This is a genomic window from Mycobacterium neumannii, from assembly GCF_002245615.1.
Classification (GTDB): domain Bacteria; phylum Actinomycetota; class Actinomycetes; order Mycobacteriales; family Mycobacteriaceae; genus Mycobacterium; species Mycobacterium neumannii_A.
Window position 1 is genome coordinate 1 of the sequence record NZ_NKCO01000006.1, and the last position, 54429, is coordinate 54429.

Annotated in this window: 65 protein-coding genes (1 of these 65 only partly in view); 22 read left to right on the forward strand and 43 right to left on the reverse strand. The window is 66.7% G+C overall.

Annotation, left to right across the window (positions count from 1 at the left end):
• The first annotated feature begins 62 nt into the window (after positions 1 to 62).
• The 3 genes from CEX88_RS09295 to CEX88_RS09305 all read left to right on the forward strand — a co-directional run bounded on the left by CEX88_RS09295 (position 63) and on the right by CEX88_RS09305 (position 2168).
• Positions 63 to 722 (forward strand): cutinase family protein, encoded by a 660-nt coding sequence (locus tag CEX88_RS09295; protein WP_094293411.1) that lies wholly within the window; start codon positions 63 to 65, stop codon positions 720 to 722.
• A gap of 27 nt (positions 723 to 749) precedes the next feature.
• The gene (locus tag CEX88_RS09300) at positions 750 to 1409 is read left to right on the forward strand and encodes a cutinase family protein (protein WP_094293280.1); all 660 of its coding nucleotides are present in this window, start codon (positions 750 to 752) and stop codon (positions 1407 to 1409) included.
• A 102-nt stretch (positions 1410 to 1511) separates the two neighbouring features.
• Positions 1512 to 2168 carry a cutinase family protein gene (locus CEX88_RS09305; protein ID WP_094293281.1) on the forward strand — a complete coding sequence of 219 codons (657 nt, stop codon included), beginning with the start codon at positions 1512 to 1514 and terminating at the stop codon, positions 2166 to 2168.
• Positions 2169 to 2175: 7 nt separating this feature from the next.
• Here CEX88_RS09305 and truA read toward each other — a convergent pair whose 3' ends face one another.
• The 9 genes from truA to CEX88_RS09350 all read right to left on the reverse strand — a co-directional run bounded on the left by truA (position 2176) and on the right by CEX88_RS09350 (position 8275).
• Complete coding sequence (truA, locus tag CEX88_RS09310; protein ID WP_094293282.1) at positions 2176 to 3045, reverse strand: tRNA pseudouridine(38-40) synthase TruA; 870 nt, start codon at positions 3043 to 3045, stop codon at positions 2176 to 2178.
• A 7-nt stretch (positions 3046 to 3052) separates the two neighbouring features.
• Positions 3053 to 3691, reverse strand: coding sequence for a 50S ribosomal protein L17 (gene rplQ / locus CEX88_RS09315; RefSeq protein WP_094293283.1), 639 nt, complete (start codon positions 3689 to 3691; stop codon positions 3053 to 3055).
• A 63-nt stretch (positions 3692 to 3754) separates the two neighbouring features.
• Positions 3755 to 4807, reverse strand: a complete 1053-nt coding sequence (locus tag CEX88_RS09320) for a DNA-directed RNA polymerase subunit alpha (protein ID WP_064399044.1) — start codon at positions 4805 to 4807, stop codon at positions 3755 to 3757.
• 75 nt (positions 4808 to 4882) lie between these two features.
• A complete protein-coding gene (gene rpsD / locus CEX88_RS09325; protein ID WP_064399046.1) occupies positions 4883 to 5488 on the reverse strand; it encodes a 30S ribosomal protein S4 in 606 nt (201 codons plus the stop codon).
• A 21-nt stretch (positions 5489 to 5509) separates the two neighbouring features.
• Entirely contained in the window at positions 5510 to 5926 is a 417-nt protein-coding gene (rpsK, locus tag CEX88_RS09330; protein WP_064345641.1) for a 30S ribosomal protein S11, read from the reverse strand.
• A 6-nt stretch (positions 5927 to 5932) separates the two neighbouring features.
• On the reverse strand, positions 5933 to 6307 hold the full coding sequence (rpsM, locus tag CEX88_RS09335; protein ID WP_064345640.1) for a 30S ribosomal protein S13: 375 nt from the start codon (positions 6305 to 6307) through the stop codon (positions 5933 to 5935).
• 177 nt (positions 6308 to 6484) lie between these two features.
• A complete protein-coding gene (gene rpmJ / locus CEX88_RS09340) occupies positions 6485 to 6598 on the reverse strand; it encodes a 50S ribosomal protein L36 (RefSeq protein ID WP_003879483.1) in 114 nt (37 codons plus the stop codon).
• A gap of 37 nt (positions 6599 to 6635) precedes the next feature.
• Complete coding sequence (gene infA / locus CEX88_RS09345) at positions 6636 to 6857, reverse strand: translation initiation factor IF-1 (RefSeq protein ID WP_003418601.1); 222 nt, start codon at positions 6855 to 6857, stop codon at positions 6636 to 6638.
• Positions 6858 to 7072: 215 nt separating this feature from the next.
• On the reverse strand, positions 7073 to 8275 hold the full coding sequence (locus CEX88_RS09350; protein ID WP_094293412.1) for an alpha/beta hydrolase family protein: 1203 nt from the start codon (positions 8273 to 8275) through the stop codon (positions 7073 to 7075).
• Between the two features lie 692 nt (positions 8276 to 8967).
• On the opposite strand from CEX88_RS09350, the gene CEX88_RS09360 reads away from it, so the two are divergent.
• From CEX88_RS09360 to mmsB, 7 genes are all read left to right on the forward strand, one after another.
• Positions 8968 to 10635, forward strand: a complete 1668-nt coding sequence (locus tag CEX88_RS09360; protein WP_094293284.1) for an NAD(P)/FAD-dependent oxidoreductase — start codon at positions 8968 to 8970, stop codon at positions 10633 to 10635.
• Entirely contained in the window at positions 10635 to 12128 is a 1494-nt protein-coding gene (locus CEX88_RS09365) for an ATP-binding protein (RefSeq protein WP_094293285.1), read from the forward strand. Before CEX88_RS09360 ends, CEX88_RS09365 begins: the two co-directional genes overlap by 1 nt.
• A gap of 38 nt (positions 12129 to 12166) precedes the next feature.
• A complete protein-coding gene (locus CEX88_RS09370; RefSeq protein ID WP_094293286.1) occupies positions 12167 to 13012 on the forward strand; it encodes an LLM class F420-dependent oxidoreductase in 846 nt (281 codons plus the stop codon).
• A gap of 22 nt (positions 13013 to 13034) precedes the next feature.
• On the forward strand, positions 13035 to 13877 hold the full coding sequence (locus tag CEX88_RS09375; protein WP_094293287.1) for an LLM class F420-dependent oxidoreductase: 843 nt from the start codon (positions 13035 to 13037) through the stop codon (positions 13875 to 13877).
• A 93-nt stretch (positions 13878 to 13970) separates the two neighbouring features.
• Entirely contained in the window at positions 13971 to 15491 is a 1521-nt protein-coding gene (locus CEX88_RS09380) for a CoA-acylating methylmalonate-semialdehyde dehydrogenase (protein ID WP_068193917.1), read from the forward strand.
• Between the two features lie 20 nt (positions 15492 to 15511).
• On the forward strand, positions 15512 to 16678 hold the full coding sequence (locus CEX88_RS09385; protein ID WP_094293288.1) for an acyl-CoA dehydrogenase family protein: 1167 nt from the start codon (positions 15512 to 15514) through the stop codon (positions 16676 to 16678).
• Between the two features lie 12 nt (positions 16679 to 16690).
• Positions 16691 to 17566 carry a 3-hydroxyisobutyrate dehydrogenase gene (mmsB, locus tag CEX88_RS09390; RefSeq protein WP_094293289.1) on the forward strand — a complete coding sequence of 292 codons (876 nt, stop codon included), beginning with the start codon at positions 16691 to 16693 and terminating at the stop codon, positions 17564 to 17566.
• 7 nt (positions 17567 to 17573) lie between these two features.
• Here the strand turns inward: mmsB and CEX88_RS09395 are convergent, their stop codons facing one another.
• Positions 17574 to 18269 carry a nitroreductase family protein gene (locus CEX88_RS09395; protein WP_094293290.1) on the reverse strand — a complete coding sequence of 232 codons (696 nt, stop codon included), beginning with the start codon at positions 18267 to 18269 and terminating at the stop codon, positions 17574 to 17576.
• Between the two features lie 58 nt (positions 18270 to 18327).
• Positions 18328 to 19140: an HAD family hydrolase gene (locus CEX88_RS09400; protein ID WP_094293291.1), complete on the reverse strand. Its 813-nt coding sequence runs from the start codon at positions 19138 to 19140 to the stop codon at positions 18328 to 18330.
• Between the two features lie 125 nt (positions 19141 to 19265).
• Here CEX88_RS09400 and CEX88_RS09405 point away from each other — a divergent pair, with 125 nt between their 5' ends.
• Together CEX88_RS09405 and CEX88_RS09410 are read left to right on the forward strand one after the other, a co-directional pair.
• Complete coding sequence (locus tag CEX88_RS09405) at positions 19266 to 19928, forward strand: response regulator (protein ID WP_066849419.1); 663 nt, start codon at positions 19266 to 19268, stop codon at positions 19926 to 19928.
• Positions 19925 to 21163: a GAF domain-containing sensor histidine kinase gene (locus CEX88_RS09410; protein ID WP_094293292.1), complete on the forward strand. Its 1239-nt coding sequence runs from the start codon at positions 19925 to 19927 to the stop codon at positions 21161 to 21163. The genes CEX88_RS09405 and CEX88_RS09410 overlap by 4 nt, the downstream gene beginning before the upstream one ends.
• A 7-nt stretch (positions 21164 to 21170) precedes the next feature.
• Here CEX88_RS09410 and CEX88_RS09415 read toward each other — a convergent pair whose 3' ends face one another.
• Positions 21171 to 21647 carry a MarR family winged helix-turn-helix transcriptional regulator gene (locus CEX88_RS09415; protein WP_094293293.1) on the reverse strand — a complete coding sequence of 159 codons (477 nt, stop codon included), beginning with the start codon at positions 21645 to 21647 and terminating at the stop codon, positions 21171 to 21173.
• An 88-nt stretch (positions 21648 to 21735) separates the two neighbouring features.
• Here CEX88_RS09415 and CEX88_RS09420 point away from each other — a divergent pair, with 88 nt between their 5' ends.
• Entirely contained in the window at positions 21736 to 22692 is a 957-nt protein-coding gene (locus tag CEX88_RS09420) for an NmrA/HSCARG family protein (RefSeq protein WP_238382021.1), read from the forward strand.
• Between the two features lie 16 nt (positions 22693 to 22708).
• On the opposite strand, the gene CEX88_RS09425 is transcribed toward CEX88_RS09420, so the two are convergent.
• From CEX88_RS09425 to CEX88_RS09460, 8 genes are all read right to left on the reverse strand, one after another.
• Positions 22709 to 23221 (reverse strand): MarR family transcriptional regulator, encoded by a 513-nt coding sequence (locus CEX88_RS09425; protein WP_066849427.1) that lies wholly within the window; start codon positions 23219 to 23221, stop codon positions 22709 to 22711.
• A 39-nt stretch (positions 23222 to 23260) separates the two neighbouring features.
• Entirely contained in the window at positions 23261 to 24295 is a 1035-nt protein-coding gene (locus CEX88_RS09430; RefSeq protein ID WP_094293413.1) for a pyridoxal phosphate-dependent aminotransferase, read from the reverse strand.
• A complete protein-coding gene (locus CEX88_RS09435; protein WP_094293295.1) occupies positions 24295 to 25305 on the reverse strand; it encodes a 3-oxoacyl-ACP synthase III family protein in 1011 nt (336 codons plus the stop codon). The genes CEX88_RS09430 and CEX88_RS09435 overlap by 1 nt, the downstream gene beginning before the upstream one ends.
• A gap of 7 nt (positions 25306 to 25312) precedes the next feature.
• A complete protein-coding gene (locus CEX88_RS09440) occupies positions 25313 to 25978 on the reverse strand; it encodes a hypothetical protein (RefSeq protein ID WP_066849429.1) in 666 nt (221 codons plus the stop codon).
• Positions 25959 to 27665, reverse strand: coding sequence for a thiamine pyrophosphate-binding protein (locus CEX88_RS09445; RefSeq protein ID WP_094293296.1), 1707 nt, complete (start codon positions 27663 to 27665; stop codon positions 25959 to 25961). Before CEX88_RS09445 ends, CEX88_RS09440 begins: the two co-directional genes overlap by 20 nt.
• Positions 27666 to 27736: 71 nt before the next feature.
• Positions 27737 to 28462, reverse strand: a complete 726-nt coding sequence (locus tag CEX88_RS09450; protein ID WP_094293297.1) for an anti-sigma factor family protein — start codon at positions 28460 to 28462, stop codon at positions 27737 to 27739.
• Entirely contained in the window at positions 28459 to 28974 is a 516-nt protein-coding gene (locus CEX88_RS09455; RefSeq protein ID WP_094293414.1) for a sigma-70 family RNA polymerase sigma factor, read from the reverse strand. Before CEX88_RS09455 ends, CEX88_RS09450 begins: the two co-directional genes overlap by 4 nt.
• 62 nt (positions 28975 to 29036) lie before the next feature.
• The gene (locus CEX88_RS09460; RefSeq protein WP_094293298.1) at positions 29037 to 29498 is read right to left on the reverse strand and encodes a MarR family winged helix-turn-helix transcriptional regulator; all 462 of its coding nucleotides are present in this window, start codon (positions 29496 to 29498) and stop codon (positions 29037 to 29039) included.
• A gap of 158 nt (positions 29499 to 29656) precedes the next feature.
• Between CEX88_RS09460 and CEX88_RS09465 the strand changes: the two genes are divergently transcribed.
• Entirely contained in the window at positions 29657 to 30088 is a 432-nt protein-coding gene (locus CEX88_RS09465) for a Fur family transcriptional regulator (protein WP_094293299.1), read from the forward strand.
• A gap of 12 nt (positions 30089 to 30100) precedes the next feature.
• Positions 30101 to 31591, forward strand: a complete 1491-nt coding sequence (locus CEX88_RS09470) for a catalase (protein ID WP_094293415.1) — start codon at positions 30101 to 30103, stop codon at positions 31589 to 31591.
• A 30-nt stretch (positions 31592 to 31621) separates the two neighbouring features.
• Here the strand turns inward: CEX88_RS09470 and map are convergent, their stop codons facing one another.
• The 3 genes from map to secY are packed head-to-tail and all read right to left on the reverse strand — an operon-like array spanning position 31622 to position 34307.
• Positions 31622 to 32416, reverse strand: coding sequence for a type I methionyl aminopeptidase (gene map / locus CEX88_RS09475; RefSeq protein WP_066849445.1), 795 nt, complete (start codon positions 32414 to 32416; stop codon positions 31622 to 31624).
• Positions 32417 to 32421: 5 nt separating this feature from the next.
• Positions 32422 to 32970, reverse strand: coding sequence for an adenylate kinase (locus CEX88_RS09480; protein ID WP_094293300.1), 549 nt, complete (start codon positions 32968 to 32970; stop codon positions 32422 to 32424).
• Entirely contained in the window at positions 32967 to 34307 is a 1341-nt protein-coding gene (gene secY / locus CEX88_RS09485; RefSeq protein ID WP_066849450.1) for a preprotein translocase subunit SecY, read from the reverse strand. Before secY ends, CEX88_RS09480 begins: the two co-directional genes overlap by 4 nt.
• A gap of 264 nt (positions 34308 to 34571) precedes the next feature.
• Between secY and CEX88_RS09490 the strand changes: the two genes are divergently transcribed.
• From CEX88_RS09490 to CEX88_RS09500, 3 genes are read left to right on the forward strand one after another with little or no spacing between them, the layout of a single operon-like run.
• Entirely contained in the window at positions 34572 to 35528 is a 957-nt protein-coding gene (locus tag CEX88_RS09490; protein ID WP_066849453.1) for a class I SAM-dependent methyltransferase, read from the forward strand.
• Positions 35525 to 36427, forward strand: a complete 903-nt coding sequence (locus CEX88_RS09495; RefSeq protein ID WP_094293301.1) for a class I SAM-dependent methyltransferase — start codon at positions 35525 to 35527, stop codon at positions 36425 to 36427. Before CEX88_RS09490 ends, CEX88_RS09495 begins: the two co-directional genes overlap by 4 nt.
• Positions 36428 to 36436: 9 nt before the next feature.
• On the forward strand, positions 36437 to 37336 hold the full coding sequence (locus tag CEX88_RS09500; RefSeq protein ID WP_066849458.1) for a class I SAM-dependent methyltransferase: 900 nt from the start codon (positions 36437 to 36439) through the stop codon (positions 37334 to 37336).
• 9 nt (positions 37337 to 37345) lie between these two features.
• On the opposite strand, the gene sppA is transcribed toward CEX88_RS09500, so the two are convergent.
• Positions 37346 to 39142, reverse strand: a complete 1797-nt coding sequence (gene sppA, locus CEX88_RS09505) for a signal peptide peptidase SppA (RefSeq protein WP_094293302.1) — start codon at positions 39140 to 39142, stop codon at positions 37346 to 37348.
• Positions 39143 to 39203: 61 nt separating this feature from the next.
• On the opposite strand from sppA, the gene CEX88_RS09510 reads away from it, so the two are divergent.
• Positions 39204 to 40130, forward strand: a complete 927-nt coding sequence (locus tag CEX88_RS09510; protein ID WP_066849461.1) for an LLM class flavin-dependent oxidoreductase — start codon at positions 39204 to 39206, stop codon at positions 40128 to 40130.
• A gap of 26 nt (positions 40131 to 40156) precedes the next feature.
• Here the strand turns inward: CEX88_RS09510 and CEX88_RS09515 are convergent, their stop codons facing one another.
• From CEX88_RS09515 to CEX88_RS09580, 14 genes are all read right to left on the reverse strand, one after another.
• Positions 40157 to 40498, reverse strand: coding sequence for a DUF732 domain-containing protein (locus tag CEX88_RS09515; RefSeq protein WP_066849462.1), 342 nt, complete (start codon positions 40496 to 40498; stop codon positions 40157 to 40159).
• Between the two features lie 115 nt (positions 40499 to 40613).
• On the reverse strand, positions 40614 to 41057 hold the full coding sequence (gene rplO, locus CEX88_RS09520; protein WP_064419497.1) for a 50S ribosomal protein L15: 444 nt from the start codon (positions 41055 to 41057) through the stop codon (positions 40614 to 40616).
• Positions 41054 to 41278, reverse strand: coding sequence for a 50S ribosomal protein L30 (rpmD, locus tag CEX88_RS09525; protein WP_066849464.1), 225 nt, complete (start codon positions 41276 to 41278; stop codon positions 41054 to 41056). Before rpmD ends, rplO begins: the two co-directional genes overlap by 4 nt.
• Positions 41279 to 41941 carry a 30S ribosomal protein S5 gene (rpsE, locus tag CEX88_RS09530; RefSeq protein ID WP_064423144.1) on the reverse strand — a complete coding sequence of 221 codons (663 nt, stop codon included), beginning with the start codon at positions 41939 to 41941 and terminating at the stop codon, positions 41279 to 41281.
• Between the two features lie 34 nt (positions 41942 to 41975).
• Positions 41976 to 42386 (reverse strand): 50S ribosomal protein L18, encoded by a 411-nt coding sequence (gene rplR, locus CEX88_RS09535; RefSeq protein ID WP_064345609.1) that lies wholly within the window; start codon positions 42384 to 42386, stop codon positions 41976 to 41978.
• Entirely contained in the window at positions 42387 to 42926 is a 540-nt protein-coding gene (rplF, locus tag CEX88_RS09540; protein ID WP_066849466.1) for a 50S ribosomal protein L6, read from the reverse strand.
• 21 nt (positions 42927 to 42947) lie between these two features.
• On the reverse strand, positions 42948 to 43346 hold the full coding sequence (rpsH, locus tag CEX88_RS09545) for a 30S ribosomal protein S8 (RefSeq protein WP_067298457.1): 399 nt from the start codon (positions 43344 to 43346) through the stop codon (positions 42948 to 42950).
• A gap of 87 nt (positions 43347 to 43433) precedes the next feature.
• Positions 43434 to 43619 carry a type Z 30S ribosomal protein S14 gene (locus CEX88_RS09550; RefSeq protein ID WP_064400527.1) on the reverse strand — a complete coding sequence of 62 codons (186 nt, stop codon included), beginning with the start codon at positions 43617 to 43619 and terminating at the stop codon, positions 43434 to 43436.
• A gap of 3 nt (positions 43620 to 43622) precedes the next feature.
• Positions 43623 to 44195 (reverse strand): 50S ribosomal protein L5, encoded by a 573-nt coding sequence (gene rplE / locus CEX88_RS09555; RefSeq protein ID WP_066849468.1) that lies wholly within the window; start codon positions 44193 to 44195, stop codon positions 43623 to 43625.
• Positions 44192 to 44515 (reverse strand): 50S ribosomal protein L24, encoded by a 324-nt coding sequence (rplX, locus tag CEX88_RS09560; RefSeq protein WP_064400525.1) that lies wholly within the window; start codon positions 44513 to 44515, stop codon positions 44192 to 44194. Before rplX ends, rplE begins: the two co-directional genes overlap by 4 nt.
• On the reverse strand, positions 44516 to 44884 hold the full coding sequence (gene rplN / locus CEX88_RS09565) for a 50S ribosomal protein L14 (protein WP_064400107.1): 369 nt from the start codon (positions 44882 to 44884) through the stop codon (positions 44516 to 44518). It lies immediately after the preceding gene.
• Positions 44885 to 45189: 305 nt separating this feature from the next.
• Positions 45190 to 45516, reverse strand: coding sequence for a hypothetical protein (locus CEX88_RS09570; RefSeq protein WP_094293303.1), 327 nt, complete (start codon positions 45514 to 45516; stop codon positions 45190 to 45192).
• Between the two features lie 390 nt (positions 45517 to 45906).
• Positions 45907 to 48258 carry an arylsulfatase gene (locus CEX88_RS09575; RefSeq protein WP_066849474.1) on the reverse strand — a complete coding sequence of 784 codons (2352 nt, stop codon included), beginning with the start codon at positions 48256 to 48258 and terminating at the stop codon, positions 45907 to 45909.
• A 42-nt stretch (positions 48259 to 48300) separates the two neighbouring features.
• Positions 48301 to 48984, reverse strand: a complete 684-nt coding sequence (locus CEX88_RS09580; RefSeq protein ID WP_094293304.1) for a DUF2306 domain-containing protein — start codon at positions 48982 to 48984, stop codon at positions 48301 to 48303.
• Between the two features lie 56 nt (positions 48985 to 49040).
• Between CEX88_RS09580 and CEX88_RS09585 the strand changes: the two genes are divergently transcribed.
• From CEX88_RS09585 to CEX88_RS09595, 3 genes are all read left to right on the forward strand, one after another.
• Complete coding sequence (locus tag CEX88_RS09585) at positions 49041 to 49730, forward strand: TetR/AcrR family transcriptional regulator (protein ID WP_094293305.1); 690 nt, start codon at positions 49041 to 49043, stop codon at positions 49728 to 49730.
• 87 nt (positions 49731 to 49817) lie between these two features.
• Positions 49818 to 50534, forward strand: coding sequence for a GAF domain-containing protein (locus CEX88_RS09590; protein WP_094293306.1), 717 nt, complete (start codon positions 49818 to 49820; stop codon positions 50532 to 50534).
• A gap of 138 nt (positions 50535 to 50672) precedes the next feature.
• On the forward strand, positions 50673 to 52205 hold the full coding sequence (locus CEX88_RS09595) for a sugar transferase (RefSeq protein ID WP_094293307.1): 1533 nt from the start codon (positions 50673 to 50675) through the stop codon (positions 52203 to 52205).
• 59 nt (positions 52206 to 52264) lie between these two features.
• On the opposite strand, the gene rpsQ is transcribed toward CEX88_RS09595, so the two are convergent.
• The 5 genes in view from rpsQ to rplV are tightly spaced (at most 3 nt apart) and all read right to left on the reverse strand, a layout consistent with a single transcriptional unit that may run on beyond the window.
• Positions 52265 to 52567 (reverse strand): 30S ribosomal protein S17, encoded by a 303-nt coding sequence (rpsQ, locus tag CEX88_RS09600; protein ID WP_064419506.1) that lies wholly within the window; start codon positions 52565 to 52567, stop codon positions 52265 to 52267.
• Positions 52568 to 52569: 2 nt separating this feature from the next.
• A complete protein-coding gene (gene rpmC / locus CEX88_RS09605) occupies positions 52570 to 52803 on the reverse strand; it encodes a 50S ribosomal protein L29 (protein WP_064419507.1) in 234 nt (77 codons plus the stop codon).
• Positions 52803 to 53219, reverse strand: a complete 417-nt coding sequence (gene rplP / locus CEX88_RS09610) for a 50S ribosomal protein L16 (RefSeq protein WP_059101353.1) — start codon at positions 53217 to 53219, stop codon at positions 52803 to 52805. The genes rpmC and rplP overlap by 1 nt, the downstream gene beginning before the upstream one ends.
• A gap of 3 nt (positions 53220 to 53222) precedes the next feature.
• Entirely contained in the window at positions 53223 to 54095 is an 873-nt protein-coding gene (gene rpsC / locus CEX88_RS09615; protein ID WP_064400115.1) for a 30S ribosomal protein S3, read from the reverse strand.
• A protein-coding gene (rplV, locus tag CEX88_RS09620) for a 50S ribosomal protein L22 (RefSeq protein WP_094293308.1) crosses the window boundary here: on the reverse strand, positions 54095 to 54429 show its 3' portion. 256 nt of this gene lie beyond the right edge of the window; only the last 335 of its 591 coding nucleotides appear in the window; its start codon lies beyond the right edge, outside the window; it ends in the stop codon at positions 54095 to 54097. Before rplV ends, rpsC begins: the two co-directional genes overlap by 1 nt.

The window sequence follows — 54429 nt, forward strand, 5'->3', positions numbered from 1 at the left end:
TCGTTTTTTTTTTCAAGCAGACGACGGCATACGACTTCCTGCCTCGTCTCGTGGGCTCGGAGATGTGTATAAGGGCCAGCGGCCCCGTCAGCCCCGGATACGGTTCCGGCGCCACCCCCGGGCCGGCGGCCACCAGCCCCGGATACGGATCCTCGAGGTCCTCGTGCAGCGATATCGAGGTGATCTTCGCTCGCGGCACCGACGACACCCCCGGCCTGGGCACGCCGGGCACCGCGTTCGTCAACGCGCTGCGCGGCCTGACCGGAGGGCGCACCATCAGCACGTACGCGGTCGACTATCCCGCGTCATACGACTTCCTGGCCGCCGCCGACGGCGCGACCGACGCCACGAACCGCATCGCGATGCTGGCGCAGCAGTGCCCGAGCACCCGCATCGTGCTCGGCGGGTACTCCCAGGGGGCCGCGGTCGTCGACATGCTGGCGGGTGTTCCGCCGCTCGGCAACAAGATCGGCTCGATCGGTTCGGCTCCGCCGCTGCCCGGCAGCCTGGTGCCCAACGTCGCCGCCGTCGCGGTGTTCGGCAACCCGGCGACCAAATTCAACAACCCGATCACCAAGTCGGTGTTCTCCGGCCGCGCGATCGACCTGTGCAAGGACGGCGACCCGATCTGCTCCCGGGGGCGTAACCCGTTCGCCCACAACGACTACGTGACCGCCGGACTGGTCCAGGAGGCCGCGAACTTCGTCGCCGGCCTGGTCTGATCCCGCGCGGCGATATCATCTCGTCCCGTGGATTTCGCTCGCCTTCGTCGTCAGTTCGCCGGCGCCGCCGTCATCGCGGCAACCGGATTGACCCCCGCCCTTCTGGCGCCAACGGCCGCTTCTGCGCAGGGCTGCTCAGACGTGACGGTGGTGTTCGCCCGCGGCACCGGTGAACCTCCCGGCATCGGCCGTGTCGGCCAGGCCTTCGTCGACGCGCTGCGCCCGCAGCTCGGGAACCGCACGCTGTCGGCCTACGGGGTGACCTACCCGGCCACCTACGACTTCGCGATGGCGGCCGACGGTGCCGCCGACGCAGCGGCGTTCGTCACCAACACCGCGCAGGCGTGTCCGGACTCGCGCATCGTGCTCGGCGGGTTCTCCCAGGGCGCTGCGGTCGTCGACATGCTCGCCGGCATCCCGCCGCTGGGGAACCGGATCGGCGCGCTGGGCCCGGTGCTGCCACCGAACGTCGCGCCCACCGTCGCGGCCGTCGCGGTGTTCGGCAACCCGGCGACCAAGTTCGGCAACCCGATCACCTCGGCGCCGATCTTCGGTGGGCGGGCGATCGACCTGTGCACCGACGGCGACCCGATCTGCTCCCGCGGCCGCAATCCGTTCGCCCACAGCGATTACGTCGGAGCCGGAATGGCGAACCGGGCTGCGGATTTCGTGGCGCGCCTGGTCTGAGGTCGCGGCAACCGCGAAGGATTACCTTCGTCGGCGTCGATTAGTTCCTATAGGATCGGCGGGGTGCAAAACGATCTTGTTCGCTGCTTGGGGCGCCGGGGGATGCTGCTCATCGGGGCGGTCGTCCTCGCGGTCGCGGGGCTGATCGCGCCCGTCCCGCAGGGCACCCAGGGCCTTTTGTCCGTCGCCGCCGCGCAGTCGTGCCCGCAAGCGGAGCTCATCTTCGCCCGCGGTCGCACCGAGTCGCCCGGTGCCGGCGTGATCGGCAACGCGCTCATCAGCGCGCTGCGCAGCAAGACCGACAAGAACATCAACCTCTACTCCGTGAGCTATCCGGCCGATTACGAGGTCGACATCGGCGCCAACGACATGAGCTCACGGATCCAGGACATGGCCGCACGGTGCCCCGACACCCGGCTGGTGCTCGGCGGATACTCGTTGGGCGCCGCAGTGACCGACGTCGTGCTTGCCGCGCCCATCGCCGCGTTCGGGTTCGACAAGCCGCTGCCTCCGGGAATGGACCGCCACATCGCCGCGGTCGCACTGTTCGGCAACGGCATCGCATGGGCCGGGCCGATCACGAACTTCAGCCCGCTCTACGGCGAGCGCACCATCGAGTTGTGTCACGGCGCCGACCCGATCTGCAACCCCGCCGAGCCGAAGACGTGGGAGGGCAACTGGCCCGACCACGCGGCACGGGCGTATGTGAACGCGGGCATGGTCAACCAGGCGGCCGACTTCATCGCGGCCCGGATCTAGTCGGGATCTAGTCGACCACCCGCAGGTCGCGGGTGACCTTCGTGCGCGCCTCGAGCTGATCGTCTGACGGGTAGTCGACGCCGACGAGGGTCAACCCCTGCGGAGGCGCTGCCGCGAATTGGCTGGACCGCCGATCGGCGGCCAACAAACTTGCGCACCAGTCGGGTTCGCGGCGGTGTTCGCCGACCGCCAGCAGCGCACCGACCAGTGACCGGACCATGGACCAACAGAAGGCGTCGGCGCTGACATGCGCGGTGACGCGCGCCCCCTCACGCGACCAGTCCAGGCGCTGCAGGTCGCGGATGGTGGTGGCGCCGTCGCGGTGCCGACAGAATGCGGCGAAGTCGTGCAGCCCCAGTAGCTTCCGTGACGCCTCGGTCATCGCGTCCACGTCGAGCGGGCGCGGCCAGGCAGTGACAAAGCGCGCCTCGTGCGGTTCGACACCGTATGGCGCCGTCGACAATCGATAGACGTAGTGGCGGCGCAGCGCGGAGAAGCGGGCGTCGAAACCGGCCGCGGCACGCTCGACGTCCAGCACGCGCACATCTCGGGGCAGGAACCGGCCGAGCCGTCGCACCAGCGGCAGGAACTCGCTGTCGCCGGGACGCGTCGCACGCGGATAAGCGTGTGGCAGGGCCTCTTCGGGCACATCGACATGAGCGACCTGACCGGTGGCGTGCACACCGGCGTCGGTACGACCCGCCCCACGCACCACCACCGCGGTGCGGAACACCGTCGACAGCGCCTCCTCGAGGACACCGGCCACGGTGCGCTGTCCTGTCTGGACCGCCCAGCCGGCGAACTCGGTTCCGTCGTAGGCGATGTCGAGCCGAAGACGAACGAGCCCGCCACCGGATTCGATGGCGGGCTCGCTCATGACGTCCTCAGGACTTGTCGTCATCCTTATCGGCCTCGACCTGTGCAGGCTCGTCGGCCGAAGCCTCGGCCTCAACGACCTCGGACGACTCGGCCTTGCTCGATTCGGTCCTGGCTTCCTCGACCGACTCCTCCTCGGTGGGACCCTCGGCGGCCTCGGGCACGACCGCGGCCTGCGGGGCCGACACGGCCGCGACCGGCTGCTCGGTCTTCTGCGCACCCGCGGCACCGGATCCGACATCGCCGCCGGAGCGGCTCCGGCGTGCACGGTTGGCCTCCGAGGTCACCGTCTTCTCCCGCACCAGCTCGATGACCGCCATCGGGGCATTGTCGCCCTTGCGGTTCTCGACCTTGATGATGCGGGTGTAGCCGCCCTCGCGGTCGGCGTAGAACGGGCCGATCTCGGCGAACAGCGTATGCACGATGTCCTTGTCGCGAATCTTCTTCATCACCTCACGCCGGTTGTGCAGCGTGCCCTTCTTGGCGTGCGTGATGAGCTTTTCCGCATAGGGACGCAACGCGCGCGCCTTCGGCTCGGTGGTCTTGATGCGGCCGTGCTCGAAGAGCGAGGAGGCCAGGTTGGCCAGCAGCGCCTTCTGGTGCGAGGACGACCCGCCGAGGCGAGGGCCCTTGGTGGGCTTGGGCATTGCGACTATCTCCTATGTGGGGCCGACCCCCGTATCAGGTAGGGCCGGGACGGACTCTGTTGTTTAGAGCTGTTCGGTTTCGGCGTAGTCCTGGTTGTCGTCCAGGTCGTAGCCGGCATCGCTGTTCCAGGTGCCGGTCGCGACGTCGTAGCCGGCGACCTCGGACGGATCGAACGAGGCCGGGCTGTCCTTGAGCGACAGGCCCAGCTGATGCAGCTTGATCTTCACCTCGTCGATGGACTTCTGGCCAAAGTTGCGGATGTCCAGCAGGTCGGACTCCGTGCGTGCGACCAGTTCGCCAACGGTGTGCACACCCTCGCGCTTGAGGCAGTTGTACGACCGCACCGTCAGGTCCAGATCGTCGATCGGCAGCGCGAAGCTGGCGATGTGATCGGCCTCGGCCGGGGAGGGCCCGATCTCGATGCCTTCGGCCTCGACATTGAGTTCCCGTGCCAGACCGAACAATTCGACCAGCGTCTTGCCCGCGGATGCGAGCGCGTCACGCGGCGTGATCGAGTTCTTGGTCTCGACGTCGAGGATCAGCTTGTCGAAGTCGGTGCGCTGCTCGACGCGGGTGGCCTCCACCTTGTAGGTGACCTTGAGCACAGGCGAGTAGATCGAGTCGACAGGGATGCGGCCGATTTCGGCACCCGAGGCCTTGTTCTGCACGGCCGGCACGTAGCCGCGACCGCGCTCGACGACGAGCTCCACCTCGAGCTTGCCCTTGTCGTTGAGGGTGGCGATGTGCATCTCTGGGTTGTGCACCGTCACGCCCGCGGGCGGAACGATGTCACCCGCGGTGACCTCACCCGGCCCCTGCTTGCGAAGGTACATGGTGACCGGCTCGTCCTCTTCCGACGAGACGACCAGGCCCTTGAGGTTCAGGATGATGTCGGTGACGTCTTCCTTGACTCCGGGCACCGTGGTGAACTCGTGCAGCACTCCGTCGATGCGGATGCTGGTGACCGCCGCGCCCGGGATGGACGACAGCAGCGTGCGCCGAAGCGAATTGCCAAGGGTGTAGCCGAAACCCGGCTCCAGCGGCTCGATGACGAACTGGGAGCGGTTCTCGGCCTTGACATCTTCGGACAGTGTGGGGCGCTGAGAAATCAGCATGTGTTTCTTTCCTCCTCTACGGCACCCGCTATTTGATGCCGCAAATCCCTACCGCCATCCGGGCGGCGGGAAGCCTTACTTCGAGTACAGCTCGACGATCAGCTGCTCGGACAGCGGCACGTCGATCTGCGCGCGCTCCGGCAACTGGTGCACCAGGATGCGCTGACGCTCGCCGACGACCTGAAGCCACGACGGGATAGGGCGGTCGCCCGCGGTCTCCCGCGCGATCACGAACGGATCGGTGTTCAGCGACTTTTCCTTCACGTCGATGATGTCGTACTGCGACACCCGGTAGCTCGGGATGTCGACCTTGACACCGTTGACCAGGAAGTGGCCGTGGCTGACCAGCTGCCGCGCCATCCGGCGGGTGCGGGCCAGGCCTGCGCGGTAGATGACGTTGTCCAGCCGGCTCTCCAGGATGCGCAGCAGGTTGTCACCGGTCTTGCCGGGCAGCCTGTTGGCTTCCTCGTAGTAGCGACGGAACTGCTTCTCCATCACGCCGTAGGAGAAGCGGGCCTTCTGCTTCTCCTGCAGCTGCAGGCGGTATTCGCTTTCCTTGATCCGCGCGCGACCGTGCTGGCCGGGCGGGTAGGGGCGCTTCTCGAACGACTGATCGCCGCCGACCAGGTCCACGCCGAGGCGGCGGGACTTGCGGGTCGCGGGTCCGGTGTAACGAGCCATCGTCTGTTTCTCCTCGTCCTACTAGACCCGGCGCCGCTTCGGCGGACGGCACCCGTTGTGCGGCTGCGGCGTGACGTCGGCGATCGCGCCGACCTCGAGGCCGGCGGCCTGCAGCGACCGGATCGCGGTCTCGCGGCCCGAGCCCGGGCCCTTGACGAACACGTCGACCTTCTTCACGCCGTGTTCCTGCGCCTTGCGGGCGGCGTTCTCGGCGGCCAGCTGCGCGGCGAACGGTGTGGACTTACGCGAGCCCTTGAAGCCCACGTGCCCCGACGACGCCCAGGCGATGACGTTGCCCTGCGGGTCGGTGATCGTCACGATCGTGTTGTTGAACGTGCTCTTGATGTGCGCGGCACCGTGCGGGACGTTCTTCTTTTCCCTGCGACGGGTCTTCTGCCCCTTCTTGGGGCCGGCCGCGGTCTTTTTGGCGGGTGGCATCGTCGATTACCTGGCCTTCTTCTTGCCGGCGATGGTGCGCTTGGGCCCCTTGCGGGTGCGCGCGTTGGTCTTGGTCCGCTGGCCGCGCACCGGAAGCCCACGGCGGTGCCGCAGACCCTGGTAGCAGCCGATCTCGATCTTGCGGCGGATGTCGGCCTGCACCTCGCGGCGCAGATCGCCCTCCACCTTGAGGTTGGCTTCGATGTAGTCGCGCAGCTGGGTCACCTGATCATCGGTCAGGTCCTTGGTGCGCAGATCCCGGCTGATGCCGGTGGCGTCCAGAATCTCCTGGGAGCGGGTACGGCCGACGCCGTAGATATAGGTCAGGGCGATCTCCATGCGCTTATCGCGCGGGAGGTCGACGCCCACGAGACGTGCCATCAGGCGGTGTTCCTTCTTCTATGCGGAGGTCTTGTCCCAGTCCGTTCCCTCATATGGGGTCCGGCCTCCGTGCCGGACGTGACGAGCGGCGCTGATACGTCTTTTTGGCGCTGACGCGCCGGGCAGCTCAGTGGTACTGGGGTTTCGTCATTCAGTTGTGTCGGCAGCCGGCGGGTTCTAACCCTGCCGCTGCTTGTGGCGTGGATCAGAGCAGATCACCATGACCCGCCCATGCCGGCGGATCACCCTGCACTTATCGCAAATGGGCTTGACGCTCGGGTTCACCTTCACGGCTCGTTCGATCCTGTTCTTCTGGAGTGTCTGTCTTTTACTTGTACCGGTAAACGATGCGGCCCCGGGACAGGTCGTAGGGAGACAACTCCACCACGACGCGGTCCTCGGGCAGGATGCGGATGTAGTGCTGCCGCATCTTGCCGCTGATGTGGGCAAGGACCTTGTGTCCGTTCTCCAGCTCAATGCGGAACATCGCATTGGGCAGGGGTTCGACCACGCGACCCTCGACCTCTATGGCACCGTCTTTCTTGGCCATTGTTTTTCGGAGATCCTCCGTGTCCTGATCGTTGGCGCCTTCCCGCCGCGAGCGGCGGATACTGCTTGCGGCGCAGCATTTGCTCCGACTACAGAACGTGAGCCAGTAGCCAGAAATTCCTGAACAGGGCACGCAAAGAGTCGGCGCGATCACCGCACCGTTGATCCATGGTACTCGCCCACCGGCCGCGCCCAAAATCGCGACGGAGGGCTCCGTCAACCCGTCGCCGTCTCGGGCCGGTCCGGTTCTGCGTCACTGCCGCGGACCAGGCCCGATTGCACCAGCGCGGCCGTGACGAACCGGTGCACCGGCCGGGACCTGAAGAAGCCGGTGTGCCCGCCGCGGTACCACTGGATATCGGGACGGCCCCAGTGCTCCCACAGCCGGTCGATCTGCTCGCGAGGGTGGACCACCTGGTCGGCGATGCCCGCGTAGATGAAGCGCCCGCCCATCGGGACCTGTGGCGGCAACGACAGCGGCGAGATCATCCGGCCCAGCGGGGCGGCCAGCCTGATCGTCTCCATCCGCGGATCGTCGCTGTCCATGCCCGAGTGCCGCGCCAAAAGCCCGACCAGGTCTGCGACCGGCACGCCCAGCACCGCGCATTCCAGGTCGTCGTCGAGGCTGGCCACCAACGCCGCGATGAAACCGCCCAACGACAGGCCGTACACGCCGATCGACGCTTTTGGCTGCTGCCGGCGGATCCACGACAGCAGGCTGCGGACGTCCCACACCGCCTGCGCGGTGGCGTGGATGTCGTCGAGGACGTCCTCGCCGGGGAACACCGCACCCTTCGGCAGCCCCTTGGCGCGCGGACCGTGCATCGGCAGCACCGGCATCACGACGTTGAGACCCAACTCCTCATGCAGGTACCAGGCGCGGAAGATCGCCAGGTCGATCGCCGCCCGCCCCATCTCGGTGCCGTGGACACACACCAGCCACGGCCGCGGTTCGGGGTGGCGCAGCAGCAGACCGTAGCCGCGGGAGACGGCGCCATAACCCAGCCAGCGGTCGGCGCCCGGTTCGGTCGCGTCCGGCCGGTACCCGCTGGTCCAGCGCAACCGGTAATAGGAGCGGTTGCGGCGACGCACCGGTGAGACGTCCAAGTCGCTGGGCGGCCCCGGCGCGGCGAAGAACGCCGCCGGATCGTCGAGGCATCCACGCTGTCCGTAGAAGTCCACCGCCGCGACCACTTCACCGTGGATCCGCTCGAACGCCCGCGGATCGCTGAGCGGACGCCGCGCTCGCAGCCCGAGCAGCACCACTTCGTCACGAAACGCCTCGGCGGCCAACGCGACCGTCGGCCGCACGGTCGGCGTCTGATCGCGGCCGTCGTGGAGGTAGTCACGCCACGAGCGCGCGTAGTAACCGCCAGTTCTCGTCAGCGGTTGCACCGCACTGCGCAGCGGTGCCTGTATCCGCGGCACGGTGGGGCGGTGCGGAGTCCGTGCGTCGTTGTCGGCGCCGATGCCGATGTCGTCTGTTCCCACACCTCCGACAGTAGCCACGCGGTCGTCGTACCCGTAGTGCCATTGGTCACCTGTTGAAGCGTGCAATCGCGCTGAGGCTGAGCCGGATTCGGTGCAGGCCGCCCAGCGCCAAGTGGCGCTCACCACTGTGCAGCACAAATGTGGCGGCCCCTATACACGACCTACGTCGTTCTGCCGCTTCGTTTGGCGCATAGGTGACTTCGGTCCCTGGCCATCACCGGTGGCCGGTGGTCCGACGAGAAGTGGTCAACGGCAGTGAAACCGGATCACATCTCGTGCTGGTGTCACCGGCGGACTTCGGGCGGCTGCAACGGGGCGAGAAGGCCTCGGGCTGTTGGTCATTCGCGCTCCGCCGAGAAGTGGGACGGACGCGCCTTGTGGTGCGCGGCAGCGGCGGCGCGGTCGGGCATCCCTGGTTCGACATACCGCATTTCGTGATGGAGCAGAAGATGATGCGGGGCATAGCACAGCGCACCCAGCGGACCCGCAGGCGGGAAATCACCGAAGCGCTCAACCGGCACCCGTCAGGAAGGCGCTCTCATCGACCCCGGAAGGTTTCGCAGAGCATCTGAGCGACTGACCCCGATATCGGCTGGACGTTGGGCGCATACTTGTACGCGATGACCGGCCCCTCGCCCCAGCCTCGTAAACCCGTCATTTTGAGCGTCGATGACGATCCGGCGGTATCGCGCGCCGTCGCCCGCGATCTGCGCCGCCATTATGGCGAGGCCTTCCGCGTCGTGCGCGCCGAGAACGGCCCCGATGCGCTCGCGACGCTCAACGAACTCAAACTGCGCGGTGAGACTGTCGCGGTGTTCGTCGCCGACTACCGGATGCCGCAGATGAGCGGGATCGAGTTCCTCGAAGAGGCGATGGACATCTTCCCGATGGCCCGCCGCGTGCTGCTGACCGCATATGCCGACACGCACGCCGCGATCGACGCGATCAACGTCGTCGACCTCGACCACTACCTGCTCAAACCCTGGGATCCCCCGCAGGAGAAGCTCTATCCGGTGATCGACGCGCTGATCGAGGCCTGGCGCGAGACCGGAGACCGGGCGATCCCGCACACCAAGATCATCGGGCACCCGTGGAACGTGCGCTCGTCGGAAGTCCGGGAGTTCCTCGCCCGCAACCGGCTCTACTACACGTGGTTCCGCGCCGACGAACCCAAGGGCAGGAAGCTGCTCGACGCCGCAGGCCTCGACGGGCTGACCCTTCCCGTGGTGATCACCGAACAGGGCGAGACGCTCGTCGCCCCCGACGACGCCGAACTCGGCGCGACGCTCGGCCTGTCGATCACGCCCTCGGAGGACTTCTACGATCTGGTCGTCATCGGCGGCGGCCCCGCGGGGCTGGCCGCGGCGGTCTACGGCGCCTCGGAGGGCCTCAAGACCGTGCTCATCGAGCGCACGGCCACGGGTGGGCAGGCCGGGCAGAGCTCACGGATCGAGAACTACCTCGGCTTTCCCGACGGCGTGTCCGGGTCTCAGCTCGCCGAGCGCGCCCGCAGACAAGCCGAGAAGTTCTCCGCCGAGCTCATCACGACGGCCGAGGTCAGCGCGCTCGAGATCGACGGCAACGCCCGCACCGTCCACCTGTCCGACGGCCGATCGATCGGGACGCGGGCCGTGATCCTGGCGATGGGCGTGGAGTACCGCCAGCTTCCCGCCGAGGGCTGCGCCGATCTCACCGGCGCGGGCGTCTACTACGGAGCCACCTCGTCGGTGGCCGCCGAGTGCGAGGACGAGGAGGTCTTCGTCATCGGGGGCGCCAACTCCGCGGGACAGGCCGCGATGTTCCTGTCGCGAACCGCGAAGAAGGTGAGCATCGTCTGCCGCCGCACCCTCGAGGATTCGATGTCCTACTACCTGATCCAGCAGATCAGGGCGACCGACAACATCCGCGAACTCCCGCACACCGCCGTGCACAAGGTCGAAGGCAACGGCCACCTGGAACGCATCTGCCTGCAGAACCTGAACACCGGCGAGCGCGAGGAACACACGTGCGGGCGCATGTTCATCTTCATCGGGGCCGAACCGCGCACCGACTGGGTGGAACAGGCCGGTATCGCCCGCGACGACCACGGATTCATCCTCGCCGGGCCCGATCTGCGCGACGTGGCCGGCTGGACGTTGGACCGTCCGCCGCACCACCTGGAAACAAGTGTGCCCGGTGTGTTTGTTGCAGGAGATGTGCGTTCCGAATCCGCCAAGAGGGTGGCGGCCGCCGTCGGCGAAGGGTCGATGGCGGTGATGTTGGTGCACCGATACCTGGCGGAGGCGTGATGGGCGACAACGAGAACCAGTGCATACCCGATGAACTGCGGTCGCTGTTCCTGTTCGAGGCGCTCACCGACCGGCAACTACAGGTGCTGTGCGACAACGGCCTCATCGCCACGTTCGAACCCGGTCCCGTGTGCACCGAGGGCGACCCGGCAACCTGCTTCTACGTGCTGCTCGACGGTGAACTGGTGATGTCGAAGCGCTCGGGCGGCGTGGACATCCAAACCAATCGAACGTCCCAGCGCGGGGTGTACTGCGGCGCGTGGTCGGCCTACGTCCCCGACGAGGAGCACCTCTATGAAGCCTCGGTCCGCGTCACGAGGCCGTCGCGCTTCTTCGTGCTCGACGCCGAGGCGTTCGCCAAGTTCATGCAGGCAGAGTTCCCGATGGCCGTGCACCTGCTCGAGGGGCACCGCGTCGGCGGCCGGCGCCAGAGCCAGATCCTCGGCCAGCGCGAGAAGCTGCTGGCGCTGGGCACGATCACCGCCGGCCTGACTCATCAGCTCAACAACCCGGCGGCGGCCGCCGCCCGCGCGGTGGCCGACCTTCGCGAGGGCGTCGGCAAGATGCGCTACAAGCTGGCGATGCTGGCCGACGGCAAGTTCACCCCGGAAGCGTTGCGGGTGCTCGTACGGATCCAGGACGAAGTCGCCGAGCAGGTCGCCAAGTCCAAGGCGCAGGAACTCACTGCGCTCGAGTTGTCAGACCGGGAAGAGCACATCGGCGACTGGCTGGAGGGCCGCGGCATCGCCAGCGCCTGGGACTACGCACCGACGTTCGTGGAGGCGGGTCTGGACCTCGACTGGCTCGAACGTGTGCAGGCCTCGATCGATGACGTCGACTGCTCGGCGACGCTGCAAAGCGCGTTGGGCTGGTTGAAGTACACGATCGACGCCGAACTACGGATGAACGAGATCGCCGACGCCAGCAAGCGGATCTCGGCGCTGCTGGCCGGTGCCAAGCAGTATTCGCAGATGGACCGCAGCGAGTATCAGGCCGCCAACGTCCACGAGCTGATCCACAGCACGATCAAGACCATCTTCGGCGACAAGGTAGGTAAGGACAAACCGGTCGCGCTGGTGTGGGAGAAGGACACCACACTGCCTCAATTGATGTGCTACCCAGGCGATCTCAACGAGGTCTGGACCAACATCATCGACAACGCCATCCAGGCGATGAACTATGAGGGCACGTTGACCATCCGCACGTCGCGCAAGGATGACGAGATGGTCCGCGTCGAGATCTGCGACGACGGCCAAGGCATCGCCGAGAAGAACATCGACCGCATCTTCACACCGTTCTTCACCACCAAGCCGTTCGGTCAGGGCACCGGTCTGGGGCTCGATCTCGCCCGGCGCATCGTCGTGGAGAAGCACCACGGCGACATCCAGGTCACGTCCGCGCCCGGCGACACCCGGTTCGTCATCGATCTACCGTTGGTTGCGCCGGCCCCCGAGGCGCCGACCCCGACGGAACTTCCCCTTACAGCCGGATAGCCGGAATATCCCTTGGCCACCGAGAATTTGGAGCGACCATGACGAAACCCGATCTCGGCAGGTACGGCGCGTTCGGCCATTACTCCATGTGGCAGAAGCTGAGCCCGGAGCAGCTGCGGGCCATCGAAGACCTCGGCTACGGGGCGATCTGGGCGGGCGGTTCCCCTGCGGCCGAATTGTCCTGGGTGGAACCGATTCTCGACGCGACGAACACACTCAAACTGGCGACCGGCATCGTCAACATCTGGACCGCGGACGCCGAGCCCGTCAGCGAGTCCTTCCACCGCATCGAGAAGACCCATCCGGGACGCTTTGTACTGGGTATCGGCGTCGGCCACCCCGAAGCCCACACCGAATATCAGAAGCCGTACGACGCGCTCGTCGCCTACCTCGACAAGCTCGACGAGTACGGGGTGCCGAAGGACAGAAGGGTGGTCGCCGCGCTCGGTCCGCGGGTGCTCAAGCTGTCCGCGCAGCGCGCCGCCGGGCCGCACCCCTACCTGACGACGCCGGAACACACCGCCGAGGCGCGCAAGCTGATCGGCCCGGATGCGTTCATCGCGCCTGAACACAAAGTGGTGCCGACCACTGATGCCGAGAGTGCCCGCGCGGTCGGCCGCAAGGCGCTCGACATCTATCTCAACCTGACGAACTATCTCAACAGCTGGAAGCGTCTCGGATTCACCGACGACGAGGTCGCGAAGCCGGGCAGCGACCGGCTTGTCGATGCCGTGGTGGCGTATGGCACCGTCGACGCCATAGCCGAACGGCTCAACGAGCATCTCGAAGCGGGCGCCGACCACGTGCCCGTGCAGATGCTCACCGGACCGGACAAGCTGGTGGACGCGTTGGCTCAATTGGCGGGTCCGCTCGGATTGAAGTGACGTCACCACCGAAGGGATCCGTATGACTGAGCTCAAGCCCAATTTCGGCCGCTACGGCGTATGGACGTTCGGCGTTCCGAAACCCGAACAGGCCGTGGAGATCGAGAAGCTCGGCTACGGCGCGGTGTGGATCGGCGGATCGCCTGCCGGCAACCTGGAATACGTCGAGCCGATTCTCGAGCGCACTGAGAACCTTCAGGTCGCGACCGGGATCATCAACGTGTGGACGGCGTCCGCCGGCGAGGTCGCCGACGCCTACCACCGCGTCGAGGACGCGTATCCGGGTCGCTTCCTGCTGGGCATCGGTATCGGTCATCCCGAGCACACCGAGGAGTACCGCAAACCGTATGACGTGCTCGTCGAGTACCTCGACGCACTGGATGCGAAGAAGGTGCCGACGAGCCGGCGGGTGATCGCGGCGCTGGGACCCAAGGTGCTCAAGCTCGCAGCGCAGCGCAGTGCCGGGGCGCACCCGTACCTGACCACCCCGCAGCACACCGGAGAGGCGCGAAACCTGCTGGGGCCCACGGTGTTCATCGCCCCCGAGCACAAGGTCGTGTTGGCCAGGGACGCCGAGGCCTCCCGCGAGATCGGTAGGCAGACAGTCGATTTCTACCTCAACCTGTCGAACTACCTGAACAACTGGAAGCGTTTGGGCTTCACCGAGGACGACGTCGCCAAGCCCGGCAGCGACCGGCTAATCGACGCGCTCGTCGCCCACGGCACGCCCGACGCCATCGCCGCTCGGCTCAACGAGCACCTGGAGTCCGGCGCCGATCATGTCGCGATCCAGGTGCTCGGCGGATGGGACGTGTTGATCCCCACGCTGACCGAATTGGCCGGGCCGCTCGGTTTGAAGGGCTGACAAACCCGCCCAAACCCGCCTCCGGGGCGCTCTTGCGTCGCGCGCCACCGCATTACTAGGATATCCAACTATCTAGTAGTGAGGGGCACGTTCATGACCACCCAGGTTCCGCATTTCATCGACGGTAAGCGCACCAATGGCCAGTCGGGCCGAACCGCCGACGTCTTCAACCCCAGCACGGGTGAGGTGCAAGCGCAGGTCGTGATGGCGTCGGCCGCCGACGTCGACGTGGCGGTCACGGGTGCGGCCGAGGCCCAGAAGTCGTGGGCGGCATGGAACCCGCAACGCCGGGCCCGCGTGCTGATGAAGTTCATCGAGCTGGTCAACCAGAATGCTGACGAGCTCGCCCAACTGCTGTCTCTCGAGCACGGCAAGACCCACGCCGACTCCCTCGGCGACATCCAGCGCGGCCTCGAGGTCATCGAGTTCAGCGTCGGCATCCCGCACCTGCTCAAGGGTGAGTTCACCGAGGGCGCGGGACCGGGTATCGACGTGTACTCGCTGCGCCAGCCGCTCGGCGTCGTCGCGGGCATCACCCCGTTCAACTTCCCGGCGATGATCCCGCTGTGGAAAGCCGGCCCCGCGCTGGCGTGCGGCAACGCGTTCATCCTCAAGCCGTCCGAGCGGGACCCGTCGGTGCCGGTCCGGCTGGCCGAACTGTTCCTCGAGGCGGGCCTGCCCCCCGGCGTCTTCCAGGTTGTGCACGGTGACAAGGAAGCCGTCGACGCCATCCTCGAACACCCGGCGATCCAGGCCGTCGGCTTCGTCGGCAGCTCCGATATCGCGCAGTACATTTACGCGGGCGCGACGGCCAACGGTAAGCGCGCGCAGTGCTTCGGCGGCGCGAAGAACCACATGATCGTGATGCCCGATGCCGACCTCGACCAGGCCGTCGACGCGCTGATCGGCGCCGGCTACGGCAGTGCGGGCGAGCGCTGCATGGCGATCAGCGTCGCGGTTCCTGTTGGCGATGAGACCGCAGATCGCTTGCGCGCCCGGCTCGTCGAGCGGATCAACAACCTGCGGGTGGGCCACAGCCTGGACCCGAAGGCCGATTACGGGCCGCTGGTGACCGAGGCGGCGCTGCAGCGGGTGCGCGGCTACATCGACGCCGGCGTCGAGGCGGGCGCCGAGATCGTCGTCGATGGCCGCGAACGCGCCAGCGACGAACTGCAATTCGGCGACGACAGCCTGGAAAACGGCTGGTTCATCGGCCCCACCCTGTTCGACCACGTCACCACCGACATGTCGATCTACACCGACGAGATCTTCGGGCCGGTGCTGTGCATTGTGCGCGCGAAGGACTACGAGGAGGCGCTGGCGCTGCCCTCGGAGCACGAGTACGGCAACGGCGTGGCGATCTTCACCCGCGACGGCGACGCGGCCCGCGACTTCGTGTCACGCGTGCAGGTCGGCATGGTGGGCGTCAACGTGCCGATCCCGGTTCCGGTGGCCTACCATACCTTCGGCGGTTGGAAGCGGTCCGGTTTCGGGGACCTCAACCAGCACGGTCCACATTCGATCCTGTTCTACACCAAGACGAAGACCGTCACGCAGCGGTGGCCGTCGGGCATCAAGGACGGCGCCGAGTTCGTCCTGCCGACCATGAAGTAGCGCACGAGAACACAGGCAGCATGGACTATTTCGGGCTCGACGACGACGAGCGCGTGATCGCCGAGACGGCGGCCGCGTTCGCCGAGAAGCGGCTCGCGCCGTTCGCGTTGGAGTGGGACCGCACGCACCACTTCCCCACCGACGTGCTGCGCGAGGCCGCCGAGCTCGGAATGGCGGCGGTGTACTGCAACGAGGACGTCGGTGGCAGCGGTTTGCGCAGGCTCGACGGCGTGCGGATCTTCGAACAGCTCGCCACGGCGGATCCGACGGTGGCGGCGTTCCTGTCCATCCACAACATGTGCACGTGGATGGTCGACACCTACGGCACGCCCGAACAACGCAAGAGCTGGGTGCCGCGGCTGGCGTCGATGGAGTCGATCGCCAGCTACTGCCTGACCGAGCCCGGTGCGGGGTCCGATGCGAGTGCGTTGCGCACCAGGGCCGTTCGGGACGGTGACCACTACGCCCTCGACGGGGTGAAGCAGTTCATCTCCGGCGCCGGGTCCTCGGACGTGTACGTGGTGATGGCGCGCACCGGCGGGGAGGGCCCGCGGGGTATCTCGACCTTCCTCGTCGAGAAGGACGCTGCTGGACTGACTTTCGGGGCCGATGAAGAGAAGATGGGCTGGCACGCCCAGCCGACAGCCCAGGTGATCTTCGAAGGCGTCCGCGTTCCCGCCGATGCGATGTTGGGCGGTGCCGACGGCGAGGGCACCGGCTTCGGGATCGCGATGAACGGGCTCAACGGCGGCCGGATCAACATCGCGGCGTGCTCGCTCGGCGGTGCACAGGCCGCCTACGACAAGGCCGCCGCCTATGTCCGAGACCGCGAAGCGTTCGGCGGCCCACTTCTCGACGAGCCCACCATCCGGTTCACCCTGGCCGAGATGTCCACCGCGCTCGAGACCTCGCGAAACCTGTTGTGGCGCGCGGCGACCGCGCTGGACGAGAACCACCCCGACAAGGTCGAGCTGTGCGCGATGGCCAAGCTCTACGTCACCGATGCCTGCTACACGGTCGCCGACCAGGCACTGCAGTTGCACGGTGGCTACGGCTACCTCAACGAGTACGGGTTGGAGAAGATCGTCCGGGACCTGCGGGTACACCGGATCCTCGAGGGAACCAACGAAATCATGCGGGTGGTCATCGGGCGGTCGCAGGCCGCCAAGGTGCGGGCGTCCGCTTAGGAGAGGTCATCGATGACGACGATCGCGTTCTTGGGGCTGGGCAACATGGGCGGGCCGATGGCGGCGAACCTGGTTGCCGCCGGCCAGACGGTCCGCGGGTTCGACCCCCAGCCGACGCTGAAATCGGCCGCGGCCGACAAGGGCGTGTCGGTTTTCGACAGCGGCGCTGAGGCGGTCAGCGAGGCCGAGGTCGTGATCACCTCGCTGCCCAACGGCGACATCGTGAAAGCGTGCTACGCCGAGGTGCTCCCCGCGGCCAAGGACAACGCGCTGTTCATCGACACCTCCACAATCTCTGTCGACGACGCGCGCAGCATTCATCAGCAGGCCCTCGAGCGTGGCTTGGCGCAACTCGACGCCCCGGTGTCGGGCGGGGTGAAGGGTGCCACTGCGGGCACGCTGGCGTTCATGGTCGGCGGTGAGGACGAAGCGGTGGAACGCGCCCGGCCTGTGCTCGAACCGTTGGCGGGCAAGATCATTCACTGCGGCGCCTCCGGTACCGGCCAGGCCGCCAAACTGTGCAACAACATGGTGCTCGCGGTGCAGCAGATCGCGATCGGCGAGGCGTTTGTGCTCGCCGAGAAGCTGGGCCTGCCGGCGCAGTCGCTGTTCGACGTGATCACCGGGGCCACCGGCAACTGCTGGTCGGTGCACACCAATTGTCCTGTCCCGGGACCGGTTCCGACGTCGCCGGCCAACAACGACTTCAAACCCGGTTTCGCGACCGCGTTGATGAACAAGGATCTCGGCCTGGCCATGGCCGCGGTCGAGTCGACCGGTTCGAACGCCCCGCTGGGCAGCCACGCCGCGGAGATCTACAAGAAGTTCGCCGCCGACCATGCCGACAAGGACTTCAGCGCGGTGATCGAGGCGCTGCGGGGCAACTGACCCGGCGTCACCGAGCGTCGGCGTCGACCCAGGCGCGCTCGCCGTATGTGTCCAGGTGGGCGACCTGTCCGACCGGCTTGCGCGTCGTCGGTCCGTACCGGCCACGCGGCCAGCCCAGGGGCACGACGCAGATGGGTGTCACGGTCAGCGGCAGGCCCAGGGTTCGCCGGGCCGATGTCACGCTCCACAGCGGCAGGGTGATCAGCGACGCACCGAGCCCCATCGCCCGCGCAGCCAGGAGCAGGTTCTGCACGCTGGGGTAGATCGACCCGAAGAACGACGACTCGCCGACGAACGGCGACGGCATGTAGGGCAGCCGTGAACCGCCGCGCAGGCACGGTACGACGAGGACCGGGATCTCACTGAAATGGTCGACTTGCCACTGCACGGCCCGCAGGATCTTTTGCATCGATTCGTCGCCGGCGGCCAGACGCCGGCCTATCCCGCCGTACAGCGACCAGGCCTGCCGATAACGCTTACCGAGCTGGTCCTTGACGGCCTGGTCCTTCACCACGATGAACTCCCAGTTCTGCCCGTTCGACCCGGTGGGAGCCCGCAGCGCCAGCTCGATGCACTTCAGCACGATGGCGTCGTCGACGGGGTCGGGTAGGACACGGCGGACGGCACGCTGGGTCATAATCGCCTCGACCAGCGGCATGTCGAGGCGGGCGAGCGCTTCTTCGGCGGTGGGGATGTCGGTCATGAGTCGACGCTACCGCCGGCAGGCGCGCGGACACGCCCGGTTCGAGTTCGGTCAGCCGCTACGCGGCCGTCTGCTTACGGCTACGCGACCAGTTGGCGTGCAGGCGCTGGCAATCGGCGAGGCGCAGCGGGCTGGCGCCACCGTAGTCGGGCCGCACCGCCACCGCGGCCGGGATGTCGGGGGTGCCCTCCCCCGTGATCACCAGCGTCGGCATCCCGGCGGCGTTGGCCGCCCGCAGCCCCGAGGCCGAGCCGGTGACGGCGAACGCGTCGTCGGCGGACAGCCCGAGCTCCCACAACGCGTGCCGGTGTGCCTCCGGATCGGGCATCGGCTTGACGACGTCCTCGGCGGAGACCACGACATCGACAAGACCCTCGCCGACGAGTTGGCGCACCAGCGGCTCGGCCCAGCCCCGCTGACCGTTCACCACGACGGCCACCTGCACGCCGGCGCCGACGGCGTCCATCACGAAGTCGACCAACCCGGCGCGCGGAGACAGGTCGCGCTCGAGGATCAACTCGTCGAACAGCATGGTCTTGGTGGTGTAGATCTCGTCTGCCAGCAGCTTGGTGAGCACGTCGGCCTCGGTGGCCACGCACCGCTTGCGAAGCTCGGCGGCGACCCTCTGGCGCTCGTCGGTGAGCGCGAGCAGCTGTCGATAACGCGGCACCGACCACTGGAAATCCAGGCCGTGCGTCGCGAAGGCGGCGTTGTAGGCGACCCGGTGGCCGTCACATTCGATGTCGGTCAGCGCGTCGAGGTCGAACACCAGACCGCGCACGGCACAGCCGGAACCCGGCCCGGCACCAGGAGGAGAACAGTCCCACCAGAATCGGCCCGCGCGCCACGTCGTCTCCTGCGTTGTCGGCATATGTAGAGCGTGGCCCCCATCACACGCGACGTCCTCCCCCAATCGGGGGATCGACGGTGCCGCTTCGGCCCGCCGCACCCCGCCGACATGCTTCACCTGGGAAATGGCACCTCTAAGGTAGGTGCATGCCGAGCAGCCCACCGGTACGTCTTGTGCTGGTCGACGACCACGAAATGGTCATCGAGGGCCTCAAGGCCATGCTCGCGGCGTTCGCCGACCGGGTGCAGGTTGTCGGGCAGGCCGTCGGCGCCGAACGCGCGGCCGCGGTCATCGACGATCTCGATCCCGACATCGTGCTGTGCGATGTGCGGATGCAGGGTGCCAGCGGCCTGGACCTGTGCGCCGAACTGCGCGAACGCAACGCCGACCGCAAGATCGTCATGCTGTCGGTCTACGACGACGAGCAGTACCTGTTCCAGGCCCTTCGCGTCGGGGCGTCCGGATATCTGCTCAAGAGCATCAGCAGCGACGAACTGGTACGGCAGTTGGAGTTCGTCCACCGCGGCGAGACCGCGATCGACCCGGGCATGGCGGCCAGGGCCGTCGACACCGCAGCGCGGCTTCAGCGCGACGAGTTCTGGCCGGGCGCGCGCCAGGGGTTGACCCAGCGTGAGAGTGAGATCCTCTCGCTCGTCGTCAACGGGCTGTCCAACCGGGCGATCGCGGCCAAGCTGGTGATCGGGGACGAGACGGTCAAGACCCACCTCAGCTCGATTTACCGCAAGCTCGGTGTCAGCGACCGCACCGGCGCCGTCGCGACGGCCCTGCGCGAGGGAATCTTCAAGTGACGACGGAATCGGGTCCGTCGGACGCGGTGCGGGAGCTGAGCCAGTACGCGCTGGCCGCCGACCGCGAGCTGGCACTGCTGCGCGAACTGATCCAGGCCGCGTCCAAGGGTCCGGGTGTCGAACCGCTGGCCGCCGCGGCCGCGCGGATGATCACTGCGGCCACCGCCAGCGACGTGTGCTTCGTGCACGTCCTCGACGACAGCGACCGGTCACTCACGCTGGCCGGTGCCACACCGCCGTTCGACGCCGAGATAGGAAAGATCAGACTGCCTCTGGGCCAGGGCATCTCGGGTTGGGTCGCCAGCCACCGAGAGCCGGTGGTGATCACGCAGGACAAGGAGTCCGATCCGCGCTACATGCCGTTTCAGTCGCTGCGGGGCCGCGATTTCACGTCGATGGTGTCGGTGCCGATGGAGACCGACCCGGGCGGCCTTGTCGGCGTGCTGAACGTGCACACCGTGGAGCGCCGCGATTTCACCGAGCGCGACGTCGAGTTGCTCGTGGTGATCGGCAGGCTCATCGCAGGGGCCATGCACCAGGCCCGGCTGCACCGGCAGCTGGTGGCCCGCGAACGGGCCCACGAGAATTTCGTCGAGCAGGTGATCGAGGCTCAGGAGCTCGAACGGCGAAGGCTTGCAGGCGATATCCACGACGGTATCTCGCAGCGGCTGGTCACCTTGTCCTATCGGTTGGACGCCGCGACCCGATCCGACGAACCCGCGATCGTCGCCGAACAGCTCGGCAAGGCACGCGAGTTGGTCGACCTGACGCTGCAGGAGGCCCGCGCGGCGATCAGCGGGTTGCGCCCGCCGGTTCTCGACGACCTCGGACTGGCCGGCGGACTGGCCAGCCTCGCCCGATCGATACCGCAGATCGGCATCGAGGTGGATCTGGCGGAGCGCCGCCTCCCCGACCACATCGAGCTCGCGCTGTACCGCATCGCACAGGAGTGCCTGCAGAACGTCGTCAAACACGCCAAGGCCGCGTCGGCCCGGCTGACGTTCGCCGTCGACCCCGGCGACAGCGGTGATGTCGCACGTCTCGAAATCGTCGACGACGGAGTGGGTTTCGATACCTTCGAACATCCGCTGGGCGGCGACGACATGGGCGGCTACGGCCTGCTGTCGATGGCCGAGCGCGCCGAGATCGTCGGCGGTCGGCTCAACATCCGGTCCCGTCCGGGAGCGGGGACGGCGGTGACGGCGACGATTCCGCTGCCGACCGTGCTGGAGTAGGCCCGCATCACTCGAGGGTGCAGGCCTTCGCCAGGTGCTCCTCGATGCCGGCGATCACGTCTTCGGACGCTTCACGAAATGCCGCAAGGCGCTTCGGGCCGAGCACGTCGATGAACAGTTCGCGCACCCGTTCCGCGTTGGCCGGTGCGGACGCCTTGATCGCCGCGCGGCCGGTGTCGGTCAGCACGATGTCGGGGTAGCGACCGGTCGACTCCTCCCTGCGGATCAGGCCGCGCTTCTGCATCCGGGTCAGGTGGTGTGACAGCCGGGTCTTCTCCCAGTGGGTGGCTTTGCCGAGCTCGTACGCGCGCATCCGCCCCTTGGGTGCCTCCGACAGGTTGACCAAAATCTCGAAGTCGGAATCCGAGAGCCCGAACTCGCGCTGCAGATGCATCACCAGGTGACGCTCGAGCTTGTGCTGCATCGTCACGAATGCGCGCCAGGCGCCCAGTTCTTCCTCGGTCAGCCGCCCTCTACCAGCCATGGCGACGATCCTACCGGACCGAGTTGACATATCAACCCGACCGACTACCCTGGATTGGGTTGACGTATCAACCTAGAAGGAGATGACCATGGCTCAGCATGTGATCACCGTTGTGGGAGCGACCGGCAAACAGGGCGGCGGACTGGCCCGAGCGATCCTCGCCGATCCGAGCGGGAAGTTCTCGGTCCGTGCAGTGACGCGCAACCCGCAGTCCACGCAGGCAAAGCGGCTTGCCGCAGCGGGCGCTGAAGTCGTCGAGGCCGACCTGTATGACCTCACGGGCATGCAGCGCGCCTTCGACGGAGCCGAGGCGGCGTTCGTCGTCACCAATTACTGGGCGGAGCGGACGGCAGAAGAGGAAGCGGTCCGCACCAGGGCGGAATCGGAGCTGTACCAAGCCGAAACCGCGGCGCGCGCGGCGAAGTCAGCGGACGTGGCGCACGTCATCTGGTCGACCTTGGAGGACACCCGGGACCACTTCGGCGACGACGCACGGGTGCCGACGGTCGAGGGACGATACAAGGTGCCGCACTTCGACGCGAAGGCAGAGGCCGACGCCCTCTTCGCCGAACGCCGCGTGCCCACGACGTTTCTCCGGACAGCCGGGTTCTACGAGGGGTTCCTCTCCGACCTGCAACCGGTCCGCGATCCCGACGGGCACCTGGTGCTCACGCTGCCGATGGCGGACCGGCCGATGGCGGCGATCGCCGTCGGTGACATCGGCCGAACCGCACTCGGCATCTTCAAGCGAGGTCCGGAGTTCATCGGCCAGACCGTGAGCATCGCCGGTGACCACTTGACCGGCGAGGAGTTCGCCGCCGAACTCTCGAGGCTGCACGGCGAACCGGTGGCTTATCGACCGCAGTCCTGGGATGAGCTGCGCGCCATGGACTTCCCCGGCGCTATCGAGATGGGCAACATGTTCCAGTTCTACGCCGAGGACTCCGAACGGTTCACCGCTGCGCGCGATCTGGCGTTCGTGCGGACGCTGAACCCCGAGCTGTTGTCCTTCCGCGACTGGGTGACGCGGCAGAACGCGGCATGACCAGCACCGACCGGACCTAGAAGTCCCCGGAGTTGCGGCGCAGCGTCTGGATCGAATCGGCCAGGGCCCGCGACTCGGCGCTCGACATTCCGATGTCGGCGAAGACCTCGTTGTTCAACGTCACCGTGGCGTCCTCGACCGTCGAGCGGCCGAGGTCGGTGATCTGAACCAGCGTGGTGCGCCCGTCGGTCGGATGGGGAATCCGCTCGACGAGACCGTCGCCCTCCAGTCGCCGAATCGCGTGCGTGACGCTGGTGACGTGCACCTGCAGCCGATCGGAGGCCTTGGTGATCGGCAGCGCGCCGTTGCGGGTGAACGCCAACAGCCTCAGCAACTCGAACCGCGAAAAGCTCAGATCGTAGGGTCGAAGTGCGCTTTCGACGCGCGCCAGCAGGATCTGGTGGGCCCGCATCACCGATGTCACGGCGACCATGCCGTCGGCGACCTCGCCCCACCCGCAACGCTCCCAGTTGGCCCGCGCGAGCGCGATCGGGTCATGGTCATCCTGCCGCGACGGTTGGGGGGCCACGCCTCTTCATACCGCATCGATCGGCGCGGTCAGCAGATTTCAGCGCATGGCCTGGGCGACCGCGGCCACCACGGCGCGGGTGGATCTGCGGTCTCCCACGGTGATGCGCACGCCACCGTCGGCGTACTGCCGGACACGCACTCCGTTCGTCTCGAAGACCTGCCCCCAGCCACGGCCACAGTCCGGCACGTAGACGAAGTTGGCGTTGCTCTCGGTGCTGTACACCCCCATGGACCGCAGCCGCATGCGCAGGTGTCGACGCTCGCTGGTGATCATCCGGATGCGTTGACACAGCTCGGCTTCCGCGTCAAACGACGCCGCGACCGCAACGAGTGCGGTGATCGCGACACCAAAAGGCAGTTGCATGCTCCACAGCCTGCGGGCCAGCTGTGGGGCGCAGAAGCCGTACCCGATCCGGAGTCCGGCCAACCCGTAGGCCTTCGAAAACGTCCGCAGCACCACCACATTGGGGTGCCGCGCGACCAATCCGACGGCGTCCATGCGGCACTCCGGCGCCAGGAACTCCGCGTATGCCTCGTCGAGAAGGACCACCGTCTCCGGCGACAGGCGCCGAAGGAACCGCTCGAGTTCGGCGCCGTGCTCGACTGTGCCGGTCGGGTTGTGCGGACGGCACACCACCACGACCCTGGCACCGGTCGCGGCCCACACCATCGCGTCGAGATCGTGGTGACCGTGCGCGTCCAGCGCAACGGGGACCGATTCCAGCCGCGCCATCTGCGCGAAGATCGGATATCCGTCGAACGTCGGCGTGGCCATGACGATTCGATCGCCGGGATCCGTCACCGCATGCAACACCTGCATGATCACACCGGTGGCGCCGGCCCCGACCACGACCTGCTCGTCGCACAGGCCCGTGTGTCCGGCGATCAGCGAGCGCAGCCGCTCTGGCAGGTACTCCGGATACCGGTTGGCTGCCTCGATCGAGGCGCTCAGCGCCGACCGCACGGACGGCAGTGGCGGGAAGGGATTCTCGTTGAGCGACAGCGCCATCGGGTCCAATGAGGTGGGTAGCGCGCCGAGCGCCTCCGCTCCCCTGTGCATCGGTTCGGACATCAGCCGCGGCCGCCCCACCGCACTGCGGCCGCCCCGGCGAAATCACCGGCGTGGGCGAACGCCGCCATCAACACGACCTCCCCCGGTTTTAGTCTTCCGCTGTCGATCGCACGATCGAGGTTGACCGGAATGCCCGCGGCGAACAGGTTGCCGCACTGGTCGAAGGTGTCGATGTGACGCTCGGGCGGGAGTTCGAGCGCTTCTCGCCAGTTGCGCAAGAACACCCGGTTCGGCTGGTTGGTGACGAGCAGACTTAGATCGGGGGGCTTGATCCCGATGCGGTCGCATACCGCGTACGACACCTCGGGAACCTGCCGGTTGCCTCGCGCCAGCACCTTGGTGATCTTGCTTTCGGTGAAACCGATGTAGCCCTCCCCCGGACCCGGCTGCCACCACTTGCGCGGCGGGTCGGACGCGATCGTCATATCGCCGGCGAACTCGCCGTAGGTACGACATTCGACGTCGAGGATCGGTGACTGCTCCGACACCGCCACCAGGCCGACGGCCGCGCCGTCGCCCGGCACCGATGCCTGCGCCTTGCGCCGCACCTGCGGTTGGTCGAAGACCTGACCGGCGGCGTTCTGCGCGACGGCGACCAGCGCCGTGCGTCCCGCGCCGGAGGACAGCAGCTGCCGCGCCACCTGCAGCCCGAACACGAACGCCGCGCAGCCGCCGTTGTGCAGATCGAGCACCCATGTCGGCTTCATACCGAGTCGGTGCGCCATGGCGCCGCCGCCACCGTAGAACGGGACGTCGGGCATCTGCGTGTGGGTGATCAGGACGTCGGCGCCGGCGACGGCGTCCTGGCCGTGACGCTCGATCAGGCCGGCGGCCGCCCGCTCGACCATGTCGACGGCGGTCTCGTCGGGCGCGACGTGGTGGCGGAATCTGGGGGCGCGGAACATCATGCTGTCCCGCAGATCGTCGGATTCGGCGAACTGCGCATAGTATTCGGCGCCGATCGGCTCACCGGGCAGGTACGTCGATACGTCCAGAAGGCTGACGGTCATACCGAACTCACCTCATCCAATCGGGCGTCACAGGAAGGCCGTTGCGGTGCCGGTACTCGGCGATCGCCTTGAGATTGCGCAGCTCGAGCAGGTGGCCGGGACCGAACATGTCCCAGAAGTCGCCCACCCATACGGGTCGCTCGGGCGGGGCCGACTCCGGATACGGGTTGCGGTCGTAGAACGGGTGATGACAGTTGGTCCACAGCACCACCGAACCGGGTTTGTCGAACACGACCTGCGCATCGACGACGCGCATCAGGTAGATCATCCACAGGTGCCTGCCCTGATCCCACGCGCAGTGGTAATCCACCGTCATGGCCGCATCGTTGGCGACCGTGCGGGTGAAGATCTGCGTCTGCGAGCCCAGCCGGTCGTAGGCCACCCACAGCCCTGGTTCCTCGGTGGGGGTGAAACCGCGCAGGCTGTAGGTCCATTCCTCCAGACACCTTGTGTCGGAGAGGTATTCGAACAACGCGCCGGGTGGACAGTCGACGTACTCGTTGACGGTGCAGTACTCGCCGTAGACGGAGTCGTGCGGATAGACCGACCGCATCATCTCCATGATGATCGGGGTGGCCTTCTCACGCGGTGACGTCTCGACGCGGATGAGGCCGTCGAGCGGCTCGCCAGTGCCGCGATGGGTGGTGATGTCGTCAAGGGCGGGCAGGGACATGGTTGCGGATCTCCTCTGCGGCGGGTGGTTTGACGTTGACTCGGTCGAGGAACGCCGCGAACGGCGGGATCTCGTCGGCGCAACATTCGATGCTGATGACGGCGGGGCCGTCGGTCTCGAGCGCGGCTGTGAGTGCGGCGGGCAGCGATGCGACGTCCTCGATGTCGGCGGCGGGCAGTCCCGGGAACATCGCGCCAAGGCCGGCCCCCAACCGGCTCGGCCCGAACCGGTTGTAGCTGTAGCGATCGCCGTAGAACAGCTGCTCGCGGGTGAGGCACATCGCGTGCGCGTGGTTGTCGAACAGCAGGAACGTGACCGGCAGCCCGTACTCGCGCGCGGTGTGAATCTCCATGCCGTGCATGAGGAAACTACCGTCGCCCGCTATCACCAGCGTCCGCCTGCCCCGTCCGAAGGCCATTCCGATTCCCGCGCCGAAGCTGTATCCCATGCCCCCCATGCCGAGCGCGACGACGAACCGGCCGTCGCGCCGCACCGGCAGGTGATGAATCGCCGCCGCCCCGATATTGCCCGCATCGACCACGATGTCCACCCCGTCGGGCAGCGTCGCGTCGAGCGCGACCATCGCGTCGCGATACCGGATGCCGGTTCCGTGATGGGGCGGCGGCTGCAACTCGTCCCGCTTCACCGCGTCGGGCACCCGCAGGCGCGCAGGCCGGCCCGCACCTGACAGCGCGTCGGTGAGCGCCGCCAGCGAGGTGCGCAGATCGTCGGTGTGCGCGTGGGTGCACGCGAGATACGGTGGGGCGGAGCCGATCGAGAACACGGGAACCGCGGCCAGGGCGTTCTCGAGGCCGGCCCGCGCCGTCAGCGTCATCCTGGTGCCCACCAGGAGGCACACCCCACTGTCGGCCACGGCCGAGGCGATGGTCGGATGACCCATCACCCCGGTCACGCCCAGCGCCGACGACGATCCCATCCCCGGTGTGCCCGCGGCGTCCTTTGCGTCGGGCACGGTGGCCACCCGGGCGCGCAGCAGCGCTCGCAGCGCCTCGAGTTCGGCACGCGCGTCGTCGCGGGCAACCTGTTCTCCCGCGATGATCGTGACGGGGCCCTCGGCTCTCCGAAGCGCACGTGCGACCGCATGCGGGGCAGCCGGTGCCACACCGGCGCGCCCACCGACCACCGCGCCGCCGTTGACCGGCACCTCGGCTTGCTGGATGTCCTTGGGTAGCAACAGCACCGACGGCCCTCGCCGGGCCGCCGCGGCCTCGATCGCTGCGGGAAGTGCGGTCACGATGTCCGCGGGCGTGAGTATCCGCCGACAGTGCACCGACACCGCCGAGAACAGCGCGTGCGCATCGAGTGCCCCGTTGCGGCCGCTGGTGTCCTGGAACGCGCCTCGACCGTCGAGTGCGCTCGGCGGTTGTCCGATCAACGCCAGCACCGGCACTCGGCTGGCCAACGCTTCCCCCAGTGCGGGAACGGTGTTCAAGCAGCCGCCACCCGACGTTGCCGCCACCACGCCGATTCCGCAGCCGCCGCGGCTGTATCCGTCGGCCATGGTGGCAGCGGAGAACTCGTGCTTGGCGAGTACGGCGTCGATGTCGGAACGGAAATACGCCGCGTCGTACAGATCTTCGATGTTGGCACCGTCGACACCGAAGATGAACCGCACGCCGATCGCCGCAAGGTACTCGACGATGTGGTCGACGACTCGGTGGCCCATCTCTCACCTGCTTTCGGACTTCAGCGAGTTACACGGTGCGCGGGCACGTGGAGTTCATCGGTTCAGAACATTCACAGCGAACGCTCGAGAAGCACTTCACCGGAGTCGGGTGAAACCAGTTGCACGGCAGCGATTTCGTCCATCTGCATCGGCGTGGTGGCGCTCGGCAGTGCGGTAGCGCCCGACAGCCCCAGCCACGTCGCCACTTGGTTGCGGCTGCCGTCGTGTCCCACCACAACCATCCCCAGGTTCTGGGGCGGCGCATCGCGTTGGCCCCAGTCGCCGTAGGTGCATGCCATGTCGATTCGAGTGCCCCAGCCGTACCCCGTCATCGAGATGGTCGCGTTGATCGGCGTCTCGGAAACCTTGGCCATCTCCAGTTGCTGACCCGACGCCTGCGGCGGTGTAGCGGTCTGCAACCCGAACGCCTCCGGACGGACCGCGATCGCGATGCCGAGCGCCAGCACCGCGGCGGCCAGACCGATGGCGGCCGAGGTCATCCACCGCGACCGCCTGCGTCGCGCGCGCACCCTGTCCAACAGCCCGCTCAACAGTTCCGGCGGGGGTTCTGGGTGCGCGGGTGCGTGGCCGTCGAACTCGGCGGGTTCGACCGTGCTCAGCAGAGTGGAGATGTCGCGCAGTTCGGCGACCGCCGCCGTGCAGCGCTCACAGGTCGCAAGATGTGCCTCGTACTCGCGGCGGTCCTGTTCGGTCAGCGAGCCCAGGACGTAGGCGGCGTCCCACGTGGCGTACCGATCGTCGTCCGCCCGGCCGAGGACGGGTTCAAATGCCGTCACCGTGTCACCCCCATCTCTTCCAACTTGAGCTTGAGCGCTCGTACCCCGTAGTGCAGCCGTGACTTCACGGTGCCCTCGGCGATGTGGAGGTCGGCTGCGATCTGCGCCGTTGTCCAGCCCTGGTAGTACGCGCGGCTGATGACCGCGCGATGCTCATCAGACAGCGCACCGATGGCTTCGCCGAGCATCATTCGGTTCAACGCAGCCTCCACCTCGTCGGGCCCGGCCCGGTCCGCGGTCGTCTCCATGTCGGCGGTGCCGGATTCGCTACGGAAGCGGGCACTGCGCGTCTCGTCGATGATGAGGTTGCGGGCCACGGTGAACAACCACGGCCGCGCCGACCTCGAGGAGTCGGCCGTCACCTCGGGGTGTCGCCACGCCCGCAGTAGCGTCTCCTGCACCACATCCTCCGCCCGGGCCGTATCGCCGGTCAGCCGGACCGCATAGCGCCAGATCGCGGCGGCGTGCTCGGCATAGAGCACCCGCATGACGGTCGCGTCCGGGTCGTCCAAAATCACCCTCCGCCCTAGACACGAGGTTGGCGGTCATCCGGTTCAGTATCGGCGCTGCATCCTCACAGCGGGACGGAGTTGCGCCGGGCGCCTGCCTGGCTGTCGGCGAACCGCTCATGCAGGGTGCGCAGCACCGCCGCACACGCCGCCCGCTCGGCCGGGTCGATGTGGTCGAGCACCCGGGCCAGATCGCGGCGCCGACGAGCGGTGACCTGCCGCACCAGTTTGCGGCCCGAAGCGGTCAACTCCAGGGTGACGACGCTGCGGTTCGACGGATCCGAGCCGCGCACCAGGTGGCCAGAGGCATGCAGTCGGTCGGCCAGACGCGTCACCGTGGATCCGACCACTCCGAGCGCCTTGGCGCATTCAGTCGACGTCGATCGCCCGCGCTGTTGCAACACCGCGAGCAACCGGAACTGCGGCAGCGAGACGTCTACCTCTTCGACACTGCGCAGCGCCAGGCCCACCAAATCCCTGGCCGCCACCTCGAACGCCGTCAGCTCTTCTTTTGGTGTCTTGGTCACGTCGGTATTCCGGGCGGGTGCATGCCGAAATTGTCGCACGCGGGCGCACCCAATCAGCACTGCCGACCTCCTAGGTATTGCTTTTTGCAAGACTTGCGTAATGCAAGGGATTGAGGCAGACTAGAAACTTGACTGGTTCAAGTATTCGGAGGGGCCGCATGTCCGTGAGTCGTTGGCACGACGATCTGCGCGCCGCGGGGCTGCGAATCACCAAACCCCGACTCGCGGTGCTCGCCGAGGTCCAGAAGCATCCGCACGCCGACGTCGAAGAGATCGCCGCCGGAGCGCGTCGGCGCATCGGATCGCTGTCGACACAAGCGGTTTACGACGTGCTCTACGCCCTCACCGGCGCGGGCTTGTTACGCCGCGTCGAACCGGCCGGCTCACGCGCCCGCTTCGAACTGCAGACCGGCGACAACCATCACCACGTGGTCTGTCGATCGTGCGGCGCCATCGACGACGTCGAGTGCGCCACCGGGCGGGCCCCGTGCCTACATGCCGACGGTGCAACCGAATACGCGATCGACGAGGCCGAAGTGACTTTCTGGGGCCTATGCCCCGACTGCAATGGCAGCACACAACCCATTTGAATGGAGATTCTGATGACCGCTTCGAAATTCGGCTCCACCACCGGCACCGGCGCACCGGCTTTCAGCGACCGCAATAGTCTCAGCGTCGGCTCGAACGGACCACTCGTCCTGCACGACGTGCATTTCCTGGAGCAGATGGCCCACTTCAACCGTGAGCGTGTCCCCGAACGCAGCCCGCACGCCAAGGGCTCCGGCGCCTTCGGGGTGTTCACCGCCACCGAGGACGTCTCGCAATTCACCAAGGCCGCCCTGTTCCAGAAGGGCGCGAAAACCGATCTGCTGATTCGGTTTTCGACAGTGGCCGGTGAGCAGGGCAGCCCGGACACCTGGCGGGATGTGCGCGGATACTCGCTGAAGTTCTACACCTCAGAAGGCAACTACGACCTGGTCGGCAACAATACGCCGATCTTCTTCGTCCGCGACCCGATGAAGTTCCCCCATTTCATCCGCAGCCAGAAGCGGCTGCCCGACTCCGGCCTGCGGTCCTCGCAGATGCAGTGGGATTTCTGGAGTTTGAACCCCGAGTCCGCCCACCAGGTGACCTACCTGATGGGTGAGCGCGGCCTGCCACGGACCTGGCGCCACATGAACGGCTACGGCTCGCACACCTACATGTGGGTCAACGCCGCAGGCGAGAAGTTCTGGGTGAAGTACCACTTCCACACCGACCAGGGCATGGAGTTCCTCACCAACGACGAGGCCGCCGCCCTGGCCGGTGAGGACAGCGACTTCCATCGCCGGGACCTCTTCGATGCGATCAACCGGGGAGAGCACCCAAGCTGGCGGCTCTCGGTGCAGGTGATGCCGTATGCCGAGGCGGCCGATTACCGGTTCAACCCGTTCGACCTGACCAAGGTGTGGCCGCACGCGGACTACCCGCTGATTCCGGTCGGCAGCTTCACGCTCAACCGCAACCCGGAGAACTTCTTCGCCCAGATCGAACAGGCGGCGTTCTCCCCGGGTAACACGGTGCCGGGTATCGGCCTGTCGCCGGACAAGATGCTGCTCGGCCGCGCGTTCGCCTACAGCGACGCGCAGCGCAACCGGATCGGCACCAACTTCCACCAGCTGCCGGTGAACCAGCCGCGCGACGGGGTGCCGATGAACTCCTACATGTTCGACGGCCAGATGACTTACCACCACTCCGGCGCGGCACCGGTTTACGCGCCCAACAGCGGCGGACGTCCGTGGTCGGACACCACCGGCCCGGCCGAGGACGGCTGGGAGGCAGACGCCGAACTGGTGCGCTCGGCCTACGCGTTGCACGCCGAGGACGACGACTTCGGCCAGCCCGGCATGATGGTGCGCAAGGTGTGGAACGACGCGCAACGCACCGCGGCGGTCGAGACGATCGCGGGCAGCCTCGACGGGGTGACCGGCGAGGTGCTCGACCGGTCGCTGGAGTACTGGCGCAACGTCGACGACGATCTGGGCGCCCGGATCGAGAAGGCGGTCCGCGGGGACGCCGCACCCGAACCCGTGCAGGGTATGGGCGAGGGCTAACCGCCCTTAGATGATTTTCGGGCGGGCGGCCTACTGAGTGAGGATCCGCGGCCCGTCCTCGGTGACGGCCACGGTGTGCTCCCAGTGGGCCGCCCGCGATCCGTCTGCGGTCACGACGGTCCACTCGTCCTCGAGGATCACGGTCCTGGTGGTGCCCAGCGTCAGCATCGGCTCGATGGCCAGCACCGAACCGACCGCCAGATAGGGGCCGCGGCCGGGCGCGCCCTCGTTGGGCAGGAACGGGTCCATGTGCATCTGCCGTCCGATGCCGTGGCCGCCGTAACCGTCGACGATGAAGAACTTGCGGCCGTATCGGTTCTCGGCGGCGCGCGCCGCGGTCTCGATGGCGTGTGAAACGTCGGTGAGCCGGTTGCCGGGCACCATCGCGGACGCGCCTGCCTCCATGGCTTCCTTGGTGGCCTGCGACAACGCCTCGTCGACCGGGATCAGCGTCCCGACCCCGAACGTGATGGCCGAGTCGCCGTGCCAGCCGTCGACGATCGCCCCGCAGTCGATGGACACCAGGTCCCCGGGCGCCAGGGTTTCTGCCGCAGACGGAATGCCGTGCACCACACGGTCATTGACCGAGGAACAGATGCTCGCGGGATATCCGTGGTAGCCGAGGAAGGAGGGCACACCTCCGCCGTCGCGAATCACCGACTCGGCGACCTCGTCGAGCGCCATAGTGGTCACGCCGGGGGCGGCGGCCTGACGGACCGCGGCCAGCGCCGACGCCACCAAGGCTCCCGCGACGGCCATCGCGTCGAGTTCATCGGGGGTGCGCTGCGGTACGACCTTGCGTCCGCGCAGGCCCATCAGGCCCATATCCGCTACTTACCGAGCGCCTGCAGTGCGCGCGCGAAAACCTCGTCGAGGGCGCCGACCGCGTCGACTTGCTTCAGGTTGTTGCTGCTGTAGTACTCGAGCAGGGGGTAGGTCTCGTCGCGATAGACCTGCATGCGGTTGCGGATCACGCCTTCGGTGTCGTCTTCGCGGCCGCGGGACTTGAGACGCTTGAACAGCTCGTCCTCGGAGACCTTGAACTCCAGCACCGCGTCGAGCTTGGTGTCGTGGCGCTTGAGCATGTCGTCCAGCGCCTTGGCCTGCTCCACGGAGCGGGGGTAGCCGTCGAGGATGAACCCGTCGGCCGCGTCCGGCTGTTCGATGCGGTCCTCGACCAGCTTGTTCGTCAGCTCCGATGGCACCAGGTCGCCGGCGTCGAGGTATTTCTTGGCTTCCAGCCCCAGCGGGGTGCCGTCGCCGATGTTCTTGCGGAAGAGGTCGCCGGTCGAGATCTGCGGAATTCCGAGCTTCTCGGAGAGCTTCTGGGCCTGTGTTCCCTTGCCGGCGCCGGGCGGTCCGAGCAGAACGACTCTCACTTCAGGAACCCTTCGTAATTGCGCTGCATCAGCTGGCTCTCGATCTGTTTGACGGTATCCAATCCGACCCCGACGAGGATCAGTACGCCCACACCACCGAACGGCAGGTTCTGCACGGGCCCGCTGCTCCCCACGGAGAGGAACAGGTTCGGCAGCACGGCGATCAGACCCAGGTAGATCGAACCTGGAAGGGTGATCCGGCTCAGCACATAACGCAGGTAGTCCGCCGTCGGCTTGCCTGGCCGGATGCCGGGGATGAAGCCGCCGAACTTCTTCATCTCGTCGGCCCGCTCATCGGGGTTGAACGTGATGGAGACGTAGAAGTAGGTGAAGAACACGATCAGCGCGAAGTAGACGCCGATGTAGGCCAGGCTGCTGGGATCTGTCAGGTAGTTCGCGACGAACGTGTTCCACCAGTTGGTGCTGTTCGGATTCGAGCTTCCGCTCTGGATGAGCTGGGTGATGAGCTGCGGGATGTAGATCAGCGACGAGGCGAAGATCACCGGGATGACGCCTGCCTGGTTCACCTTCAACGGCAGGTACGTCGACGTGCCGCCGTACATCTTGCGGCCGACCATCCGCTTGGCGTACTGCACAGGGATTCGGCGCTGGCCCTGCTCGACGAACACCACGCCGACGATGATCGCCAGCGCACCGGCGCACACCAGCGCGAACACCAGGCCGCCGCGGCTCTCGAGGATGGTCTGACCCTCACCCGGGATCGCCGACGCGATGCTCGCGAAGATGATCAGCGACATGCCGTTGCCGATGCCGCGCTCGGTGACCAGCTCGCCCATCCACATCACCAGCGCCGCGCCCGCGGTCATCACCAGCACCATCACCACGAGGGTGAAGATGTTCAGACCCTCGTGCTGGCCCTGGATGATGTCCAGCGAGCAGCCCTGAAGCAGGCCGCCGTTGGCCGCCAGCGCCACGATGCTGGTGCTCTGGAGGATGGCCAGCGCAATGGCCAGATAGCGCGTGTACTGCGTCATCTTGGCCTGGCCGGACTGGCCTTCCTTACGCAGCTGCTCGAAACGCGGGATCACCACGGTCAGCAGCTGCACGATGATGCTCGCGGTGATGTAAGGCATCACACCGACGGCGAACACCGACAACTGCAGCAACGCGCCGCCGGAGAACAGGTTGATCAGCGAGTAGATCTGGCCGGACTCACCGCCGGTGACCTCCGCGATGCACTCCTGCACGTTCGGGTAGTTCACCCCCGGAGACGGGATCGCGGCCCCGACCCGGTAGAGGATCACGATGCCGAGGGTGAACAGGATCTTTCGCCTCAGGTCGACCGTCCGCAGTGATGAGATGAAAGCCGAAAGCACTCTTCCTCCTGCGCAGCCGGCCTGTTGATCGCGGCGTGCGGATGGGGCTGGATTCGACCAGCGTCGTGGTTAAGTCGTGTGCGGACCCCCGCCAAGCGCGCAGCCTGCAGAGTTACCCGTCAAACAGTCTACGAGAATAACAGTTAGGGCCCCGTTGGCCCGCATCCCGCTGATCGCCCCGCCTCACAGCGACTTCTCAGGACGGGAACATACCGTGGAACCGATCTCGTTATATCCACTAATCAATAGCGTCAGGAGTTTGAGATGGCACGTACGGGTCCACGTTTTGAGGGAGACACCTGGGACCTCGCCAGCAGCGTCGGTGCGACCGCGACGATGGTCGCGGCGGCGCGGGCGATCGCCAGCACGGGTGCCGACGCGCTGATCTCCGATCCGTACGCCGAACCGTTGGTGCGCGCGGTGGGCGTGGACTTCTTCACCCGCCTGGCCAGCGGTGAGCTCACGCTCGAGGACCTCGACGGTGACGCCTCGGACGGGGCCACGGTCGGAATGGCCCGGATGACCGACAACATGGCGGTGCGGACGAAGTTCTTCGACGAGTTCTTCGCAGACTCCGCCGAAAGTGGTGTACGGCAGGCGGTGATCCTGGCCTCCGGGCTCGACGCGCGCGCCTACCGGTTGGCATGGCCGGCCGGGACGACGGTCTTCGAGATCGACCAGCCCGACGTCATCGCGTTCAAGACCCGGGCAATGGCCGATCTCGGCGCCGAACCGACCGCGCTGCGCAGGGCGGTGGCGATCGACTTGCGCTTCGACTGGCCCGCGGCATTGAAGGACGCGGGTTTCGACCCGGCCCTGCCGACCGCATGGAGCGCCGAGGGCCTGCTCGGATACCTGCCGCCGGAGGCACAGGACAAGCTGCTCGACACGATCACCGAGTTGAGCGCTCCCGGTAGCCGGGTCGCGGTCGAGAGCGGCCCCTCCAGCAGCGACCCCGCCGATCGCGAGAAGGTACTGGCCCGGATGCAGGAATCAGCGGAGCGGTGGCGCGAACACGGCTTCGAACTCGACTTCTCCGAACTCGTCTACATCGGCGAGCGCAACGAGGCCGGCGCCTACCTCGAGGAGCGGGGCTGGCGCCTGACCCGTCGCACGGTCGGCGAACTGCTGGCCGAGAACGGTCTGCCCCCGCTGCCCGAGGACGACGACGTCGCCAGATTCGGTGAGATGCAGTACCTCAGCGGCATACTCGAGAAATGAGCCGAACGGATTCGGACAGCTGGGACCCTGCATCGAGCGTGGGGACCACGGCCACGATGGTCGCCGCTGCCCGCGCGATCGCCAGCCGCGAAGATGACCCGCTCTTCGACGATCCGTACGCCGCGCCGCTGGTGCGCGCGGTCGGCATCGACTTCTTCACGTGCCTGGTCGACGGGGGCATCGAAGACAACGACATCGACGGTGCCGGTGCCGACTTCATGGCCAGGATGATCGCAGTGCGCACCCGGTTCTTCGACGACTTCTTTCTCACCTCCGCCGGAGGTGGCATCCGGCAGGCGGTGATCCTGGCGTCGGGTCTGGACTCGCGGTCCTACCGGCTGCCGTGGCCCGACGGGACCGTCGTCTATGAGATCGACCAGCCGCAGGTGATCGGGTTCAAGACCGCCACGATGTCCTCGCTGGGGGCCTCCCCTTCTGCCCAGTTGCGCCCTGTCGGTATCGACCTGCGCGACGATTGGCCGAAAGCGTTGCACGACAGCGGTTTCGACCCGGCACAACCGACAGCGTGGAGCGCGGAAGGACTGCTCGTCTACTTGCCACCCGAAGCGCAGGACAAGCTGTTCGACGACATGGGCACGCTCAGCGCACCGGGCAGCAGGCTCGCCACCGAATACCATCCCGACGCCGCGGCGACAATCGGCGAACGCAGTAAAGCGATCAGCAAGCAGTGGGGTGAGAACGGCGTCCACCTCGACATCTCGCACCTCTTCTACGAGGGCGAGCGCAGCCACGTCGTCGATTATCTGACCGAGCACGGGTGGCAGGTGTGCACCAAAAGCCGTCCCGAGGTGTTCGCTGAATACGGCCGAGATTTTCCCGACACGGAACTGCTTGCCCCGATGCGTGATTCGCTCGCGATCATCGCAACCCGCAACTGAGGAGCACAAATGGCCCGTACCGACAACGACACCTGGGATCTGGCATCCAGCGTCGGCTCGACCGCGACCATGGTCGCCGCACAACGCGTACTGAGCCACCGCGAGGGCCTGATTGACGACCCGTACGCCGAACCTCTGGTGCGCGCGGTCGGGCTCGACTTCTTCATCCGAGCGCTCGACGGCGAGATATCGCTGGACGACATCGACCCGCGCTTCAACACCCGTCGCGCCGCCGAGGGAATGGCTGTGCGCACCCGCCATTTCGACCGGCTGTTCGCCGATGCCGCGGCCCGTGATGTCCGCCAGGCGGTGATCTTGGCCGCTGGGCTCGACGCCCGCGCCTACCGCCTGCCGTGGCCGACGGGCACCACCGTGTTCGAGCTCGACCAGCCGGAGGTGATCGCGTTCAAGGGCGACACCCTTTCGGCGTTGGGGGCCGAACCGGCCGCGAACCGGCGCGTGGTGGCGATCGACCTGCGCGAAGACTGGCCGAAAGCGCTGCTGGACAATGGCTTCGACTCGACCCAACCGACGGCCTGGATCGCCGAGGGACTGCTGATCTACCTGCCACCCGAAGCGCAGGACCTGCTGTTCGACCGGATCGATGAACTGAGCGCACCGGGTAGCCGGGTGGCCACCGAGCACATCCCCGATGTCAGCATGTTCTCCGACGAGCGGGCCCGGGAGATCGCCGAGAAGTTCCAGGCTTACGGACAGAACATCGAGATGGGTGAGCTCATTTATCACGGTGAGCGCAACGACGTCGTCGACTATCTGACCGCCCGCGGCTGGGACGTCACGACGCAGAACATGCCGGATGCCTACGCCGCCAACGGGTTCACCTTCGACGAGGACAGCACGATCGGCTTTTTCAAAGATCTGAGCTACCTGTCGGCGATCAAATGCTGAACCGTTCGCTCAGAATCGGTGCTCACCGAGCCACAACACGCTCAGGCCACTGAGCGAACGCTCGGTCTGATCGGCCAGCTTCACCACGGAGCGCCCGAGCAACCCGACGACAGCGTCCGGTAGCGATGCCGCCGGCTGCGACGACGCCTTGGGCCGCAGCCGGTCCAGCAGCGACGAACCCGGATACGAGACGATGCGCACCTCGGCGTCGGCGTCCATCCCCGCCAACACCTTGGCCCTCGTGATCGCGGCGCGCAGGCCGCCGAGGTGATCGACCAACCCGCGCTCGTGCGCGTCCGCGCCGGTCCACACCCGACCGCGCGCGACGGCGTCGACATCCTCGACGCTCATCTTGCGGCCCACCGCGACCCGCTCGATGAAATCGGTGTAGAGCAGGTCTGTCTCGGCCTCCACATGTGCATGCTGCTCGTCGGTGAACGGCTCGTTGAGCGACCAGGCGTCGGCGTTGCGGTTTGTACGTACCGTTCCGGAGCCGACGCCAAGACGCCCCTTGAGCTCGCGGGCCACTAGCTTGCCCGCCAACACACCGATCGAGCCCGTAATGGTGCCGGGATTGGCGACGATCTCATCGGCGGCCATCGACACGTAGTAGCCGCCGGATGCCGCGACCGCGCCCATGGACGCGACCACCGGCTTGCCCTTGTCGCGGCTCTGTTGCACTTCGCGCCAAATGGTTTCCGATCCGGTCACCGAGCCGCCGGGGCTGTCCACCCGCAACACGATCGCCGAAACGTCTTGGGCGGCCGCGGCTTCGCGAAGCGCCGCGGCGATCGTGTCGCCGCCCGCGCTCGAACTGCCCAGCGGCAGCGGTTGCGTGCCGCCGCGACCACTGACGATCGGGCCGTGCAGGGTCACCACGGCGATCGTCGCCTTCTTGCGTCCGGGGATGGACGGCACGGGCAGACCCGGGCGTTCAGCCGTCGCACGCGCATAACGCGACAGGAACAGCCGCGGCGGCGCGTCCTCGGAGTCCGCGTCCGCGCCTGCCGTGAAGTCCGGTGCGCCGGCCAGTTCGGCCATGCGTGCGTAGGCTTCGTCACGGAAGCCGACGTGGTCGATCAACCTTCCGGCGAGCGCGTCTTCGCGCAGCAAGGGCGCCTTGTCGGCGAGCGCGTCGACGTCCTCGGGCTCGATGTGACGCGACTGTGCGACCGCCTCCAGCACCTGGGCGTGCAGGCTTTGAATCAACCGTTCGTCGGCCTCGCGATGGGCCTCGGTGTAGCCGTCTTCCGTGAAACGGTTTGCCGCAGACTTGTATTCACCGCGCGCGATGAACTGCGCCTCGACTCCGATCTTGTCGAGTGCGCCGCGCAGGAACAGTGCGTTCGTCGCAAAACCCACCAAGCCCACCGTGCCCGCAGGCTGCATCCACACCTCGCGGAATGCTGAGGCCAGGTAGTACGACAGCGTGCCGGGATAGGTCTCGGCCCACGCCAACGACGGCTTGACGTCGCTGAACGCCGCGATGGCCGAACGCAGTTCCTGCACCGCGCCCGGCGACGCAGCGGGCAGCTGCACCCGAGCGACCAGGCCCGCGACCCGGTCGTCCTCGGCCGCCCGGTGGATCGCCGCGACGGCCTCCCGCAACAGCAGCGGACGGCCCGACCCGGAGATCAATGCCAGCGGGTCGAACCCGGCGGTCTCGCTCGGCACCGACGTCAGGTCCAGTTCGAGCACGCATCCGTTCGGGACACCGTTGTGGCGGGCGGTGTCGATGCGCCGCGCCAGCGCGCGCACGTCGTCGAGACCGGGGAGTCCGGACATGCCGGGCAGGAAAACGGACATGTTGCGAGCCTACCGACGCCGCGCAGCGCCTCGGCCCGGCGAGCGCGTCTACCGTGGTGCCGTGCGGTTCGACATCTCCATCCCCCAGCGCGTCGCGGGCGGTTTCGATGCCGGCGCGACTCGCGACTACCTGATCCGGGCTGAAGGACTGGGCTTCACTGGCGCGTGGACGCTGGAGCAGACGATCGGGCCCTCACCGCTGCTCGCACCGCTGGAGATGCTCGCATGGGCCGCCGCACACACCGATCGGATCCGCCTGGGGGTGGCCGTCCTCGTGACCTCCCTGCACGAACCGCTTCAACTGGCCTCAGCGGTGACGGCGGTCGACCACCTCAGCCACGGCCGGCTCGACCTCGGGGTGGCCCCTGGCGGCGGCACCCGCAAGTTCGCGGCCTTCGGCGTCGAACGCGCCACGTTCGTCAGGAACTTCACCGAAGGGCTCGAGTTGATGAAGGCGGCCTGGTCCGACGAACCCAAGGTGACGTTTCACGGCCGGTTTCGTGACGTCGACGGGCTGCCTATCCAACCCAAACCAGTCCAGCGACCGCACCCGCCGATCTGGTTCGGCGCCAACGCTTCTCGCGCCATCGCCAGGGCGGTGCGCCACGGCGACGCGTTTCTGGGAGCAGGCTCGTCCACCACGGCGGCGTTCGCCGAAGCCGTCAGATGCGTTCGCCGCGAACTCGCCGAACAATCAAGGGATGCTGCGGAATTCACCGTCGGCAAGCGCGTGTACCTGATCGTCGACGATGACCCCTTGCGTGCCAGGGAGCGGGTACTGGCCGGCCTGCGCCGCATCTACGGCGGTATGGCCGGCATCGACGAGGTCCCGGTATCCGGCACACCCGCCGACGTGGTCCGCGGGCTGCGCGATGTCGTCGACGCAGGCGCCGAGATGCTACTGCTCAACCCCGTCGGCGAGAACGTCTCCGAAGACCGTGAGCAGATGGAACGTCTGGCGGCAGCGGTCATTCCGCAGCTGAAGTGACCCGCGTCGACTCGAATGAAGCCCGGTCAGCGGCCCATGAAACGGCCGTGCTGCGGGCAGTAGACGGCGACCGCCGCGCGCATCAGCCCCGCGGCCTGCCCGCGATCCATACCGGTGCCGGTAAGGCGGTTGACCACACCGCGCACGACAGGAACCGGGTTGGCGGTGCCGTCCAGACCCGCGGTCAGCATGTCGCAGATACCCTGACCCAACGCAGGCAGGTCGGTTTCACCGAGCGGAATCTGCAGCGCCTCGACGCGATCGGCGAACTTCGCATCGTCGTCCTGGGCGTGGGCGGTCGCCACGCCGCCGAACAACGCGATACCGGCGGCCCCAGCGACGGCGGTGAGCCGGCGGAGGTAGGTCATATCTGCTCCTGATGTGTCACGCCTACGCACCATATCGGCGGACGGCGCCCGACGTTACGACCGCCCGACACGAAAGCCCCCGCCTCCACGGCAGGGGCTCCCGGTCGACGCGGGGTTACAGCTCGGTCGCCGAACCGCCCGCCGAGGAGATCTTCTCGCGCGCACTGCCGCTGAACTTGTGCGCGGTGACGTTCACCTTCACGGTGAGCTTGCCGTCGCCGAGCACCTTGACCAGTGCGTTCTTGCGCACCGCGCCCGCGGCCACCAGCTCGTCCACACCGACGTCACCGCCCTTCGGGAACAGCTTGTTGATGTCGCCGACGTTGACGACCTCGTACTCGGTGCGGAAGCGGTTGCGGAAGCCCTTGAGCTTCGGCAGCCGCATGTGGATCGGCATCTGACCGCCCTCGAACGTCGCGGGGACGTTCTTGCGGGCCTTGGTGCCCTTGGTGCCGCGACCCGCGGTCTTACCCTTCGAGCCCTCGCCCCGACCCACCCGGGTCTTGGCGGTCTTCGAACCGGGTGCCGGTTTCAGGTCATGCAGTTTGATAGGTGTCATGCTTTAGCCTTCCGCTCTTCGCGCGAGCGCTCATCGCCGGCCTCTACTGCCTCAACTTTGACGAGGTGATGCACGGTCTTGATCAGGCCGCGCGTCTGCGCGTTGTCCTCACGGACAACGGACTGGCGAATCTTGCGCAGCCCCAACGACCGCAGGCTCTCCCGCTGCTTCCAGCGCGCACCGATGGTGCTGCGCACCTGAGTGATCTTCAGCTCTGCCATTTACGACGACCCTTCACGCGCTGCCGACGCGGCAAGCGCCTCGGCCTCCCGGCGCGCCCGCAGCATGCCCGCAGGCGCCACATCTTCGATCGGCAGCCCGCGTCGGGCGGCGACCTCTTCGGGACGCTGCAGCAGCTTCAGCGCGGCAACGGTGGCGTGCACCACGTTGATCGCGTTGTCGCTGCCCAGCGACTTGGCCAGGATGTCGTGCACGCCGGCGCATTCCAGCACCGCGCGAGCCGCACCGCCGGCGATCACACCGGTACCGGGGCTGGCCGGACGCAGCATCACCACACCGGCGGCGGCTTCGCCCTGCACCGGGTGGGTGATGGTGCCGCCGATCAGCGGAACCCGGAAGAAGTTCTTGCGTGCTTCTTCGACGCCCTTGGCGATGGCGGCGGGAACTTCCTTGGCCTTGCCGTATCCGACGCCGACCATGCCCTTGCCGTCGCCGACGATCACCAGCGCGGTGAAGCTGAACCGGCGGCCACCCTTGACCACCTTGGAGACGCGGTTGATCGAGACGACGCGCTCGAGGTAGTTGCTCTTGTCGCCGCCGTCGCGGCCGCGACCGCCACGGTCGTCGCGGCGACCACGTCCGTCGCGGTCGCCCCGCGACCCGCGGCCGTCCTGGGGGCCGCCGGCTGTTGCCTGTTCGGCCATCATGCAGTCCTTCCCATTGTGTTGAGCTCAGTCATCAGAATTCCAACCCGCCTTCGCGCGCCGCATCGGCCAGCGCCGCGATCCGTCCGCCGTAGGTGTACCCACCGCGGTCGAACACGACCTTGTCGATCCCTGCGGCCTTCGCGCGCTCGGCGATCAGCTGACCGACCCGCACGCTGTGGGCTTTCTTGTCACCGTCGACCGCCCGCACATCGGCCTCGATCGAGGACGCCGCGGCCAGCGTGGTGCCTTCGAGGTCGTTCACCAGCTGCACGTGAATGTGCCGTGACGAACGGTTGACCACCAACCGCGGCACCTCTGCCGTGCCGGAGATCTTCTTGCGCAGGCGAGCGTGCCGACGCAGCCGCGCAACCCGCCGGGTCTGCGAGATGTTCTGGCCCACGGGCTTGCGCGTCGGCGCTGCCGAATTTGTTGTCGAAGCCATTTACTTACCTGTCTTTCCGACCTTGCGACGGATCTGCTCGCCCTCGTAGCGGATGCCCTTGCCCTTGTAGGGATCGCTCTTGCGCAGGCGGCGGATGTTCGCCGCGACCTGGCCGACCTTCTGCTTGTCGATGCCGGAGATCGAGAACTTCGTCGGTGTCTCCACCGCGAACGTCACCCCCTCGGGGGCAGTGATGACCACCGGGTGGCTGTAGCCCAACGCGAACTCGAGGTTGGAACCCTTGAGCTGCACGCGGTAACCGACACCGAAGATCTCCATCTTGGTGGTGTAACCCTCGGTGACGCCGGTGATAAGGTTCGCCACCAGCGTGCGCGACAGACCGTGCAGCGAACGGCTGCGCCGCTCGTCGTCGGGCCGCGACACCACGATGGCGCCGTCGTCGTCACGGGCGACCCGGATCGGGTCGGCCACCGCCAGTTCGAGAGTGCCCTTGGGCCCCTTCACCGACACGTTCTGCCCGTCGATCGACACGTCGACCCCGCTGGGGACCGGGACCGGCTGCTTTCCAATACGCGACATTTGAGCTCTACTCCCTCTCGCCTACCACACGTACGCGAGGACTTCGCCGCCCACGCCCTCTTGGGCTGCCTGGCGGTCGGTCCGGAGCCCCGACGACGTGGAGATGATCGCCACGCCGAGGCCGCCGAGAACCCGCGGCAGATTGGTGGATTTCGCGTACACCCGCAGACCGGGCTTGGACACGCGGCGCAGGCCGGCGATGCTTCGCTCCCGGCTGGGGCCGTACTTCAGTTGCACGACAAGCGACTTGCCGACCCGAGCATCCTCGGTTCGGTAGTCGGCGATGTAACCCTCGCGCTTCAGGATCTCGGCGATATTGGCCTTGATCTTGGAGTGGGGCAGTGTCACCTCGTCGTGGTACGCCGAATTGGCGTTGCGCAGACGTGTCAAGAAGTCTGCGATCGGGTCCGTCATAGTCATGACAGCCGGCTCACCTTTCTCGCGGTGGTTCCCGGTATCCGGGCCTACCGCAACCTGTTTGGTTGGTCTGGTCGGTTCGGGGCTGGATTACCAGCTGCTCTTCTGCACACCGGGCAGTTCGCCGGCGTGCGCCATCTCGCGCAGGCAGATCCGGCACAGGCCGAACTTGCGGAAGACGGCGCGTGGGCGCCCGCACCGCTGGCAGCGGGTGTAGGCGCGCACCTCGAACTTCGGCTTCTTGTTGGCCTTGTTGACCAGTGCCTTCTTTGCCATAACTCAGTTCTCCTTGAACGGAAAGCCCAGCGCCCGCAGCAGCGCTCGTCCTTCGTCGTCGGTCGTCGCCGAGGTGACGACGGTGATGTCCATGCCGCGGGGGCGGTCGATGGAGTCCACATCGATCTCGTGGAACACCGACTGCTCGGTGAGTCCGAAGGTGTAGTTGCCGGTGCCGTCGAACTGCTTGGGCGACAGCCCGCGGAAGTCGCGGATACGCGGCAGCGCGATCGAGATCAACCGATCGAGGAATTCCCACATCCGGTCGCCGCGCAGCGTGACGCGGGCGCCGATCGGCATGCCCTCGCGAAGCTTGAACTGGGCGATGGACTTACGCGCCCGGCGCACCTCCGGCTTCTGACCGGTGATCAGTGCGAGATCGTTGACCGCGCCGTTGATCAGCTTCGCATCACGGGCGGCGTCGCCGACGCCCATGTTGACGACGACCTTGACCACGCCGGGGATCTGCATGACGTTCGCGTAGCCGAACTCCTTGGCCAGCGTGTCGCGGATCTCTTCGCGGTAGCGCTGCTTGAGGCGCGGCAGGGTTTTTGCGGTGTTTTCGACGGTGGTCATGAGTTGATGTCCTTGCCGTTGGTCTTGGCGATGCGGACCTTCTTGCCGGTCTCCTCGTCAACCCGGTACGTGATGCGGGTCGGCTTGCCGTCGGAGTCGACGACCATCACGTTCGAGACGTCGATCGGCGCCTCCTGGGTGACGATGCCGCCGGACTGTGCGCCGCGCTCGTTGCTTGACACCGCCGTGTGCTTCTTGATCCGGTTGACGCCCTCGACGAGGACTTTGTTGCGCGCCGGGTAGGCGACCAGCACCTTGCCCTTGGCGCCCTTGTCCTTGCCGGAGATGACGAGCACGGTGTCGCCCTTGTGGACCTTCATCTACAACACCTCCGGAGCAAGCGAGACGATCTTCATGAAGCGCTTCTCGCGCAGTTCGCGGCCGACCGGGCCGAAGATGCGGGTACCGCGCGGGTCGTTGTCGGCCTTGATGATGACGGCGGCGTTCTCGTCGAACTTGATGTAGCTTCCGTCGGCGCGACGGCGCTCCTTGACGGTGCGCACGATGACGGCCTTCACGATCTCGCCACGCTTGACGTTGCCGCCGGGAATGGCTTCCTTGACGGTCGCCACGATGACATCGCCGATGCCGGCATAGCGCCGCGACGAGCCACCGAGCACGCGGATGCACAGGATCTCCCTGGCGCCCGTGTTGTCGGCGACCTTGAGCCGCGATTCCTGCTGAATCACTCGATCTCCTCGACCTGGTTTTTGTATGCACGCCAGATACCGACCTGGACGTACGCGGTCTTGCTGTCACCGAAAGGCACGCGGGGCCCGCCGCACGCGACTGGCCGAGGTCTGCCCAAGGCAACCGCCTGATTCTATGGGAGGACCTGCAGGAAGCCAAATCGTCGCAGATCACGCCCTCCCCTGCGGCGCGAGCGTGTGTGTTTGTCGACGACCCGCCGCGGATTCTCGACACTTTCCGCACGCTCGCAGGACCCCGAGCGTCCCGTAATCAGCGACTTCGCGTCGACTCGATGAATGATCGCTCAGGGAACGACGATGCCGAACCCCCCCAGCAGCGGCGAGGCGAGCGGGTCGAAGCCCGCCGTCTGAGCGGGAGCTTCGACGTGCACCGCCACCAGGTAGTCGCCGGTGCTCGTCGGGATATGGGCGATCCGATCGCCGAACTGCACCGCGGGTCCCGGCGAGCCCGCCCACGACCCGAGCAGCTTCTGACCGCTGTAGCCGCACAGCTCGGCCGGCAACACGCTCAACGTGCTGATACCGGCCGCCGCCACAGCGTCGTCGGCATAGCGTTCGAACGCTTCGGCCGGTGGCAGCGTGGTCTCGGCAATGGTGACCGTCGCCCACATCCCGTCCGGTCCGCCAGCCGCAGCGCGACATCCCCCTGCCCCGCCGCCGTGGACCATCCCGCCGGTAGAGCCACCGTGATCCTGGGCGCCGCCGGCTCAGGGACCGCGGCCGACACGTGCTCGGGTCCCGGCAGGCTGCAAGCGCGATGGGCCGCTGACGGTTGCGGGGTCGGCACGATGCCCGGCTGGGCGGTGTCAACCTGCGGGTCGGACGGCGCGGTCGACGACGGCGTCGAGGTGGCGGAGATCGTCGTGTCGGAGACGACGGCCTCTTCTGCGATCGGTACGCCTTCGCGGTTGTCGACACACGCGGTCAGCAGGCACGTCAGCGCGATCGCCTGCCCGACGGCGTACTTCATGGCTTCCGTCCCGCCCCCACGCTCGGTGTGTTCAGTCCTTCGCGAAGGCGCGAGCGAACTCCCGCTCCAGGTCCAGATACGGCTTACCCGAGACGTCGATGTTGACCGCGACGATGGTGCCGCCGGTGAACGCGAACGGCGGCGTATACGAACGGGAGACCGGGGATCCAGCGTTCCTGCCGATGCTCAGGCTCGCGCCGGCGAGCCCGAACGTCCCCGGGTGGACACGCATTTCGCGCAACGTCGCGACCTGCTGGTCGTCGATATACAAAGCCGCGTCTCCGATCGGGGTATGGCTGCCCTCGGCAGTTCCGGTGCGCACATACGCGACCCCGAACGAGTGCCGCCCCAACGGCACTGCATCCGGCGACGACATTCGCTGCTCGTCTTCGCCCAGGAAGTTGTAGACGTAGTGAAGCCGCCCGTCCTGTACGAACATCACGTGACCGCCGTGGGCGCCACCGTGTTTGAAGATCACGCCTTCGGCGCCCGACGTGTCGATCACCATCTCGGCCATGGCCGCGAACGACCGCCCTTGTATCTCGACCGCAGCTCCCATCCCGACGTCGGCGGTGCCCGGGTAGTACCGGTACGAGTCACGCCGGCCCGCCACCCCCGGCCGCCACCGCGAAATGGTGTCGAAGATGTTCAGGTCACCAAGCGGCAACCCGTTGTACTTGTCGGCCTCGGCGAACCACAGCTTGGTGAGTTCTTCGAGTTTGTCCGGGTTTTCGGCGGCCAGATCGTGGCACTGACTGCGGTCGGCTTCGATGTGGAACAGCTCCCATCGGTCGCTGTCGAAATGCGACCAACCCGCCGGCGATGCGGCGTGCACGGTGTTGGCGAACCAGCCGTCGTGCCAGATCCCCCGTGTGCCGAGCATCGTGTAGAACTGCGTGCGCTTGTCGGTTGCCGCCGACGAATCCCGCAGCGTTGCCTCGAAACTCACCCCGTCCAGCGGCTTCTGGGGCACTCCTTTGACCGTGTCCGGCGGGGTGATGCCGAGGAGCTGGTAGATCGTCGGTGTGACGTCGCAGACGTTGATGTAGCTGTCTCGCACCTCGCCGTGTGCGGCGATTCCCTTGGGCCAGGAGATGATTGCGGGGTCCGCGATCCCGCCTTCGTGCGAGGCGTAGCGCTTGAAGAGCTTGTAGGGTGCGTTGAACGCCATCGCCCAGCCGGTCGGATAGTGGTTGTAGGTCTCCGGGCCGCCGAGGTCGTCGATGAGACGAAGGCCGTCCTCGACGGTGTCGATGTATCCGTTGAAGAATTTGACCTCGTTCACCGAGCCGTTCGGGCCGCCTTCGCCGCTCGCGCCGTTGTCGGAGATGACGACGATGATCGTGTTGTCGAGCTGATCCGACTCCTCCAGATAGTCGATGATGCGACCGATCTGCGCATCGGTGTAGGACAGGAATCCGGCGAACACTTCGGCCATGCGCGCGAACAGGCGCTTCTCGTCGTCGCCGAGCTCATCCCACGGCCGCACCGTGTCCTGTGTCGGCCACGGTTCACCGTTGGGCCCCTTGACGTCTCCGTACGGATTGATCGGCGAGAGTTCGGTGTCGGCGGGCACGATGCCGAGCTTCTTCTGGTTCTCCAGCACGATCTCGCGGTATCGCTCGTAGCCCATGTCGAACTTGCCGGCGTAGCGGTCGGCCCACTCGGCGAAGACGTGATGCGGGGCGTGTCCGGCTCCTGGGCAGACGTAGGAGAACCACGGCTTGTCCGGTGCGATCACCTTCGCATCGCGGATGAACTCGATGGTCTTGTCCGCCAGGTCCTTTGACAGGTGGTAACCCTCCTCCGGCGCGGCCGGCGGCGCGACGGGGTGGTTGTCGTAGACCAGCTCCGGATACCACTGATCGGTTTCGCCGCCCATGAACCCGTAGAACCGCTCGAAGCCGCGCGACAGGGGCCAATGTCGTTTGGTGGAGGCCAGATTCGACTCCTCGAGCGGTGTCAGATGCCACTTGCCGACGCAATAGGTGTTGTATCCGTGTTCGGCCAGCACTTCGGACAGTAGCGCGGTGTCGAACGGAATCCGCCCGTTGCAGCCGGGGAAGCCTTCGGTGAACTCCTCTATGGTCGCCATGCCGACGGTCGTCGGGTTGCGACCGGTCAACAGGGACGCCCTGGTCGGCGAGCAGAGCGCGGTGGTGTGGAACTGCGACAGTCGAACGCCGCGTTCGGCGATACGGCTCATCGTGGGCATCTCGACGAGGCCGCCGAAGCAGTCCCATGTGGCGATACCGATGTCGTCCCAAACGAGGTAGAGCACGTTGGGGGCGCCTTCGGGGGCGGTCGGTGCGGCGTACGGGCCCCAGTCCGGTTCCGAGTCGCGGATATCGAGTTCGATCTTGCCGTTGAATTCGGTTGCCATGCCCAGCCTTGTCCGGTGTCGCGTCGCAGTGTGGCCCGGAGATTACACGTGGGGTGTCTCGGTTAGCTGACGATTCGACGACGACGCCGTCACCGCCCGTGTGGTCAGCCACCACTGAACGACTCCGAGAGGAACCGTCCACCCCAGCCATGCACCGACTCCGGCGACGAACCATTGGAAATGTTCGGCATTGCCGCCAAAGACGTTGTCCTGCAATGGCTGAAAGGAGACATAGATGACAGGCGTCCAGATTCGGTTGGTGATGACAGACAGTGCCAGCGCCGCGCTGCGCACCATGTTCCGCCGGTGGGCGGAGATACGGCGACTCCGGGCCGCGACATAACCCCTCGCGGTGAACCACAGCCACAGCGCGCCCAACGTCACGTTGCTGACAGCCAAAAGTGGTCCGAACGGAGTGACCGCGCCGATCACCATCGCCGACACGGCCGCCGGAAGTGCAGCGACGACGTACACGCGTCCGCAACGGCGATGCAGCGCGGGGTGAAGCGTACGAAGCCGGGGCCAGATCTGCACCACTGCCGCGACCATCGCGACGCTCGCGAACATCACGTGAAACACCAACAGCGGGTAGTGCAGCCAGAACGTGGCGGGCACCCGGGTGCCGCCGGCCAGATACGGCGGTACGGAGAAGCCCAGAAAGCACGCCACGACGAGCGCGAGTGCAAGCGCCCACCGGTGAGAAGTCCGACAAGATGCGTATGGCATACGCAAAGAGCGTACGGCATACGCGCCCGGTGTCCAGTGACTTAGGCTGACCATCGATGAGCGAATCCCTACCGCGCGCACTGAAGCTCCTCTGGCATGAGCCGAGCGAGCCCGCACGCTCCACTGGGCTGAGCCGCGAGCGCATCGTGCGCGCAGCCGTCGAACTGGCCGACGCCGACGGTCTGGACGCACTGTCCATGGCCCGACTGGCCGAGCGTCTGGGGTGCGGCACGATGTCGCTGTACCGGCATGTCGCCAATAAGGACGAGCTCGTGATCTTCATGTCGGCTGACGCGGTCGGCCGTCCACCAAGCGGCGCGGCCGCCGATTGGGCCGAGGCCCTGACGAATTGGGCGGACGGATTGTGGGACGTCTACCACCGCCACCCATGGGTGCTACAGGCCGTATCCGCCGGGCCGCCGGCCGATCCGGGCCAGGTGGCGTGGCTGGACGCGGGGCTGGCCGCTCTCGCCGACACCGGGCTCACCGAGCGCGAGAAGTTCGCCGCGGTCATGGCGGTTCTGCACTTCGTCCGCGGTGCGGCGGCAGTCGACATCGAGGCTGGTCGAACCGATTGGCCGGGGTATCCGGCACTTCTTCGGAGCCTGCTCGACCCGGAGAAGTTCCCGGCACTCGCCGCGGCGCTGCACGAGGGTGTCTTCGACCCCACCGACGACGAACCTTCCGCCGACTTCCGCTCCGGGTTGGGTCAATTGCTCGACGGCATCGCCGCCAGGATCGGTTAGCGGGCGCGACGACGCCTGCGACCGAAACCTCCCGCTGCCATTCGACCCACACGTGCAGATCAGCTAATTCGTATACGGTTTCGCATTGTGACTCGCTCGTTTCGGCGCTTCGATGAGTGGCTCAACCGCCAACTCGAAGAATGCGCACGCAATGCCGGCACGGACGTGGAAACCTACGTCGCGCGTGCGGTCGCATCACAAATGGTCGCCGACCAGATGCGCACCAACGTCTCGGCGAAGGAACTACTCTCGCACCTGTCCGAATCAGGAGTGCTGGACAGCGATGCCATGCCGGACGTGTCGACGGTGGTGAACGACCCCGATCGACTGAGTTCACTGCGTTCGACCGGACTACTCGACTCGCCGCCGGACCCGGCCTACGACCGGATCACCCGAGCGGCCGCAGAGGCGCTGGGGACCCCGTTCGCGGCGGTGAGCCTGGTCGATGCCGACCGTACGTACTACAAGAGCACCGCCGGGATGGGGAAGCTCTCGATCGAGGACCGAGCGATGTCCTTCGACCAATCCATCTGCCAGTACACCGTGGCCGATGGAGCCGCTTTGGTCGTCGAAGACGCACGGACCGACCCCGTGTTCATGAACCACCCTGTGGTGCGCGGCGGTGCGATGGCCGCCTACCTCGGCATACCCCTGATCGATCAAGATGGCCACGCGATCGGCACGCTGTGTGTTTCCGACAGCAAGCCAAGGCAGTGGAGCACTGGCCACGTCCAGATTCTGAGCGATCTTGCGCAACTGACTACGGAGCGGATTTTCAGCGCCCCTCCCACGTCAAACGCTTGATAACAGAACTTCAGCAAACTTGAAGTTCACTGGCACGAGAGCGCGCGTTTTCAACGCTTGCTATGACTGCGCTTTTTGAGATCGGGGTCGGTACAGTGCATCTAACATAGTTGCCAGTTCTGTCCGAGAGAGTGATAAATGCAGCTTAAGGCGGATGTCTCGGAGCACGCGCCTAGTAGCCGTCCGACGGTGCCGCGGTTGAAGGTTGTGCCGGCTCCTTCGCCCAATCCGACACCCCGCTGGGTTGAAGTTCTCCGTGTCGATCCGTGGTACTCGATGATCACCGTGGCGATCGACGTCGTCCTGGCTGTGGCCGCGGTGGCGCTGGCGCATTGGTGGATCCCGGGCGACATGGAGCAGGATCGCAACCTCGCCCTGTTCTCGTGGCTTTTCGTCCCGATCCTGCTGCTCGTGATGACCACCCGGTCGATGTATCGACAGAAGCTGAATGAGGGCTTCCTGGACCAGTTCGAGCCCGTGGCAACGTCGATCGCGGTGGCCGCTCTGGCCACGTTGACGCTGATGGTGCTCCTGGTGCCCCGTCTGCCGGTCGGAGAGGTTCTCACGCCGTACGTCCGCCCGAGCGAGCTTGTCCTGAAGATCTGGGTGTTCGCCGCCATTCTCATTCCCGTGGTGCGCCTGGCTCGGTCGTTGGTGAACCGCTGGCTGCGCAGGAGGTTCGATGTCGGCAGGCCGGCACTGGTCGTCGGGTCCGGTCCGGTCGCCCATCAGCTCATTTCCCGCATGCGTCAGATCCGGGACTACGGCATGTGTCCGGTCGGTGTATTGGACGACACGCGGCCCACAGATGTGGAGATGTTCGACGTCCCTTACCTGGGTGGTACGAACGAGCTCGAGAGCGCCGCGCGCGCCACCCGGGCCGAAGAGCTCATCATCGCCCCATCGCCGCTACCCGACGAACACCTGTCGCGGACCGCGCAATTGGCTCAGGAACTCGGGTTACGTGTGCGCGTGGTGCCGCGATTGATGGACTCAGTGGGCAGTGGCACCCGAATCGAGCACATGGGCGGCGTACCGCTCATGGTGCTGACCCGCGTCAATCCGAAAGGCTGGCAATTCGCCGTCAAGCATGGCAGTGACCGCGTCGCTGCGCTGATCGGACTTGTGCTCATCTCGCCGTTGCTGCTCGTGCTCGCGATGGCGGTGAAGTTCAGCTCGCCGGGCCCGATCTTCTTCAGTCAAGAGCGGATCGGACGCGACGGAAAGGTGTTCGGGTGCTTGAAGTTTCGCACCATGCGCCAACCCGAGAAGACCGCTGCGGGTTTCGCACCCGAGAAGGGTACGGCGCCGGGCGGAGTCGAGGGCGACGATCGACGCACCCGTATCGGCCGCATCATGCGCAAGGCATCGCTGGACGAACTGCCCCAACTGATCAATGTGCTTCGCGGAGAGATGAGCCTGGTGGGGCCGCGCCCCGAGCGGCCGGAGTTCGTCGAGTTGTTCGAGATGCACGTACGTCGCTACGGCCAGCGCCACCGGGTGAAGGCGGGCATGACGGGTTGGGCCCAGGTGCACGGTTTCCGGGGCCAGACCTCGATTGCCGACCGCGCCGAATGGGACAACTACTACATCGACAACTGGTCGCTGCTTTTGGATTTCAAGATTTTGCTTCTGACCGTGCTGGCGGTCCTGCGGCCCGCAGAAGACTGAGCGCAAAAGCGAAAACCCCCGACACGTTCGGTGTTCGGGGGTTTTCCTTGCGGTTCGGCCTATTTGGCCTTCTCGAGAATCTCGACGAGCCGCCAGCGCTTGGTCGCCGACAGCGGACGCGTCTCCATCAGCGACACCCGGTCGCCGATGCCCGCGCTGTCGTCCTCGTCGTGTGCCTTTACCTTCTTGGTGGTGCGGATGATCTTGCCGTAGAGCGGGTGGCTCTTACGATCTTCCAGCTCGACCACGATGGTCTTCTGCATCTTGTCCGAAACCACGTACCCGATGGCCGTCTTGCGGCGGCCACGCTCCTCGTCCTTGCGCGGGGTGTACTTGGGCCCTTTTGCAGTGTTGTCTGCCATTTCTACGAATCCTCACCCACGGGTCCGGAGGCCAGACCCAACTCACGTTCGCGCAGCACGGTGTACACGCGCGCGATTTCCTGACGCACCGTGCGAAGCCGGCGGTTGTTCGACAATTGGCCGGTCGCCATCTGGAAGCGCAGGTTGAACAACTCTTCCTTGGACTCGCGCAGCCGACCCTTCAATTCGTCGTCGGTCAGCTCGCGCAGTTCGCCCGGCGTCACTCCCACTGCCATCAGAAGTGCTCCTCTCGGGTGACGATGCGTGCCTTGATCGGCAGCTTGTGGATCGCACGGGTCAGCGCCGCCCGGGCGGTCGCCTCATCGGGGTAGCTCAACTCGAAGAGCACGCGGCCCGGTTTGACGTTGGCCACCCACCACTCGGGCGAACCCTTACCGGAACCCATGCGGGTTTCGGCCGGCTTCTTGGTCAGCGGGCGGTCCGGGAAGATGTTGATCCACACCTTGCCGCCACGCTTGATGTGCCGGTTGATCGCGATACGAGCGGACTCGATCTGCCGGTTGGTGATGTAGGCGTGCTCGAGCGCCTGGATACCGTAGTCACCAAAGCTCACCGTGGTGCCGCCGCTGGCGATGCCGCGCTGCCTCGGGTGGTGTTGCTTACGGTGCTTGACCTTGCGGGGAATCAACATGATTCAGCTCTCCGTATTTTCTGTCGGCGTCTCGGCCGCAGCTGCGGCCTGCGAAGCCGCGGCGTTGTCCGCGACGCTGCCGGCCGGAGCCGTGCCGCTCTCGGAACCGCCCGAAGCGGCGCGGCCGGCTTCGGTGCTCGTCGCGGTGGTGCCCGACGCGCCGCTGCGACGCGGCCGGGTGCCCGAAGGACGCTCGCGGCGCGGACGATCCGCACCGGCCGGCACGGCGGCGGCCAGCTCACGCTTGCCACCGACGATGTCGCCCTTGTAGATCCACACCTTCACGCCGATTCGGCCGAACGTCGTCTTGGCCTCGTACAGGCCGTAGTCGATGTCGGCGCGCAGCGTGTGCAGCGGCACGCGACCTTCGCGGTAGAACTCCGAGCGGCTCATCTCGGCGCCACCGAGGCGGCCCGAGCACTGCACGCGAATTCCCTTGACGTTGGGCTGCCGCATCGCGGACTGGATCGCCTTGCGCATGGCGCGGCGGAAGGCCACGCGGTTGGACAGCTGCTCGGCAACGCCTTGGGCCACCAACTGCGCCTGCGACTCGGGATTCTTCACCTCGAGGATGTTCAGCTGCACCTGCTTGCCGGTCAGCTTCTCGAGGTCGGCGCGAATACGGTCGGCTTCGGTGCCACGGCGGCCGATCACGATGCCCGGGCGTGCGGTGTGGATGTCCACACGCACGCGGTCCCGGGTGCGCTCGATCTCCACGTCGGCGATGCCGGCGCGCTCGAGGCCGGTGGCCAGCAGCCGTCGGATCGCGACGTCTTCCTTGACGTAATCCTTGTACTGCTTATCGGCGTACCACCGGGACTTCCAGTCGGTGGTGATACCGAGCCGGAAGCCGTGGGGATTGATTTTCTGGCCCACTACTCCGAGCCCTCCTTCGCATCGGACGCTTCAGCAGTCGATTTCTCAGCCTTGGTGCCGGCTTTCGCCTCGGCCGACTTCTTGGGTGCGGCCTTCTTGGCTGGCGCCTTCTTGGCGGGCGCCTGCTCTGCGGTCTTGTTGGCGGGAGCCTTCTTGGCCGCCGCGGCCTTACTGCCCTGAGCGCGACGCGAACGAGCCGCGCTGGCCGACTGGCCGCCGCCACGCTGCTCCTGGCTCACTCTGCTCTCCACGATCACCGTGATGTGGCTGGTGCGCTTGCGAATCCGGAACGCACGGCCCTGCGCGCGTGGCCGGATGCGCTTGGCGGTTGGCC

Bases quoted from the DNA above. Each gene is read 5' to 3' on its own strand.
- CEX88_RS09295 (WP_094293411.1), top strand. From the start codon at position 63: ATGTGTATAAGGGCCAGCGGCCCCGTCAGCCCCGGATACGGTTCCGGC.
- CEX88_RS09305 (WP_094293281.1), top strand. From the start codon at position 1,512: ATGCTGCTCATCGGGGCGGTCGTCCTCGCGGTCGCGGGGCTGATCGCG.
- truA (WP_094293282.1), bottom strand. From the start codon at position 3,045: ATGAGCGAGCCCGCCATCGAATCCGGTGGCGGGCTCGTTCGTCTTCGG.
- rplQ (WP_094293283.1), bottom strand. From the start codon at position 3,691: ATGCCCAAGCCCACCAAGGGCCCTCGCCTCGGCGGGTCGTCCTCGCAC.
- CEX88_RS09320 (WP_064399044.1), bottom strand. From the start codon at position 4,807: ATGCTGATTTCTCAGCGCCCCACACTGTCCGAAGATGTCAAGGCCGAG.
- rpsD (WP_064399046.1), bottom strand. From the start codon at position 5,488: ATGGCTCGTTACACCGGACCCGCGACCCGCAAGTCCCGCCGCCTCGGC.
- rpsK (WP_064345641.1), bottom strand. From the start codon at position 5,926: ATGCCACCCGCCAAAAAGACCGCGGCCGGCCCCAAGAAGGGGCAGAAG.
- rpsM (WP_064345640.1), bottom strand. From the start codon at position 6,307: ATGGCACGTCTCGTGGGCGTCGACCTCCCGCGCGATAAGCGCATGGAG.
- infA (WP_003418601.1), bottom strand. From the start codon at position 6,857: ATGGCCAAGAAAGACGGTGCCATAGAGGTCGAGGGTCGCGTGGTCGAA.
- CEX88_RS09360 (WP_094293284.1), top strand. From the start codon at position 8,968: ATGACCGGCCCCTCGCCCCAGCCTCGTAAACCCGTCATTTTGAGCGTC.
- CEX88_RS09365 (WP_094293285.1), top strand. From the start codon at position 10,635: ATGGGCGACAACGAGAACCAGTGCATACCCGATGAACTGCGGTCGCTG.
- CEX88_RS09370 (WP_094293286.1), top strand. From the start codon at position 12,167: ATGACGAAACCCGATCTCGGCAGGTACGGCGCGTTCGGCCATTACTCC.
- CEX88_RS09375 (WP_094293287.1), top strand. From the start codon at position 13,035: ATGACTGAGCTCAAGCCCAATTTCGGCCGCTACGGCGTATGGACGTTC.
- CEX88_RS09380 (WP_068193917.1), top strand. From the start codon at position 13,971: ATGACCACCCAGGTTCCGCATTTCATCGACGGTAAGCGCACCAATGGC.
- CEX88_RS09385 (WP_094293288.1), top strand. From the start codon at position 15,512: ATGGACTATTTCGGGCTCGACGACGACGAGCGCGTGATCGCCGAGACG.
- mmsB (WP_094293289.1), top strand. From the start codon at position 16,691: ATGACGACGATCGCGTTCTTGGGGCTGGGCAACATGGGCGGGCCGATG.
- CEX88_RS09395 (WP_094293290.1), bottom strand. From the start codon at position 18,269: ATGACCGACATCCCCACCGCCGAAGAAGCGCTCGCCCGCCTCGACATG.
- CEX88_RS09400 (WP_094293291.1), bottom strand. From the start codon at position 19,140: ATGCCGACAACGCAGGAGACGACGTGGCGCGCGGGCCGATTCTGGTGG.
- CEX88_RS09405 (WP_066849419.1), top strand. From the start codon at position 19,266: ATGCCGAGCAGCCCACCGGTACGTCTTGTGCTGGTCGACGACCACGAA.
- CEX88_RS09415 (WP_094293293.1), bottom strand. From the start codon at position 21,647: ATGGCTGGTAGAGGGCGGCTGACCGAGGAAGAACTGGGCGCCTGGCGC.
- CEX88_RS09420 (WP_238382021.1), top strand. From the start codon at position 21,736: ATGGCTCAGCATGTGATCACCGTTGTGGGAGCGACCGGCAAACAGGGC.
- CEX88_RS09430 (WP_094293413.1), bottom strand. From the start codon at position 24,295: ATGTCCGAACCGATGCACAGGGGAGCGGAGGCGCTCGGCGCGCTACCC.
- CEX88_RS09435 (WP_094293295.1), bottom strand. From the start codon at position 25,305: ATGACCGTCAGCCTTCTGGACGTATCGACGTACCTGCCCGGTGAGCCG.
- CEX88_RS09440 (WP_066849429.1), bottom strand. From the start codon at position 25,978: ATGTCCCTGCCCGCCCTTGACGACATCACCACCCATCGCGGCACTGGC.
- CEX88_RS09445 (WP_094293296.1), bottom strand. From the start codon at position 27,665: ATGGGCCACCGAGTCGTCGACCACATCGTCGAGTACCTTGCGGCGATC.
- CEX88_RS09465 (WP_094293299.1), top strand. From the start codon at position 29,657: ATGTCCGTGAGTCGTTGGCACGACGATCTGCGCGCCGCGGGGCTGCGA.
- CEX88_RS09470 (WP_094293415.1), top strand. From the start codon at position 30,101: ATGACCGCTTCGAAATTCGGCTCCACCACCGGCACCGGCGCACCGGCT.
- map (WP_066849445.1), bottom strand. From the start codon at position 32,416: ATGGGCCTGATGGGCCTGCGCGGACGCAAGGTCGTACCGCAGCGCACC.
- CEX88_RS09490 (WP_066849453.1), top strand. From the start codon at position 34,572: ATGGCACGTACGGGTCCACGTTTTGAGGGAGACACCTGGGACCTCGCC.
- CEX88_RS09495 (WP_094293301.1), top strand. From the start codon at position 35,525: ATGAGCCGAACGGATTCGGACAGCTGGGACCCTGCATCGAGCGTGGGG.
- CEX88_RS09500 (WP_066849458.1), top strand. From the start codon at position 36,437: ATGGCCCGTACCGACAACGACACCTGGGATCTGGCATCCAGCGTCGGC.
- sppA (WP_094293302.1), bottom strand. From the start codon at position 39,142: ATGTCCGTTTTCCTGCCCGGCATGTCCGGACTCCCCGGTCTCGACGAC.
- CEX88_RS09515 (WP_066849462.1), bottom strand. From the start codon at position 40,498: ATGACCTACCTCCGCCGGCTCACCGCCGTCGCTGGGGCCGCCGGTATC.
- rplO (WP_064419497.1), bottom strand. From the start codon at position 41,057: ATGACACCTATCAAACTGCATGACCTGAAACCGGCACCCGGTTCGAAG.
- rpmD (WP_066849464.1), bottom strand. From the start codon at position 41,278: ATGGCAGAGCTGAAGATCACTCAGGTGCGCAGCACCATCGGTGCGCGC.
- rpsE (WP_064423144.1), bottom strand. From the start codon at position 41,941: ATGGCCGAACAGGCAACAGCCGGCGGCCCCCAGGACGGCCGCGGGTCG.
- rplR (WP_064345609.1), bottom strand. From the start codon at position 42,386: ATGGCTTCGACAACAAATTCGGCAGCGCCGACGCGCAAGCCCGTGGGC.
- rplF (WP_066849466.1), bottom strand. From the start codon at position 42,926: ATGTCGCGTATTGGAAAGCAGCCGGTCCCGGTCCCCAGCGGGGTCGAC.
- rpsH (WP_067298457.1), bottom strand. From the start codon at position 43,346: ATGACTATGACGGACCCGATCGCAGACTTCTTGACACGTCTGCGCAAC.
- CEX88_RS09550 (WP_064400527.1), bottom strand. From the start codon at position 43,619: ATGGCAAAGAAGGCACTGGTCAACAAGGCCAACAAGAAGCCGAAGTTC.
- rplE (WP_066849468.1), bottom strand. From the start codon at position 44,195: ATGACCACCGTCGAAAACACCGCAAAAACCCTGCCGCGCCTCAAGCAG.
- rplX (WP_064400525.1), bottom strand. From the start codon at position 44,515: ATGAAGGTCCACAAGGGCGACACCGTGCTCGTCATCTCCGGCAAGGAC.
- CEX88_RS09570 (WP_094293303.1), bottom strand. From the start codon at position 45,516: ATGTGGGCGACGGTCACCATTGCCGAGACCACGCTGCCACCGGCCGAA.
- CEX88_RS09575 (WP_066849474.1), bottom strand. From the start codon at position 48,258: ATGGCAACCGAATTCAACGGCAAGATCGAACTCGATATCCGCGACTCG.
- CEX88_RS09580 (WP_094293304.1), bottom strand. From the start codon at position 48,984: ATGCCATACGCATCTTGTCGGACTTCTCACCGGTGGGCGCTTGCACTC.
- CEX88_RS09585 (WP_094293305.1), top strand. From the start codon at position 49,041: ATGAGCGAATCCCTACCGCGCGCACTGAAGCTCCTCTGGCATGAGCCG.
- CEX88_RS09595 (WP_094293307.1), top strand. From the start codon at position 50,673: ATGCAGCTTAAGGCGGATGTCTCGGAGCACGCGCCTAGTAGCCGTCCG.
- rpsQ (WP_064419506.1), bottom strand. From the start codon at position 52,567: ATGGCAGACAACACTGCAAAAGGGCCCAAGTACACCCCGCGCAAGGAC.
- rpmC (WP_064419507.1), bottom strand. From the start codon at position 52,803: ATGGCAGTGGGAGTGACGCCGGGCGAACTGCGCGAGCTGACCGACGAC.
- rplP (WP_059101353.1), bottom strand. From the start codon at position 53,219: ATGTTGATTCCCCGCAAGGTCAAGCACCGTAAGCAACACCACCCGAGG.